Raw genomic sequence first — 57517 nt, forward strand, 5'->3', positions numbered from 1 at the left:
CGAGCAGCTCGGCATAGACCGACGCCTTCTGCGACATGAACGCCGCACCGAAGCACGCAGAGAACGACGGCTCCGGCTCGGTGACCCCCACCTCGGTGCCGGCGAGCTTCGAGGTGAAACCCATCACGAAGTGGTACATCGTCTCCTCGTTGTCGAGGATCGAGACGGGCGGCAGCACACCAAACGCGTCGGCGGTGAGAAGGACGATGGTCTCGGGATGCGGCCCGGCGGCGCCCTCACGGACGTTGGGGTTCGCACTCAGCGGGTAGGCGAAACGGGTGTTCTCGGTGATCGAGCCGTCGGTCAGGTCGAACTCCTGCGGATCGGTTTCCTCGATCGCCTTGCCCGGCAGCGGCGGCACGTTCTCGATCAGGGTGCCCTTCATGGACATCGCAGCGGCGATCACGGGCTCGTTGCCCTTGTCGAGATCGATGAGCTTGGCGTAGCAGCCGTCTTCGAAGTTGGAGATGCCCTTGTCGGTCCAGACATGCTCGTCGTCGCCGATCAGCTGGCGGTCGGGATCGGCCGACAGCGTGGTCTTGCCCGTGCCGGAGAGCCCGAAGAGGATGGCGGTGTCGCCCCGCTCCCCCACATTGGCCGAGCAGTGCATCGACAGCTGACCCTTCGCCGGAAGGACGTAGTTCATGATGGTGAACATCGTCTTCTTGTTGACGCCGCAGTAGTCGGCCGGGCCGAGCACGAGGCCCACCCGGTTCTCGATGTCGATGATCACCGCTCGGTTGCTGTTGGTGCCGTCGCGCTCGGGATCGGGGGTGAACGACGGGACGTTGATGAGCGTCCATCCGGCCTCGGCGCGATCACTGTCGTCGCGCACGTTCTTCGGGAACATGATGTTGCAGAAGTAGGCGTGGGTCGCGTACTCACCGACGAAGCGGTACGGCTCGGCGAACGTGGTGTCCCAACCGCAGAAGACATCGGTGACGTAGAGGTGACCGCCGCGCCCGTTGAGGTGGTCGATCACTCGGGGCAGCAGTTCGTCGAACTTCTCGGGATCGAACTTGGCGAAGCCGTTCTTCCACCACACGGTGTCGGTCACGCTGTCGCGGTTGACGCAGAACGTGTCGGAGACGGGACGACCCGTGCAGGCCGGGTCGGTGAAGAACACGAGCGGGCCGTCGACCCCCAGCACGGTGGGGAAGGCCTTTTGCGCGTCGGTGGGGCCGTCCATCTCGACGCGGCCCCGGTCGTTGGCGATCGCCTCGTGGAACAGCTCGTCCTGGCTCAGGCCGAACCGCAGCTCCGGACCCTTCAGGCCGAACGCATTCTCGAGTTGTGCTGCCGCATCCGCTGCGCTGCTCATTTGGTTGTCTCCAGGGGATTGATCACGTCATCCGGTCGGCGTCGGATCGTGGGATGTGAGGCGCCGAGGACCGATCACTCAGGTTAGCGAGGAGCGTGCTTTCGAGCCGACTCGGGCGGTTCATCCGACACGGCGTCGGGCGGGGGCGTAACGTCGCGCCATGACCGTTTCCGCCTACATCCTCATCCAGGCCGGGGTCGGCACCGCCGTCGACGTCGCCGATGCCACCGCGCGGCTCGAACACGTGGTGTCGGCCGAGGTGGCCATGGGTCCCTACGACGTCATCGCGCGGGCGGAGGCGTCGACGATGGACGAACTCGGCAAGGTCGTGGTGCACGCGGTGCAGGGAATCGCCGGGGTCGAGCGCACCCTGCTCTGCCCCATCGTTCGCGTCTGACGGCCGGGAATCCGGCTCAGAGCACGAGCGCCCGGATGCCGAGGCCCATGAGCCAGAGGCTCCCGAGCCCGTAGAGCAGGTAGGGCTTGTCCTTCATCTCGTTGCGGTAGGCGAAGATGATGCCGACACTGGCGAACGCGGAGAAGCCGTACAGCTGGTGACGGTCCCCCTCGATGTCGTCCTTCACCTGCAGGATCACGCCGAGGATCACCTGTGCCACCACCACGACCTGGGCGACGACGACCGCCACCCAACCGGCACGATGTCGGAATCGGGGCCAGAAGTGCGCGGCCATCGCCCACACTCCGACGGCTCCGTTGGAGAAGATGAAGACCCAGCTGACGACGCTGTGGAGGTCTCGGATCACTCGCCGTCGCGACCCAGTTCGACTTCGTAGCTCCAGAGCTCGGCGCTGATCGGCAGGGGCGCCGGTGAATCGGCACCGGCAGCGAGTGCCTCACGGTGTCCGTCACGGAACTGAGCCGACTGGGTCCACGCGGTGAACGACTCCTCGTCGCGCCAGCGGGTCACCACGAGCCAAGTGTCTCGATCGTCGGTGGGGCGCAGGAGCTCGAAGCCCTCGAACCCGTCCATTCCGTCGACGGCACCGGCCCGCGCCGCGAATCGACGGGCGACCTCGTCGCCGAGATCTCCGGGAACGGTGATGGCATTGATCTTGATGACCTGGGACATGGGACGAGTCTCCCCCGAATCCGACGCCGGCGGCTACTCGTCCGCGAGCGCGGCGAAGAGGTCGTCGGCGAAGGGCTCTCCGGTCCGAGTCGCACCCCGCTCGATGAAACACTCGACACCGAACGCGGCGGCGAATGCCTCGTCGGGCATCTTCAGGAAGAACGACTCCGGCGTGATCTGCGACGGGTGCGCAGCCATCGACCGACGCTTCGTGTCGATCACCGACGTGACATCGATCTGGTGGGTGATCTCGGCCGCTGGGGTGCCCATCTCGGTGTCGCGCATCTCGTCGCGTCGTTGGGCCAGCTCGGGATCGTCGTCGGCGCCCTCGAACGCGAACTCGGCCAGGCCGCGCATCCGGTCGCGGTTCATCGTCGATTCGAAGACGTGCGGGGTGCCGGCGAGCTCTGCGGCGCGGTGGCCCACCCGGTGCACCTGGATGTGATCCGGGTGACCGTAGCCACCATGGGAGTCGTAGACGGTCAACAGGTCGGCGCGCTCGTCGCGGAGGATCGCGGCCAACCGTTCGGCGGCCTCCTCGACGTCGGCCTGCCAGAAGCAGTCGGGATTGTCGTTCGTCGGCTCGTTCTCCATCCCGCTGTCGCCGTAGCCCAGCCATTCGATCCTGTTCGCTCCGAGGATCCGTCCCGATTCCTGCAGCTCGGCCAGTCGGACCTCGGCCAATGTCGATCCGGCCGGAATCGATCCCTCCGCAGGCTCGCCGACGGCGCCGTCGGTCGCGCAGACGAGCACGACCCGATGACCGGCGGCCGCGGCCTGGGCCATCACGCCACCCGTTGCGATCGACTCGTCGTCGGGATGGGCGTGGAAGAAGACGGCGGTCGCCACGTCAGGCGATCGCGGCGGCGGCGCGCAGCGCAGCCAGTTCGTCGCCGCTGAACCCGAACTCGGCCAACACCTCGTCGGTGTGCTGACCGGCGTGCGGCGGCGGGCGCTCGATGGTGCTGTCGGTACGGCTGAACCGCGGCGCCGGGCGAGGTTGGGTGATCCCTGCCACCTCGGTGAACGTTCCGCGAGCGACATTGTGGGGGTGATGCGGCGCCTCCTCCATCGAGAGGACCGGCGCGAAACACACGTCGGATCCCTCGATGATCTCGCACCACTCGTCGCGGGTCTTCGTCGCGAAGATCGCGGTCAACTCCTCCTTGAGGCCGGGCCACTCCGACCGGCTCATCTGGGCGTCCCACTTCGGGTCGTCGAGGCCGAGCTTCTCGCGCAGCTCGGCGTAGAACTGTGGTTCGATCGAGCCGATCGAGACGAACTTGCCGTCGCTGCACTCGTAGACGTCGTAGAAGTGGGCGCCCGTGTCGAGCAGGTTGGTGCCGCGCTCGTCGTTCCAGATCCCCATCGCCCGGAAGCCATGGAAGAAGGTCATGAGCGACGCAGCGCCGTCGACCATCGCGGCATCGACAACTTGGCCCTGGCCGGACCCGCGGGCCTCGAGGATCGCGCACACGAGTCCGAAGGCGAGGTACATACCGCCGCCGCCGAAGTCGCCGACGAGATTGAGGGGCGGGACGGGTGCCTCCCCCCTCCGGCCCATCGACTCGAGCGCTCCGGCCAACGCGATGTAGTTGATGTCGTGACCCGCGGTGGGCGCATACGGGCCGTCCTGGCCCCACCCCGTCATCCGGCCGTAGGCGAGTGCCGGGTTCCGCGCCAGGCAGTCGTCGGGACCGATGCCCAGTCGCTCGGCGACGCCGGGTCGGAATCCCTCGATCAGACCGTCGCTCTGCTCGACGAGTCGCAGCACGGTCTCGACGCCCTCGGGCGACTTCAGATCGACACCGATGGACCGGCGGCCCCGATTGATCAGGTCGCCCGGCGGCACCGAGGGATCACCACCTCGAACTGCGCCGGCACGGTCGACGCGGATCACGTCGGCCCCCATGTCGGCCAGCATCATCGCGCAGAACGGGCCCGGCCCGATCCCCGCGATCTCCACGATCTTCACTCCGGCCAGCGGTCCCATGACACTCCTCGATGCAGCGGAATCGACTTCGGACCCTAGCGAAACGTGCGCGCCGTCAGCGCGGTGACGGCCTCGATGATCGGGGGCCAGGCCTGGTACACGAAGTCGTGTGACATCCCGTCGATCACCAGGAGCTCGGCATCGGGCACGAGCTCGGCGGTTCGCCGCCCGCCGGACGGGTCGATGAGCGTGTCGTTCTCGCCGTGCACGACGAGCGCCGGCATCGTGAGCGCCGCGAGTGCGTCGGCTCGGTCGCCGCTGCGGACGACGGCATCGAACTGGCGCCCGGACCCGCCCGGAACCCACGACCGCTCGTAGCACGACAGGAAGTAGGCCCGCATCTGGTCCTCGTCGAACCAGTCGGGATTCGACCAGATCACGCGCGCCCGCACGTCCTGGTCGACCTGCTCCTCGATCGTCGCGGCGGGCTCCTGGGTGAGCGCGGCGATCGCTTCGGCGGTGGGTGCGCCGATGCCGGGCTCCCCCGTGGTCGACATGACCGAGACCAGTGCCCGTACCCGTTCCGGATGGTCGATGGCGGTCGCCTGGGCGATCATGCCGCCGAGCGAGACGCCGAGCACGACGGCATCGTCGACTCCGGCGTGGTCGAGTACGGCGACCACGTCGTCGGCCATGTCGCTCAGGGTGTAGTCGTCGTCGGAAGCGGTCGTGGAGGACAACCCGGCATCACGATTGTCCATCCGGATCACGTGGAAACCCCGGCCCACGAACGCCTCACAGAACTCCTCGGGGAAGAGCAACAGCTGGTTGCCGAGGCCCGGAAGACAGATGAGCGTCGGGTCGTCGGGACTCCCGAAGGTCTCGTACTCGAGTTCGATCGCTTCGTTGCGGGCGCGTGGCATGAGATGAAGCATGCCCCCACCATCACAGTTTCTTCACGATCGGGTGCTCACAATGGCTCATGGCCCGCCAGCCCCCGACGACTCGACATCCGGCCCGACGCAGTCGCCTGGCTGCATCCGGCCTGACGGCGGCGGTGACGATCGCTGTCGTCCGGCTGATGGCCGCCGCAGATCCTGGTGATGACGGCGCCGCATCGGCGGGGCCACCGAGGATCGCGCAGGCGAATGTCTCTTGATCACCATCGTTCCGCAACGCTGCGGACCACCCGCCGGCCGGCGATGGGCGCCGCCGTGGAGATCACGACCGATGCGTCGGACGTCGCCGTCGACGCCGCGCTGGCGGTCGTCGCCGCGCTCGAGTGCCGCTGGTCGCGCTTTCTCCCACACAGCGAGCTCTCACAGCTGAATCGGGCGGACGGGCCCGCCGTGGCTCGACCGTCGACTGCCCGAGCGATCGAGATGGCCCTGGCCGGCACACAACTGACCCGCGGATGGTTCGACCCGACACGCGGCGCCGATGTCCGCGCCGCGGGCTACCGATGCACACACTCCTCCGGGTGGGGACTCCCGGAGCCGGCACCGACGCGCACCGGCCACGTCTCGTTCGACGGGGCGACAGGACTCGTGCACATCCCCGAGGGCGTCGAGTTCGATCTCGGCGGCGTCGCCAAGGGCCTGGCCGCCGACATCGCCGCCTCACTGCTGTCCGAGAGCCACGCGACGCACGTCGGTGTCGCCGTCGGCGGCGACGTCCGGATCCGTTCCGACACCCGGGTGCTGGTCGAGATCGCGGCACCCGACGATGCTGTCGACGCGCCGGCGCTCATCGGCCTCTGCAACGGCGGGGTCGCAGTGTCGGGGCCGAGCCGGCGACGAACCGACGACGGCCGCCACCATCTCATCGACCCCTTCACAGCACGCCCGGCGGAGAACCCCCGATCGGCCGCGGTCGTCGCGGCAAGCGCGGCGGGAGCCGAGATGCTCGCCACTGCAGCGGCCATCGCGCCGCTCCAGGTTGCCGTCGAGATCATCGAGACGGTCGGCGCGACCGCATGGTTGGTGGAGACCGACGGCCGCTCGACCACTGTCGGCGAGCCAGACCGGTTCCTGATCGCCGGCGGATGGATGACCGACACCCACCGACCTGCATGACTTCGTGGCCGCTGTGCTGCCGGCCGAGACCGCCCTCGTGCTCGTCCTCCGGCTCCGCGATGGCCGCCGCCCGTCGGCCGGCCGACGGAATCCGCTACAGGGCGACGAGCGCAAGCGCACCCAGCGCGAGCGCGACGCCGACGAACTGGGCGCGTGAAACCCGTTCGTGGAGGAACACCCAGGCCAGCACGATGGTGCTGATCGGATAGAGCGACCCGAACACGGAGGCGATGGCGAGTTCGTCGCGGCGCAGCGCGACGAGCAGCAAGGCGTTGGCGAGCATCTCGGCGACGCCGGTGACGACCGCCAACCGTCTCGAGATCGGAGCCGTGGGCCACACCCGTCCCGTGGCCCGCCAGGCGATGATGCACACGACCGGCACCGAGACGACCCGTGCGACCACGAGCGGCCACATCCCGGCTTCCTCGTGAGATTCGGCCAGCGCGATGAAGAACAACGAGAAGCCGATGCCGGCGGTGATCGCGAGCACCAGCGCGTCCCGCGGTGTCGACTCGCCTCGATGGTCGCCGGCATCACGGGTCACCAACACGATGGCGACCACGGCCACCACCAGTCCGACACCGGTGAGGGCCGACACGTCCTGACCCTGGGCGACACCCACGATCGCCGGAATGCTCGCGCTGACCACGGCCGTCGTGGGTGCCACCACACTCATGACGCCCATCGACAGAGCGCGGTAGAAGCACATGAACGAGAAGGTGCCCGAGAGTCCGGCGATGACGCCGGCCACGACGTCGACCCGGACGACCTCGTCGGCCCCGACCACCACTGCGAGCACGACCGCCATCAGCCCGCCGCAGATCTGGGCAACTGCCGTGACGCGAAAGGTCGAGTCGTGGCGTGTCGCCAAGCCTCCCCCGAAGTCGGACCCGCCGATGATCAGCGCCGAGGCGAGCGCGAGGACCGCTGTCATCCGACAGAGGCTAGGGCCGCGGCCGGCACATAGAATGCCGTCGACAATCGAATCGGGGAGCTCGGGGCAGCCGGGCTGAGAGGTCGACCAACCGCGTCGGCGACCCATCTGAACCTGATCTGGGTAATGCCAGCGGAGGAACCATGACTCGACCCATCCGTCTCCTCACGTCGTTGACGTGCATCGCACTGTTCACTGTCTCCTGCGGCGACGACGCCCGTTCGTCCGACTCCGGTGGCGACCAATCGGTGACCATCACACTGGTCACGCACGACTCGTTCGCGGTGCAGGACGCGCTGCTCGACGAGTTCACCGAACGCACCCGCATCACGGTCGAGGTCGTGACCGCCGGCGACACCGGACAGATGATCTCGCAGTCGATCCTCAGCGCCGGCGACCCTCTCGGCGATGTCATGTTCGGTGTCGACAACACCTTCCTGCAGCGGGCGCTCGACGCCGGACTCTTCATTCCCTACGAGGCGGAAGCGCTGGCCGACGTTGCCGACGAGTTCGTCATCGACGACCAGCACCGCGTCACCCCGATCGACTTCGGCGACGTGTGCGTGAACTACTGGACCGATGCGCTGCCGGGACCGGTGCCGACGTCGCTGGCCGATCTGATCGACCCCGTCAACGCGGGCCAGCTCGTCGTCCAGAGTCCGGAATCGTCGTCGCCGGGACTCGCCTTCCTCCTGGCGACCATCGCCGGAACCGACGACTGGGAGCAGTTCTGGACGGATCTCCGGGCGAACGGCGTGCGCGTGACCCCCGACTGGGAGTCCGCCTACTACGGCGAGTTCACCTCCGGCGGCGGCGACCGTTCCATGGTCGTGTCGTACGCGTCGAGCCCTCCCGTCGAGATGATGTTCGCCGCCGAGCCGATCGACGAACCGCCGACGGGAGTCCTGCTCGACTCGTGCTATCGCCAGATCGAGTTCGCCGGCGTGCTTGCGGGCACCCCACATCCCGAAGCGGCCGGTCAGGTCATCGAGTTCCTGTTGTCCGAGGAGTTCCAGAACGGCATCCCGGAAAGCATGTTCGTCTTCCCGGTCTCGGACCGCGCCGAGTTGCCCGAGACGTGGGCGGCCCACGCGCAGGTGGCCGAGAACCCCCTCATGCTCGATCCCGCCGAGGTCGAGGCCAACCGCGACGAGTGGATCGATCGATGGGTCGAGATCGTTCTCGGCTGATCGCGGCGGCCGCCGTCGTCCCCGCTGCCTTCCTCGGCGTCTTCTTCGCGTTTCCGATCGCCACCGTCGTGTGGCGCGGGGCGGGCGACGAAGGTCTCGCGCCGCTGCGCGAACTCCTCGGTTCGGGTCGCACCCGCGACGCGATCTGGTTCACCGTCTGGCAGGCCGCGTTGTCCACCCTGTTGACGCTCGCCATCGCGCTCCCCGGAGCCGCCGCGGTCGCGCGCTCGAGCGCCCGGGCCCAACGCCGCCTCCGGGCGCTCGTCACCATCCCGTTCGTACTCCCGACGATCCTCGTCGCCGGCGCATTCAGCGAACTGTTCACCCGTTTCGGCCTCGACGACGGGACGATCCGTCTCCGCCACACCGTGTGGGCGATCCTCCTCGCCCATGTGTTCTTCAACTACGCGGTCGTCGTGCGCACGGTCGGATCGTTCTGGTCGGGTTTGGACGGCCGACTCGAGGAGCAGGCCCGGGTGCTCGGTGCCGGTCGCATCCGCACGTTCGTGGAGGTCACCCTCCCCCGTCTTCGGCCGGCGGTGGCGGCCGCCTCGGCCATCGTCTTCCTGTTCTCGTTCACCTCCTTCGGAGTGGTGCTCGTCCTCGGCGGACCACGGCGGGCGACCATCGAGACCGAGATCTACCGATACGCCGTGGTGCGCACCGACTTCGGGCCGGCCGCGACCCTTGCGGCGTTGCAGCTGGTGGCCGTCCTGGCGCTGGTCGCGCTCACCACCCGACTGGAACGGAGTCGACCTCTCACCCACGCGACGCCGCGCCGCAGCACCGTCGCCCGGTCGGGCGCGGGGCGGATGGCCAACGGCCTCGTCGTCGGCACCCTGCTCGGCCTGCCGATCGCCGTCGTCGTCGAACGGTCCCTGTCGGTCGGCGACCGCTACGGCTTCGACAACTATCGGGCCCTCGGCACACGTCTGACGATGCTCCCGGCACCGGCGACGACAGCGATCCGCAACTCCCTCTTCGCGGCCACCGTGGCGACGGCGATCGCATTGGTGATCGGGGCCCTCGCCGCGCTGGTCGTGGTGCACGGCCGCGGCGCGCTGGGCCACGTGTTCGATCTCGGACTCACGCTGCCATTGGGCACGAGTGCCGTCACCATCGGCTTCGGGGTGCTGATCGCACTCGACCAGCCCCCGCTCGACCTCCGTTCGAGCTGGTGGATCGTGCCGATCGTGCACAGTCTCGTGGGCATCCCGTTCGTCGTCCGCACGATGGTGCCCGTGCTGCGCCGGATCGACCCGGCCCTCCGGGATGCGGCCGCCGTCCTCGGAGCGTCGCCCCGACGCGTGCGCCGCGAGATCGACCTCCCGCTCGCCGGTCGGGGCATGCTCGTCGGCGCGTCGTTCGCCTTCGCCGTCTCGATGGGCGAGTTCGGGGCAACCGCGTTCATCCCCCGCCGGGCCGAGACCCTCACCGCGCCGCAGGCGTTGTTCCGCATGTTGTCGACGCCCGGCGAACTCGTGCGGGGCCAGGCGATGGCCCTCGCCGTGGTGCTGATGGTCGTGGTGGGTGCCGCCGTGTTCGCGATCGAATCGGCCCGCGGCACCGACGAGGGGACGTTCTGATGTGGGAGCTGCGCGATGCCGGGGTCGACTTCGGCCCGACACGGGCGCTCGACGACGTGTCGATCACGATCGCGCCCGGAGAGATCGTGGTGATCCTCGGCCCGAGTGGGTGCGGAAAATCGACCCTCCTGAGAGCGCTCGCCGGCCTCCAACCCCTCGACCGCGGCGGCGTGTGGATCGACGGTGTGGACGCGACGCACCGACCGCCGCATCAGCGCGGCATCGGGGTCATGTTCCAGGATCCGACCCTGTTTCCTCATCGCAGCGCGGGTCGCAACATAGCGTTCGGTCTGCGCATGGCCGGCCTCGATCGAGCAGCCCAGGAACGGCGAGTCGACGAGATGCTGGAGCTCGTGGGGCTTCCCGGTTTCGCCGACCGCACCATCGACACCCTCTCCGGAGGCGAGGCCCAGCGCATCGCGCTGGCCCGGTCGTTGGCGCCGTCACCCCGGCTGCTCCTCCTCGACGAACCGCTCGCCGCGCTCGACCGGGCGCTGCGCGACCGGCTGGCGGTCGAAATCCCCGCGGTGCTCCGGGCCACGGGCACCGCCGCGGTCCACGTCACCCACGACCACGACGAGGCGTTCGCGATCGCCGACCGGATCGCGGTGATGACCGCCGGTCGGCTGCTGCGGATCGCCGACCCCGCCGAACTCTTCGCCGACCCGCGCACCGAGCAGGTGGCCCGCTTCCTGGGGCACACCAACATCGTCGACGACTATCGCGTCGACGGGCGCTGCGTGATCCGACGCGACGCGGCGACCATCGACCCCGACGGCCAACTCGCAGCGACGGTCGTGGAGAACCGCTTCCGCGGCGATCACCACGACATCGTCGTCGACACCGCGCTGGGAGCACTGCGGTTCCGCCTCACCGAGACGGCCGCGCCGGGCTCGAAGGTCCGCCTTCGCATCGACCCCGACCGGGTGGCACGACTCGACGGCTGATCACACCCGCCGCATCGGGGTGTGCGCAATGCCGTCCTCCACGAACTCTGCACCGTCGATCGCGAATCCGCGGGCCGCGTACCAGTCCACGAGATGGGACTGGGCGTCGAGCACCCACGGTCCCGCGGTGGATGCCACCGCATGGTCCACGAGCTCCGCCGCTCGCCCCTCTCCTCGCGCCGCGGGGGCGGTGACGACCCGACCGATCCGCCGGGAGTCGCCGTCGTCGAGCACACGGAGGTAGGCCACGATGCCCTCATCGGCGAACCAGATGTGGCGGGTGGCGGGCTCGACGTCGCGGCCGTCGAGGTCGCGATACGCACATGCCTGTTCGACGACGAACACGTCGACGCGCAGCGCCATGATGTCGTGGAGTTCGAGCGTCGACAGCTCCCCGAACGCCCGGTCGAAGAGCTCCACCGCGCTACATCCGGTCGAGCAGCTCGCTCTTCTTGCGAGCGAATTCCTCTTCGGTGAGGACACCCTGGCGGCGAAGCTGGTCGAGCTTCTCGATCTGTTCGGGGATCGACGCCGTCGGCTCGGGCGGCGGCGCCCCGCCGCTCGCGGCCTGGCCGATCCGCTGCATCTTGCGATCCTCCAGGCCTTCGACCTGTCGATAGATCTCGTTCTGGACGAGGCTTGGCTTGCGGATGTCGGTGAAGGTCTGACGTCCGCCCTCGCCGGCCGACTCGATGCCGAGATCGCCTGCGCCGATCGCCCGCTCGAAGAGCGACTGGTTGAAGAACACCGTGTTGATGCGGTCGAGCGGGATCTCGATGCCCTTCTTGGAGATCACGCCGGTGCGGGAGATGACCCGTTCGTTGGTCACCACGAAGTTCGTCGTGGTCCAGGTCAGGTAGCGGATCCCGAACCAGCCGAGGGAACCGAGGACCCACAGGCCGACGAGGAACTTGAACCATCTCCACCACGAGTCGTTGATGAGCGCACCGAGGCCGAAGACGACGGCGACCGCGAGCAACGCTCCGGCCGGAGCGAGGAACCACCAGTGAGGGCGGAGATCGAGCACCAGGTCTTCGTCGTCGGTGAGGAGATGACGTGGGAAAGGCATGTCGCGATCGTAGCCCTGCTCAGCCCCAGCCCCAGGCGTGGAGGGCATCGTCGTCGATTCCGAAGTGGTGGGCGATCTCGTGGACCACCGTCACCGTGATCTCCTCGATCAGCTCGTCGACGTCTGCGGAGATCTCGCAGAGCGGCAGACGGAACAGTGAGATGACATCGGGCATGACCATGCCGCCGTAGTCGTCGCGATCGGTCAGCGGGATCCCTTCGTAGAGGCCGAGCAGGTCCTCGGTCGGATGGCGGTCGTACGCCACGACGGCGACGTTCTCCATCAGCCGACCGAACTCCTCGGGCAACGCGTCGAGAGCGTCGGCCACGTAGCGCTCGAACTCCCGTGCACTGACCGGATCCACCCGGGAGACACTAGCGATCGAATGGGTAGGGTTCGCCGGTGCCCGAAGTCGCTCCGCTCCTCGACGGTCTGACCGACCAGCAGCGCGACGCGGTCACCACTGCGGCGAACCCGCTCTGCATCATCGCCGGCGCCGGTTCGGGCAAGACCCGGGTGCTGACCCGACGCATCGCCTGGCATGCGACCGAGGGGTCGATCGACCCCCGCCGGGTGCTCGCGCTCACGTTCACCCGCCGGGCAGCAGCCGAACTCCGCAGCCGCACCCGTCGCCTCGGACTGCGCGACGAGGTCGCCGCCGGGACCTTCCATGCTGCCGCCCTCGCCACGCTCCGCCGGTTCTGGGACCACACCGGACGGACCCACCCCACACTCGTCGAACGACGCGTGGCGTTCCTGGCCAAGACCCACCCACGCCTCGACCGCGCCACCATCGCGGATCTCGACGCCGAGATCGGCTGGGCCCGCGCCCGACTGATCAACCCGGAGGACTACGGCGAAGCCGCCGCCGCGGCGAAACGCCGCCCGCCCCGCTCCGCGGACTTCGTCGCGAAGGCCTACGCCTCGTACCAGGCCCAGAAGCACGAACGCCGCATGATCGACTTCGACGATGTGCTCGCCCTCTGCCACGCGACCATGCGCAGGGAGACCTCGTTCGCCGACGCCCAGCGGTGGCGCCACCGCCACCTCTTCGTCGACGAGTTCCAGGACGTCAACCCGCTCCAGTTCGCACTCCTGCAGTCGATGCTCGGCCCGGAGTCGACGCTCGTGGTGGTGGGCGATCCCGACCAGGCGATCTACGGATGGAACGGCGCCGAACCCGAGTTCCTCGACAACATCGACGATCACCTTCCCGGCATCGCCGTCGTGCACCTCCGCACCAACTTCCGATCGACTCCCGAGATCCTCGCCACGGCCGGTCGGGTGCTCGGCAAGGAACCACAGCCCGCTGCCCGTTTCCGGGGCGATCCGCCGACGCTCACCGCGTGCGGACTCGACGACGAGGCGGCAACCGTGGCGCTGGCGGTCCGGGCCCGTCACAAGCCGGGCGCGCCCTGGCGACACCAGGCCGTGCTCGCCCGCACCAACGCCCAGCTGCCGGTGCTGCGCAACGCCCTCGAGGCCGCCGGCATCCCCACCCGCAGTCGTGGTGAGGGAGCCCTGCTCCGACGCCCCGAGATCATCGACCTCCTCGACCGCTGGCCCAAGGCGGGCGGCCTGTCGGCGGCCCTGGCCGACGAGCAGACCTCCCATGCGGCCGACCCACCGACCCTCGACCCGGAGCGGGCGGCGATGGTCGCCGCATTCCTCGATCTCGCCCGCGGCCACCTCGTGCTCGAGCCCGATGCCAGCGTCGAGGAGTTCGTGACGGCGCTGCGCCACGACGATCGGATCGGCACCGCCGGCGATGCCGTCGAGCTGGCGACGTTCCACTCCGCCAAGGGCCTCGAGTGGCCGATCGTCCACATCGTCGGCCTCGAGGACGGCCTCGTCCCCATCGCCTTCGCCCGCACGCGTGCGGCCCGCGACGAGGAGCAGCGCCTGCTCTACGTCGCCGTGACCCGAGCGGAGAGAGAACTCCACGCAACCTGGTGCACCGAGCGCACGGTCGGCGAGAAGGTCCTCGGGCGACCACCGTCGCCATGGCTCGCCGCCTTCGTCGATCCCGACGCCGGGGCTCCCATCGAGTCCCCCCATCTCGACGAACTCCGGCACCGACTCGGAGACGAGACCCCCGACATCGACCTCACCGATTTCGTCACGCCGATCGTCGAGTCGCTCCATTCCTGGCGGGCCGGTGCCGCCCACGCGGCGCGGGTCGAGCCGACCGCAGTCCTCTCCGACGACGCGATCCGTCGCATCGCGGAGATCCGTCCGGGGTCGATCGACGAGCTCGCCGCAGTGCCCGGTGTCGGCCCGGGGAAGGCCCGCCGGTTCGGCGCCCGACTGCTCGAGATCAGCGCAGCTCCGGGCTGATCGCCTCGGCGAGCAGATCAGCGAGCGTCGGCGCCGTCGCTGCGCATCCGGTACGGGTGCGCCACGACCACCACCGTCGCGTCGGACTGCTCGAGCACCGTCTCGACGGTGTTGCCGAGGAAGGGACGGCCGTCGACATTGCGCAACTGGGCACCGAGCACCACCAGGTCCGCCGCCTCGGATCGCGCCGCGTCGACGAGCGCGGTGCCGGCGGTGGCGGACTCGCGCACGAGAGTCCGGGGCTCGATGGCGGACTCGGCGGCGAGGTTCACGGCACCCGCCACGAGCTGTTCGGCGACGGCGAGTTCGGGGTCGCTGTCGCGACCGCGACGTCCGAAGATCCGAGGCAGGGGCGAGGTCCGGTTGAGCACGTGGGTCAGGACGACCTCGGTGCCGAGCGCGGCCGAGATCGAGAAGGCGACCTCCTGCGCGGACCGACTCGAACGCGTGCCCGTGACCGGGACGATCACCCGACCGAACGCGGCCGGGAGCGGACGGTCGAGACCGCGGGCCCTCCGCACGATCACGAGCGGGAGGGTCGAGCGGAGCAGGAGTTCGTCGACCATCGGCGAGTAGAGCTGACCCTCGTGGCGCTCCGCGACACCGACCGCGATCACGCCGTAGCCGAGGAGCGACTCGGCCAGGATCTCGCCGGCGACGTCGGTTCCCTTGACCTGACGATGATCGATCTCGCGTTCGTCGAGCACCGCCTCGACCACGGAGATGTCGGGCCACTCGCCCCGCTCGCTCACCGACACGATCGTCGCCGGTGCCTCGGGGGGCCACACGAACTGGACCAGTTGGGCCGCCGCGATCGAGGCCGCCTCGCCCCGGGAAGGAAGGAGGATCCGCGACGACTTCACCACCAGGTTTCGACTGAGCGCCTCCTCGCGTTCGAGACGGCGCTGTTCATCGGGTGATCCCAGCCAGTCGCGCACGGCGATGCGCAAGCTGACCGCGGCGAACACCGAGGTGACCAGCGGCACGATCACGATCACCGTGTAGGCGGTCTCGTTGAAGACGCCGAGGGAGAGGCCGACCGATGCGATCACGATCTCGAGGGCTCCTCGGGCGTTGAGGCCCGCCCCCAGAGCGGTCGCGGCGCGATTGCTCTGCCCTGCGAGTCGCGCCCCGACGAACGCGCCGGCGAACTTCGCCACGATCGCGACGGCGACGACCACGCCGGCCCAGAACAGCGCGTCGCCCTCGCGCAACAGACCCAGATCGACCCGCAGACCCGCGGTGGCGAAGAACACCGGCGCAAGGAACGTGGTCGTCAGCGACTCGATGTGATCGAGAACTTCGGGCTGCTGGAAGCGCGACCGGTGCAGCACGACGCCGGCCACGAACGCACCGAGCACCGCCTCGATCCCGAGGGCCTGGGTGGCGACGCCGTAGGCGAGCATCGTGAACACGGCGACGGTCATGGCACCCGACAGGTTGGGACCGTCGCGACGCACCCACCGAAGGGCGCGGTCGACGACCCGCTGCCCGACCGTCATGGCCAGGGCGAGGAAGGCACCGAGGCCGAGCACCGTCTTCAGCACGGCCGACAACGACACGGATCCCGAGGTGGCGAAGCCGGTGAAGACGGCGAGCATGACCCACCCGACGACATCGTTGGCCATGCCCGCGGCGACCGTGATCTGGCCGAAGTCGCGGCGCATGAGGCCCAACTCGGAGAGGATCTTGGCGATCACCGCGAGCGCGGAGACCGAAAGTGCCGCGGCCACGAAGAGGGCGAACACGGTGCGGTCGGCATCGTCGCCGATGAACGTCTCAGGAAGGAGGAGCCCGACGGCGAGGCCGCCGATCAGCGGCACGACGAGGCTGAATCCCGTGACCAGCGCGGCGGCGCGACCGAGTCGCCGGACCAGCGCGAGGTCGGTCTCGAATCCGGCTGTGACGAGGAGCAGCGCGACGCCGAGCCAGCTGACGGCCAAGAGCGCGCCCGAGGAGATCTCGTGATCGGGAAGGAACCACTCGAAACCGTCGCCCCAGACCCGACCGAAGATCGACGGGCCGAGGATGACGCCCGCCGCGAGCTGCCCGATGACCGACGGGAGGTTGATCCGGCGCATGAGCGATCCGCAGATCCGCGCCATCCCGACGAGCACCAGGAGCTGGGTCCAGAAGACGAGGAGCTCGTGCTCGTCGAGAGGGGTCAGCACGGACTCACCGAGCACCGTCGATCAACACCGGAGCATGGTCGCTCGGTGGATCGTCCTTGGGCCCCTTGCGCTCGTTGCGATCGACGAGCGCGGTGTCGATGCCGTCGGCCACGCTGCGAGTGGCGAGCACGAGATCGATGCGCATGCCCATCTTCTTGTGGAAGTTGCCGCCGCGATAGTCCCACCACGAGAAGAGGCCGTCATCGGCATGGTGTTCGCGGAACACGTCGATCAGGCCCCAATCGAGGAGCATCGCGATCTTCTCGCGCTCAGCGGCGCTGGTATGGGTCTGGTCGACGAACTTCGACGGGTCGTAGACGTCGCGGTCGTCGGGCGCGATGTTGAAGTCGCCGCACACGACGACATCGTCGGACGGGCGACACTGGCCATCGAGGTCGGCATGGAGCCGATCGAGCCACCGGAGCTTGTACTGATAGTGCTCGTGGTCGAGGGAACGGCCGTTGGGGATGTAGCACGACGCGATCCGGACACCGCCGCAGGTGGCCCACGCCACGCGGGCCTCGGGGTCGGGAGCCTCACCGTCACCGAACCCCGCGATCGGCTCGTCGAGTCCCACCCGGCTGAGAATGGCCACACCGTTCCAACGACCCTCGCCGTGATGGAACGACTCGTAGCCGAGGGCCTCGAACGCGAGCGCGGGAAAGGCGTCGTCGGCGAGCTTGGTCTCCTGGAGGCAGAGCACGTCCGGCTCGAAGGTTCGGAGCCAGCGCTCGACTCGTCCGAGCCGGGCGTTGAGCGAGTTGACGTTCCACGTGACGATCCGCACGGCGGCACCCTACCCGGCTCGTGTTCGCCGGATCGCCTCCCCCGCCACCGCCGCTGAATCGTCGTAGACTCCCCCCGTGGCAACCACGGAAAACTCCTCTGATCTCGGCCCCAACGCCTGGCTCGTCGACGAAATGCGCTCCGAATGGACCGCCGACCCGAATTCCGTCGCCCCCGAGTGGCGGGCGATCTTCGAGCGCAATGGTGCGCCGGCCCCGACACCGCCGGTCGCCGCCGCACCGATCGACGTCGGTTCGAGCGTCGTCACCCACCCAGCCGTTGCCCCGTTCGACAACTGGGGCGGCCCCGCCGCACGCGCCGCCGCCCCCGCTCCTCCGGCTCCGGCTCCGGCTCCGGCTCCGGCTCCCGAGCCCGCCGCTACCGAGCCCGCCGCACCGGTTGCCGCGGCACCCGCCGAGCCCGCCGCTGCGGCACCTGCTGCGCCCGCTGCGCCCGCGGCACCGGCCGAGACGTCCGAGCCCCACGGCGAGGCCATTCGCGGCGTCGGCGCGCGCATCGTCGCGAACATGGAGGCGTCGCTCGACGTTCCCACCGCCACGAGCTTCCGCCAGGTCCCGGCGAAGCTGCTCGAGGTCAACCGTAAGGTCATCAACGGTCATCTGGGCCGCAAGCAGACCGGCAAGGTCAGCTTCACCCATCTGATCGGCTACGCCGTCGTGCGGGCCATCGCCGACGAGATGCCGGCGATGAACAACACCTACGAGGCCGACGCCGACGGCAAGCCCCGTCTCATCCGCCACCCCCATGTCGGCCTCGGCATCGCCGTCGACCTGGAGAAGCCCGACGGTTCTCGCACCCTGATGGTCCCGTGCATCCGCGACGCCGACACCCTCGACTTCCGCGAGTTCCTCGATCACTACGAGGCGCTCATCACCAAGGTGCGCGACGGCAAGATCTCACCCGACGACTTCGCCGGCACCACGGTGAGCCTCACCAACCCGGGCACGATCGGCACCCTGCAATCGGTGCCCCGACTCATGCCCGGCCAGGGACTGATCGTGGGCGTCGGCTCGATCGCCTTCCCGACCGAGTTCGAGGCGGCCGACCCCGCGAAACTGGCCGACCTCGGCGTCTCGAAGGTCATCACCCTCACCTCGACCTACGACCACCGGATCATCCAGGGCGCTGAATCCGGGATGTTCCTGAAGAAGGTCCACGAGCTGCTGCTCGGCGAGGACGACTTCTACGTCGACATCTTCCGCGCCCTCGACGTGCCCTACGAGGCCGTCAAGTGGCGGCGCGACGTCAACCCCGTCGACCGAGATCACGCGCTGCTCGAGAAGCAGGCCAAGGTCAACCAGCTCATCAACATGCATCGTGTGCGTGGCCACCTGATCGCGGACCTCGATCCGCTCCAGGTGAAGGAACCGAAGATGCACGCCGAGCTCGACCCGGCGACCTACGGACTCACCATCTGGGACCTCGATCGCGAGTTCCTGACCGGCACCGACACCGGCATCTACGCCCAGGTCGGCGGCCGGGCCCGCATGCCGCTCGGCGATCTGCTGGGTGTGCTGCGCGACGCGTACTGCCGCACCGTCGGCGTCGAGTACATGCACATCCAGGACCCCGTCGAGAAACGATGGATGCAGGAGCAGCTCGAGGGCGCCGACCGCACGATCACGTCCGACGAGCAGCACCACATCCTCTCGCGGCTCAATGCGGCCGAGGCGCTGGAGACGTTCCTCGGCACCAAGTACGTCGGCCAGAAGCGCTTCGGCATCGAGGGTGCGGAGAGCACGATCCCGCTGGTCGATGCCGTGATCGGCGCGGCCGCCGATGCCGGCATGGCCGACGTCGTGATGGGCATGGCCCACCGCGGCCGGCTCAACGTGTTGGTCAACATCGTCGGCAAGACCTACGGCGAGCTCTTCAACGAGTTCGAAGGCGGGTCGATCGGATCGATGACCCAGGGCTCGGGTGATGTGAAGTACCACCTCGGGCAGACCGGTGTCTTCGAGAGCCGCAACGGCAACACCATCCCCGTCGAACTCGCGGCCAACCCGTCCCACCTCGAAGCGGTCGACCCGGTCGTCGTCGGCATGGTGCGGGCCAAGATGGATCTGATCGACATCGATTCGGGCTACGACGAGTACCCCGTCCTCCCGTTGCTGATCCACGGCGATGCCGCGTTCGCCGGTCAGGGCGTGGTGGCCGAGACGCTCAACCTCTCGCAGATCCACGGCTATCGCGTGGGCGGCACCATCCACGTCATCATCAACAATCAGCTGGGCTTCACCACCACGCCCGACGTGGCCCGATCGACCGAGTACTCGACCGACGTCGCGAAGATGATCCAGGCGCCGATCTTCCACGTCAACGGCGACGATCCCGAGGCATGTGTGCGGGTGGCCCGTCTCGCCTTCGCGTACCGCCAGCAGTTCAACAAAGACGTCGTGATCGACATGATCTGCTACCGGCGCCACGGCCACAACGAGGGCGATGATCCGAGCTACACGCTGCCGGAGATGTATCGCCGCATCGACGCCCGTCCGTCGGTGCGCGCCCAGTACACCACCTCGCTCGTCAAGCGCGGCGACCTCACCTCCGAGGAGGAAGAGGCCGCACTCGACGACTTCAAGACCCGTCTCCAGGCCGCGCTCGACGGGACCCGCGAGATCGTCAAGGACCCCAACGAGCGGGCCATGCCGCCGATCGAACCCGTCGGTGTACTCCCCCATCTCCGCACGGCGATCGACCGTGCTGCCGTCGACCGGATCTATCAGGCACTGTCGACGACGCCCGAGGGGTTCACGGTCCATCCGAAGCTGGCCCAGCAGTTCGCCAAGCGCGACGAGATGTTCGCCGAGGGCGAGATCGACTGGGCCCTCGGCGAGGCCATGGCGTTCGGCTCGCTCCTCCTCGAGGGCACCTCGATCCGCCTGGCCGGCCAGGACTCCCGTCGCGGCACGTTCAGCCACCGCCACTCGACATTGGTCGACTTCGAGACCAACGCCGACTACGTGCCCCTCTCCACGCTTGCGTCGGGCGACACGAACCTGTGGATCTACGACTCGCTGCTGAGCGAATACGCCGCGCTCGGCTTCGAGTACGGCTACTCCATCACCAACCGCGATGCGCTCGTGCTGTGGGAGGCCCAGTTCGGCGACTTCGCCAACGGCGCCCAGATCATCATCGACCAGTTCCTCGTCGCCGCGAAGGACAAGTGGAAGCAGGACTCCGGCCTCGTCATGTTGCTCCCCCACGGCTACGAGGGCCAGGGACCGGAGCACTCGTCGGCCCGCATCGAACGCTTCCTCCTGCTCGCGGCGGAGGACAACATGCAGATCTGCAACGCGACCACCGCGAGCCAGTTCTTCCATCTCCTGCGTCGCCAGATGCTCCAGGACCATCGCACCCCGCTGATCGTCTTCACTCCGAAGTCGCTGCTGCGGGCCAAGCAGTCACGGTCGCCGGTCGCCGACCTGCTCTCGGGGACCTTCGAGGAGCTGCTGCCCGACCGCACCATCGACGACCCGAGTGCGGTGCAGCGACTCGTGCTGTGCAGCGGGAAGGTGGCCGTCGATGCCGAGGCCGAACGCGACCGTCTCGGCGTTCCGGTGGCCATCGCCCGCGTCGAACAGCTCTACCCGTGGCCCTTCGACGCCGTCGCCGCGGAGCTCGCCCGCTACCCCAACGCCACCGAGATCGTGTGGCTGCAGGAGGAGCCGGAGAACATGGGTGCGTGGAACGCGATCAAGGGGCGTCTCTACGAACGCCACCAGGACACCCACGCGATCCGTCGGGTGAGTCGCTTCGAGTCGGGCAGCCCGGCCTGCGGCAGCATCAAGGTGCACGCCCAGGAACAGGCCGAACTCCTCGAACGCGCGCTGGTGGTCTGACCCGTCGGGCCGACTACCCCGGCCCGGCTCCCAGGACGGCCGCGCACAGGGCCAGACCCCAACTCGCCAACGAACCGATGACGACGTACTCGGTCGTCTCCTGGATCCGACTCTTCTGATTGAGTTCAGGGAACCGGAGCAGCGACTTCGCCGCAACGACGAAGCCGGCGATCGTCGGCGCACCGGCGATCAACGAGCCGAAGATCACCAGACGCTCGATCGGGCCGATCACCCGCCCGCCCTTGACCGAGTCGTCCGGGGCATCGTGGACCCGGACCCCTTCGAGTGCGAGCACGAGGCGCACCACACTGTTGGCCGTGGCCACCAGCATGAGACCGAGGCCGATGACGACCAGGGCGCGGTCGTCGCCCGTCGACTGCAGCACCGGGATCCGGAGGTCCTCCCAGATCCACTGCCATTGCCCGCCGTCGGCGATGTCGACCCGACTGTCGAACACCACGGCAGCGGCGAGTCCGACACCGAGATGGGCGAGGGGCCACGCCGCGGCGACCTCGCGACGGCGCAGCTCCTGCCATCCCGCGACGATCGCCACGCTGAGGGAGAGCACGCCGAAGAACGCGACCGTGTCCTGGCCGGTGAGTGCGGCGCAGATGCCGCCGACGATCACGGCCACGAGCGTCGCGAGGACGACCGCCCTCGGCGTGCGCGGTTCACCGGTCAGCCCGTGGACGAGGTCGCCGGCCGCGACTGCGATGAGGATGACCGCGAACGTGCTCACGCCGACAAGCTTCCCAGGGCGTGGGTCAACTCGCGAAGATGATTCCGGGATCGCCGCATCGACACCGAGTTGGCGGCCACCCCGAGCCGTTCGGCCAGCGGTGCGGTGGGTCCGCCCGCGAGGTCGTGGAGCACCACGAGCGCGTCCTGCGCGTCGAGCAGACCGAGGTTGCGGTCGAGGAGCGCGAGATAGCTGTCGAGCAGCGGGCCCGGCACGACGTCGAGCGGACGGGGTGCAGGCAATCCCGGCGCCGTGGCGGCACGGTCGTCGGGCGCACTGTTGTCGGGCGTACTGTCGTCCGCAGCGCCCCGAGGAAGGTCGGCGGCCGTGCGGCGCTCGTAGCCGGCCCACGCGGTGGAGTCGGCGACTGCATCGAGGGCGGCCCGGGCCCGCCACCAGGCGGGGCCGTCCTGGGCCAACGGTGCGCGCGCCGGATCTCTGACCACGATGGCGCCCCATCCGATGCCGGCTCGAGCGTCGATCCCTTCGACCCGAAGGAGCAGGCGCAACTCGGCCACGAGGCGCAGCGCGGCGAGCACCGAGGAACAGGTCGCCTGCATCTCATCACCCACCGTGATCGCGAGCGGGTCGAGGACCTCGCCGGGACGGCCGGCCGCACGTTCACCGACAGCCGCCACCGCCGCCAGGAGGTGGTCCTGCAACTCGGCGCGCGACGGTGCAGCTCGCGACTCGACCACGTCGATGATCACGGCGGCGTAGCCGGTGTGGGCCGGGAACTCATGAATGGCTGGAGATGTACCTGACCTCACCATAATGGTGAGTTTAATCTCACCTCCAGCTTGATTTCAACCGAATCTCAATCTGTGAGTGAGAATCCGACCACCGATTCGAGCTCCGCCAGTGCCCGGGCGGGATCGACGACCTTGATCGTCGTCATCCCCATCGCCCTGGCCGGTTTGAGATTGACGCCCAGATCATCGAGGAACACACACTCGTCGGGCCGCACTCCCAGTCGTTCACAGGCGATCTCGTAGAAGCGCGGTTCGGGCTTGCGCACACCGACGACGCTCGACTCGACGACCTCGTCGAACATCTCGAAGATCGCGTCGAGATCACCCCGGGCATCATGTGCGCCTCCTGCGGCCGGATCGCGGAAGTTGTTGGTGAGCATCGCGGTCTTGAGCCGCTCCCCGCACCGCCGCACCGCCTCGACCATCTCAGGACGGACATGTCCCCTGAGCGCGTCGAGAACTCGACGGGCATCGACGACGTGGCCGAGCGCGGCCGCCTCCTGCTCGAACACTTCGGCGAACCCGACGGGGTCGAGTTCGCCGCGCTCGAATCGGGCCCAGGCGTTGACATCGGGGTTGGTCGCGTTGATGCCGCGGATGGTGTCGGGAGCAAGCCCCGCCTCGGCCTCGTAGGCGTTGAATGCGTCGAAGGGGCTCGAGAGGATCACGCCCCCGAAATCGAACAGAGCTGCACAGATCACGGCTGCACCCTAGGACGCGTGATTGACTGGCCCTCATGTCCAAAGGCGCACCCGCCCACAAGCACGCTGTCATCGACGGATCGAATCTCGCGACCGAAGGCCGCAAGGAGCCGAGCCTCGCCCAACTCGACGAGGCTGTCCGCGCCATCAGCGCCGAGTACAAGTTCTCGCAGATCACCGTGATCGTCGACGCAACCTTCGAACACCGCGTCGCCGCGTCGGAGACCAAAGCGGCCCGCAAGGCCATCGACGAGAACGACATCCTCACGCCACCGGCAGGGGTGATCGGCCGAGGCGACGCGTTCATCCTCCAGGTCGCCGACCGAGCCGATGCCGTCGTGTTCTCGAACGACTCCTTCCAGGAGTTCCACGGAACCTACAAGTGGCTCTTCGACGAGGGCCGCCTCATCGGCGGCAAGCCCGTCCCCGGCGTCGGCTGGATCTATGTCGCCCGCTCGCCGGTGCGCGGCCCGGTGAGCCGTCGCGCCACCGCAGAAGGCCGACGAGCCGAGAAACCGAAGACCGAGGCCGCGTCCGACTCCACGTCCGGGAGCAGGCGGAGAGCGGCAAGCCGAGCCGAGTCGGCGACCAACGCCGATGTCGAGTCGAAGCCGGCGTCTCGCACCAGGAAGGCGGCGGCCCCGCCTCCGACCACACGTCGTTCCACGCCCAAGGCGACCGCATCGAGCGAGGGCAGCAACGACCCGACGACCTGGAAGACGTTCAAGGCCGACTTCCCCGTCGGGAGCACGATCGCCGCGCAGGTCGACCGGTTCTCGTCGCACGGTGCCTACGGGTCGGTCGACGACGTCATCATCTACCTCCCCAACCGCCTGCTCGGTGATCCTCCACCGACCAAGGCCCGCGACGTGATCGAGTTGGGCGACACGGTCGATTTCGTGATCCACCGCTACGACGACGAGCGATACGGCGTCGATGCGGGGCTGGTGCCCGTGCCGGGCGGCGAGCGATCGGCACCGCGTCCAGCGAAGAAGGCGACCGCCAAACGGGCCACGGCCAAGAAGGCGACCACCGCGAAGAAGGCGCCGGCCAAGAAGACGCCGGCCAAGCGGGCGACCGCCAAGAAGGCGCCGGCCAAGCGGGCGACCACCAAGCGGGCGCCGGCCAAGAAGGCAACCGCGGTGAAGGCGACCACTGCGAAAGCCACGACCAAGAAGGCGACCACCGCGAAGAAGGCCACCGCGAAGAAGGCGCCGGCCCGGAAGGCACCGGCGAAGAAGACCGCGGCGAAGAAGACGACCGCGAACAAGCGGGCCACCCGCCGGTAGCTTGATGCGCCATGGCCGCGCAGTTCATCTTCACCATGCACAAGGTCGGACGGTTCATCCCGCCCGACCGTGACGTCCTCAAGGACATCACCCTCTCCTTCTACCCGGGAGCCAAGATCGGCGTCCTCGGGCCGAATGGCGCCGGCAAGTCCACACTGCTGCGGATCATGGCGGGCATCGACCAGGACTTCTCCGGAGATGCCCGCCTGACCGACGGATTCACCGTGGGGATGCTCGAACAAGAGCCGCATCTCGACCCGGCGAAGGATGTCATGGGCAACGTGATGGACGGTGTCGGTGAGGTCGCCGGCCTGCTGGCGGAATACGACCAGGTCCTCGCCGGGTGGTCCGATCCCGACGCCGACTACGAAAAGCTCGGCGCCAAGCAGGCCGACCTCGAATCGAAGATCGAAGCCGCGGGAGCGTGGGACCTCCAACGCAACGTCGAAATCGCGATGGATGCCCTTCGCACGCCCCCGGGCGACACTGCAGTCGACAACCTGTCGGGCGGCGAGGCCCGCCGGGTGGCGATGGCTCGGCTCCTGCTGTCCAAGCCCGACCTGCTGCTGCTCGACGAGCCGACGAACCATCTCGACGCCGAGTCCGTGGCCTGGCTCGAGCGCACACTGCAGGACTACAACGGCACCGTCGTCGCCATCACCCACGATCGCTACTTCCTCGACAACGTCGCCGGCTGGATCCTCGAACTCGATCGCGGTCGTGGTATGCCCTTCGAGGGCAACTACTCGGGCTTTCTCGAGCAGAAGGAAGCCCGCTACGCCCAGGAGCAAAAGGACGACGACAAGCGCACTCGTACGCTCCGTCGCGAACTCGAGTGGGTCCGGATGGCACCGAAGGCCCGCCAGGCCAAGGGCAAGGCGCGGCTCCAGCAGTACGAGAAGCTGCTCGAGGAGCAAAAGCACGCCGAAGGCCGCGTCAACGATCTCGAGATCGTCATCCCGGCCGACACCCGACTCGGCGACCTGGTCATCGAGGCCGAGGGCATCACGAAGGGATTCGGCGACAAGCTGCTCATCGACGACCTCTCGTTCTCGCTTCCCCCGGCCGGCATCGTCGGTGTGATCGGCGCCAACGGCGCCGGCAAGTCGACCTTGTTCAAGATGATCATCGAGGCCGCGGAGCAGACGGGCGACAGCGCGGCGAAGCCCGACAGCGGCACGCTGCGCATCGGCCCCACGGTCACGCTCGGCTATGTCGACCAGAACCGGACACTCGACCCCGACAAGACCGTCTACGAGGAGATCACCGGAGGCGTCGACAACCTGACCATCGGCGGCCGCGAGATGCACGGACGGGCGTATGTCGCGTCCTTCAACTTCCGGGGCTCCGACCAGCAGAAGAAGGTCGGCACGCTCTCGGGTGGCGAGCGCAACCGGGTGCATCTGGCCAAGGTCCTGAAGGAGGGCGCCAACGTGTTGCTGCTCGACGAGCCGACCAACGACCTCGATGTCGACACCCTGCGCGCCCTCGAGGATGCCGTCGAGGCCTACGCGGGCTGTGCGGTGATCATCAGCCACGATCGCTGGTTCCTCGACCGGGTGGCGACCCACATCCTCGCCTTCGAGGGCGACTCCCAGGTGCGCTGGTTCGAGGGCAACTTCACCGACTACGCCGACTATCGCAAGCGCGAACACGGCGTCGACGCCATGCGGCCCCAGCGCATCAAGTACAAGCCCGTCAGCCGCGCCTGACCCGCCACAGTCGGCGGTCGCCCTAAGAATTCCGGGTGGGCCTCCGATGATGAGGCATGGCCAGAGCCGCAACAAAGACCAAGTGGAAGAGCCGTGCAGTCACTCGCTTGATCGAGGCGGGATCCATGACCGAGTGCTCGTACTGCGAAGAACGAGTGAAGTTCAAGGCCCGTGAGCGCCATCAACAGGTGATCTGCAACGTCTACGTCGACGGTGCCTGGGACCGGGTGGAGCACTACCACGAGCCCTGCTACACCGAGGCCGGCAAGCCCTTCGGCGACCCCATCGACTGAGACGCGAGCCCTTCCGGCCGCCTTGATCGGGGCTGATCGGTGGGGATGGGTGTCATACCCTTTCGGTAGTTTTCGTGTATGGGTCTGGCGGAGTTGGATGATCTGAGTGAGGCGATACGGCTGGCGGCGAAGGTCGACTTCGCGTGTCTGCCGGGGGTCGAGGTCGAGGCGTCGGCGGTGGCGGTGCAACGTCTGAAGGCCCAGTTGGCCGCGTTGGAGGCCGAGGTGGTCGGGGCGTACGACGCGTCGATGCAGTGGGCGGCGGGGCAGCATCGTTCCGTGAAGGTGGCGCTGCGGCATCGGTGCCGGATGCATAGCGGTGAAGCGTCGTCGGTGGTGTCGTTGGCGCGGGCGTTGCGGTCGATGCCGGGCACTGCGTTGGCGCTTTCCGATGGGGCGATCACGGCGAACCACGCCCGTCGGTTGGCGCGGGCGGCGTCTCGGCCGGAGTTCGTCGAGGCGGAGTCGTTCCTGCTCGCCAAGGCGGGGTCGTTGTCGTTTCGAGATTTCGAGCGGGCGGTGGCGTATTGGGAGCAGGTGGTCGACGAGGCCCGCCGGGGCGACGACCCGGAGCCGCCCGATCCGCGTGAGGTCAACCGGGAGGCGCACGTGTCGAAGACGCTGGCCGACATGGTCCGGGTCGATGCGTGGTTGGATCCGGTCGGTGGTGCCACGTTCGCCGAGGCGCTGCGCCGTATCGAGACCGAGTTGTTCGACGCCGATTGGCAACAGGCCAAGGCCGAATACGGCGACGCGGTCACCGTCGACCGGCTGTGGCGCACCCCCGCGCAACGGCGGGCCGATGCGTTGGTGGAGATGGCGGTGCGGGCGTCGACCGCACCCGTCGACGGGGCCCGGCCGCTGCCGCTCGTGATCATCCATGCCGACATCGACACGTTCACGATCGCCCTCTCGAACTATCTCGGCGTCGAAGGCCCGGCACCGGTCGGCGGCATCGAGCGGTTGTGCGAGCTCGACGACGGCACCGTCATCTCACCCACCCGCATGATCGAACAGGCCCTGGCCGGCCACGTGCGCCGACTCGTGTTCGCATCACCCGGCGTGATCCTCGACTACGGCCGCAAGCAACGGCTCTTCACCGGCGCGCTACGAGAGGCCGTCTGCGCCCGCGACCGGGTCTGCGACCACGACGGCTGCGAGATCCCGGCCCGGCACTGCGAGATCGACCATGTGAAGGAATGGGACGGCGGCGGCCACACCAGCCACCACAACGGCAAGGCTCGCTGCAGCTTCCACCACCGCAACTGGAAACCCAGACCCGGCTAACCCGGCCGAAGCCCGGTGAAGAACGAGAACGCTGAGCGCACGAGCAGCGGCACTGTGATCGCGCGGGTTGTGCGGCTCATCCGAGCAGCGTGAGAACCCGGGCAGCCATCTCGTCGGCGTCGCCGTCTTCGGGGACCAGCCGCAGCTCCGGCGACAGGGGCGGCTCGTAGGGATCGTCGATGCCGGTGAACCCCGTGATCTCGCCGGCCCGCGCCTTCGCGTAGAGGCCCTTCACGTCGCGTTGCTCGCACAGCTCGATCGGGGTGTCGACGAACACCTCGAAGAACGGCACGTCGGCGGCCTGGTGCAGGGCTCGGGCGTTGTCGCGGGCAGCACGATAGGGAGAGACCAGCGGTATCAGCGCCACCACGCCGGCATCGCCGAAGAGCCGGCCGACCTCGGCGACGCGCCGCACGTTCTCGTCGCGGTCCTCGGCGGAGAAGCCGAGATCGCCGTTGAGTCCCATCCGGACGTTGTCGCCGTCGAGCACATAGCAGGGCCGACCGACCTCGAGCAGAGCCTTCTCGACGGCGGTCGCGACCGTCGACTTGCCCGAACCCGAAAGGCCCGTGAACCACACCGTCGCCCCACGATGACCGATCGCATCCCAGCGTTCGGTCTGCGAGAGATGCCCGGGATGCCAGACGACGTTCGGACTCTGCGACGCCACGAGCTACGACGACTCGCCGAGGATCATGCCGGCGCCGACGGTCACGTTGGTGGCCTCATCGATCAGGATGAAGCTGCCCGTGAGACGGTTGCGCCGGTACTCGTCGAAGAAGAGCGGGGCCTGGGTACGCAACCGCACACGGCCGATCTCGTTGAGTCCGAGCTCGATCGACTCCTCGTCGCGGTGCAACGTGTTGATGTCGAGGTGGTACTGGAGGTCCTTGACGATCGCTTTGGTGGTGCGGGTCGTGTGCTTGATGACCAGCTTGGCGCCGACGCCGAGATTGACCCGCTCACTCATCCAGCAGACCATCGCGTCGACGTCCTGTGAGGCGACGGGTTGGTTGTTGGGGCGGCAGATCATGTCGCCACGGGAGATGTCGATCTCGTCGTTGAGCCGCACCGTCACCGCCATCGGCGCGAACGCCTCATCGAGCGGACCATCGAGGGTCTCGATCGACTTGATGGTGGACTGGAATCCCGACGGCAACACCACGACATCGTCGCCGGGGCGCAGCACGCCGCCGGCGATCGTGCCGGCATAGCCGCGATAGTCGTGGAACTCGTCGGACTGCGGACGGATCACGTACTGCACGGGGAACCGGGTGTCGATGTGGTTCCGGTCGGAGGCGATGTGGACCTCTTCGAGGTGATGCAACAACGACGGACCCTCGTACCAGCCCATGTTGGCCGAGCGCTCGACGACATTGTCGCCGTGGAGCGCCGACACCGGGATGAAGGTGAGGTCGGCGATGTCGAGCTTGCTCGCGAACGCACGGAACTCGTCCTTGACCTCCTCGAAACGCTGTTGGTCGTAGTCGACGAGGTCCATCTTGTTGACCGCGAGCACGAGGTGCGGAATACGCAACAGCGACGCAAGGAACGCGTGCCGCCGCGACTGCTCGAGCACACCCTTGCGAGCATCGAGCAGCACGATCGCCAGATCCGCCGTGGAGGCGCCGGTGACCATGTTGCGCGTGTACTGCGTGTGGCCCGGGGTGTCGGCGATGATGAACTTGCGCTTCGGTGTGTGGAAGTAGCGGTAGGCGACATCGATCGTGATGCCCTGCTCGCGCTCTGCCCGCAGCCCGTCGGTGAGGAGCGCCAGATTGGTGTATTCGGTGCCCATCTGGACCGACGCGCGCTCGACGGCCTCCATCTGGTCCTCGAAGATCGTCTTCGTGTCGTAGAGCAGCCGTCCGATGAGGGTCGACTTGCCGTCGTCGACCGAACCGGCGGTTGCGAATCGGAGCATCTCCATTAGAAGTACCCCTCCTTCTTGCGGTCTTCCATCGCCGCTTCAGAGACCCGGTCGTCGGCCCGCGTGGCACCGCGTTCGGTGATGCGCGTCGCCGCGACCTCCTCGATGATCTTGTCGATCGTGTCGGCGGACGACTCGACGGCGCCGGTGCAGCTCATGTCGCCGACCGTGCGATAGCGCACCGTCTCCGTGAACGGCTCCTCGTCGTCCATGAGGGTGATGAAAGGACCCGTCGACAGCAGCATGCCGTCGCGCTCGAACACCTCTCGCTGGTGTGCGAAGTAGACGTTGGGGATCTCGATTCCCTCTTCCTTGATGTACTGCCAGATGTCGAGCTCGGTGTAGTTCGAGATCGGGAAGACGCGGATGTGTTCGCCCCGGTTGATACGGCCGTTGTAGAGACTCCAGAGCTCGGGGCGCTGGTTCTTGGGGTCCCACTGTCCGAACTCGTCGCGGAACGAATAGACCCGCTCCTTCGCCCTGGCCTTCTCCTCGTCACGACGGGCCCCGCCGAAGAGCGCATCGAAACGATGCGTCTCGATGCCATCGAGCAGTGCGGTGGTCTGCAACCGGTTGCGACTCGCCCGAGGACCCGTCTCCTCGACCACCCTTCCCGAGTCGATGGCCTCCTGCACCGAGGCGACCACCAGGCGGGCGCCGAGTTCCTCGACCCGGCGGTCGCGGAACTCGATGACCTCCGGGAAGTTGTGGCCGGTGTCGACATGCATGACCGGGAAGGGCAACTTCGCGGGCCAGAACGCCTTCTCGGCGAGTCGCAGCATCACGATGCTGTCCTTGCCGCCGGAGAACAGCAGACACGGATTCTCGAATTCGGCAGCCACCTCACGGAAGATGTGAATCGATTCCGCTTCGAGCTGTCGCAGGTGGGTCAGGTCGTAGGCCATAGGCAGGGCCAATGTTACGGTCGCCCGGAGCGAACAGGAAATGGGTCACACGAACCCGGGTCCGATTGCCCAGTGACCCCAGCGGTCGGAAACGAGATCCTTGCACCATGCCCGCCACACCCGAAGACCACCGGATCGCCGCCGAACTCGCCGACGAGGCCGGCCGACTCCTCGTCGAACTCCGCGAACGGCTCTCCGCCGCCGACACCCCGGCGGCGATGCTGAAGGCAGAAGGCGACCGCCAGGCCCACGAGCTCTTGATGGAGCGCCTCACGGCGCTGCGACCCGACGACGCCATCCTGTCGGAGGAGGGAAAGGACGATCTCGCCCGTCTCGGCGCCGCCCGCACCTGGATCGTCGACCCCCTCGACGGCACGCGGGAGTTCTCCGAGGTCCCCCGCACCGACTGGGCCGTCCACGTCGCCCTGGTCGAGAACAACCGACCCATCGCGGGCGCGGTCGCCCTGCCCGCCCTCGGACTCGTCCTCTCGACCGGTGCGCCCGCGACACTGTCCGCATCCCCGGCCGTTCCGCCGCGGATGATCGTGTCGCGCAGCCGCCCGCCCGCAGCGGCCACCCACGTGGCCGCGGTTCTCGGCGCCGATCTCGTCGAAATGGGCTCCGCCGGCGCGAAGACCATGGCCGTCATCCGCGGCGAGTGTGAGATCTATGCCCACTCCGGTGGCCAGTACGAGTGGGACTCGTGTGCCCCGGTCGCGGTTGCGGCCGCCGCCGGTTGTCACGTGAGCCGCATCGACGGCAGCGAACTGCTCTACAACCAGGCGGATCCCTATCTCCCGGACCTGCTGGTGTGTCGTCCCGAACTCGCCGAGGCTGCACTCGCGGCGCTCGCGTCGTTCGAGGGCTGATTCTCCCCCCATACTGGGGCGATGACCGACTCCCCCCACAGTCTCGCGTCGGACAGTGTCACGTCGGACAGTGTCACGTCGGACAGTGTCACGTCGGACAGTGTCACGTCGGACAGTGTCGACCCCTGGGATGTCGACCCCGACTCGATGCGGTGGCGCACAGGCGTACCCGGGTTGCGCCGAGCGACACGACGACGTCTGCCCGCGCTGATCACACCGTCGCGGCGGCCGCCCGGTCGGCGCGCCGTCACGGTGGTGCGCCACATCGGCGGTGCGCTCGGGGCCTGGGCCCTGACCGGCCGACGTCGCGGCGGGTCGGCATCGAAGGCCGACCTGTCCCGCCGCCTCCGCGAAGCAGCCGAGACCCTCGGCCCGACCTACATCAAGCTCGGTCAGATCATCTCGAGCGGTGAGGGCATCTTCCCGACCGAGCTCGTGAGCGAGTTCATCAAGTGTCGCGACCAGGTACCGGCCGAGGGATTCCACCTGGTCAGGGAGGTGGTCGAGCGAGACCTCGGCGCCCCCCTCGAGGCGGTGTTCTCGTCATTCGATCGCACCCCCATCGCCGCGGCGTCGATCGCACAGGTCCACGGGGCGACGCTGCTCGACGGGACCGCGGTGGTCGTCAAGGTCCAGCGCCCGTCGGTCGACGAGCTGGTCCACGACGATCTCCGGGTGATGGCATGGCTCGCCCCGATGCTGGTCGGCCGGATCCCGATCACCGCGCTGGCCAACCCGCCCGCGCTGGTCGAGGTGTTCGCCCACACGATCAGTGAGGAACTCGACTTCCGTGTCGAAGCCGACAACATGCTCGACGTCGCCCGGGTGTTCGCCGAACTCGGCCAGGACCAGTTCGTCATCCCCCGCCCCCACCCCGAACTGGTGACGCGACGCGTGCTCGTGATGGAACGCATCAGCGGGTTCAACTTCGACGACCTCGACTCCTATGCGGAACACGGCGTCGACACCCACGCGGTCGTCCGCGCCGGCATGATCGGCTTCATGGAGGGCGCCCTCATCCACGGCGTGTTCCACGGCGATCTCCACGGCGGCAACCTCTACGTGCTCCCCGACGGACGTACGGCGCTGCTCGATTTCGGCATCACCGGCCGCATGAGCGAACCCCGCCGCCTGGCCTTCGTGCGACTCCTGATCTCCGGGATGATGAACGACCCTCTCGGCCAGCTCGCTGCGCTGCGCGACCTCGGAGCGCTGCCGGCCGACACGGATCTCGAAGCCGTGGCCGAGGAACTGGGGATCCTCGGCGAGCCGGTCGATCCCACGACGATGACCGCCGACGAACTCGTGGCCGAACTCCAGCGGGTCGTCAAGGCGCTGCTCGGCTATGGCGCGCGGATGCCGAAGGAACTCATGCTCTTCGTGAAGAACATGGTGTTCCTCGACGGCGCGATCGCCCGGCTGGCCCCGGATCTCGACCTCTTCGCCGAGATCGCTCACATCGCCGCCTACTTCGCCACCACCCACGGCGAGAACCTGGCGGCCCAGGTGGGGATGAACCCCGAGGACTACCAGTTCGATCCCGACGGCGTCCGTGCGGCGTTCGGGGTCGACGACACCGTCGAGGCGATGACCTATCGAGACCTCCAGGCTCGCCGGGAGCTGATCCGCCACCGCCTCCGCGCGCGAACCTGACCCACTCGCTACGGTCACGCGATGCGTCTCGTCGTCGCCGAATGCACCGTCGACTACGACGGTCGACTCCAGGCCCACCTCCCGGCCGCAACGCGGTTGGTCATGGTGAAGGCCGACGGATGCGTCGCCATCCACGCCGATGGGGGTGCCTACAAGCCGCTCAACTGGATGAACGCCCCCAACCGCCTGATCGAGGATCGTGACGCGGGTGTCTGGACCGTCACCAGCCCCAAGGGCGAGGTGTTGACGATCACGTTCCACGATGTCATCAGCGACTCGTCGCACGAGATGGGCAGCGACCCCGGCCTCCAAAAGGACGGGGTCGAGGCCCACCTGCAGAAGCTGTTGGCCGACGATCCGACGACGATCGCCGACGGTCTGCGCCTGGTCCGCCGGGAGTTCCCGACCGACATCGGACCCGTCGACCTGATGTGTCGCGACGCCGATGGCATCGCGGTCGCGATCGAGGTCAAGCGGCGAGGAGAGATCGACGGGGTCGAACAGCTGACCCGCTATCTCGATTTCTTGAACCGCGACCCGATGCTGCGTCCGGTCCGGGGCATCTTCGTCGCCCAGGAGATCAAGCCGCAGGCGAAGGTTCTGGCCACCGATCGGGAGATCGCCTGGGTCGAGGTCGACTACGACGAACTCCGCGGCATCGAGTCGCCCAACCTGAAGCTGTTCTGAACCGCTCCCCGGCTACATTCGGCCCGATCCCCATGCGGCGTATTCCCCCTCTGAAGTCCCTCGGCGCGACGCGCCTCACGGCCGTCGTCTTCGGCATCGTGTTGGCCGCGTTCGTCGGTCGGTTCGTGTGGGACGACATCGCGTCGGCCGAGGACATTCCCCGCGGTGTGGTCGTCGAGGGAATCGCCATCGGCAACACCGATCGGGCGACCGCCGCGGCCCGGCTCGCACAACTCTCTCCGGACCGGGAGATCACCCTCACGTTCGCCGGCGACAGTCGCACCGAGTCGCTCGGCGAATGGGGCGTGGTCCTCGATGTCGAGGCAACGCTCGATGCGGCAGCCGACACGCGCGGCGGCTTTCCCGGTCGGATCTTCAGGTGGACGGCGGCCGTCATCAGCGACCGAACGGTCGCTCCGGTGTGGACCGTCGACCGCGACCGCCTCGAGTCCCACTTCGGACCGGACGCATTCGACCTCGCGTTCGAGACTTCGGCGATCGAGCTCGTCGACGGCGAGTTCGTCGCCGTCGAACCCGCCTCGATCCCGATCGCTGATGTCGATGCGCTCGAGGCGGCACTGCTCGCTGCCGTCGACGACGCCGACGTGACAGCGATCGAGGTCCCGATCAGCGGCGTGCAGGAGGTCGTCGGCGACCAGACGCTGGCCGACGCCGCCAACCGACTGACGTCGGGCTCGGTCGAGGTCCGCCTCGCCGGCCAGTTGGAGACGCGCTCGATCGGGAGCCCGACGCTGCGCGAATGGCTCCACGTCGGCGGTGTCGTCGACGAGGCGGGCCTGACGTTCGATCCCGACCGGGTACAGACGACGCTGGCGCAGATCTATCCGACCGTCGGCGTCGACGGCGTCGACGGCGTCGAGTTCGTCGTCGGCTTCGATGCCGAGCTGTACTTGCTCGGCGCCCTTCCCGGCACCGAGTGCTGCGCAGCGGACAGCGCCGAGCGCCTCATGGACGCGATCCGGGCCGGCACCGACGAGATCGTCACGATCTTCCCGATCGAGGACACCGAGGCCGAGGGTCTCGCGTGGGCCGAAGAGTTGGGCATTCGTGAGCTCGTCGGCGAGTTCACGACCTTCTACACCGCCAACCAGACCCGCAACATCAACATCGCCCGGATCGCCGAGCTGACCCGCGGTGCGATCATCGAACCGGGCGAGACCTTCTCGGTCAACGACTTCGTCGGACCTCGAACGACCGACAACGGCTTCGTGTCGGCGGGCGTCATCAGCAACGGCGTGTTCAGCAGTTCGGTCGGCGGCGGCATCTCGCAATACGCCACGACACTGTTCAACGCGGCCTTCTTCGCCGGCCTCGACTTCGGCGAGTACCAGAGTCACTCGATCTACATCGACCGCTATCCCTACGGCCGCGAAGCCACCGTCTCCTTCCCGGCCCCCGATCTCCAGATCGTCAACACCACGCCCTACGGCGTGCTGATCTGGCCGACGACCGATGCCGACTCGATCACCGTTCGCCTCTACTCGACGAAGACGATCGAGGCGGAACAGACGGGCCAGACCGAACGCACCGAGGGGACGTCGTGTACCCGGGTCACGACCGAGCGCACCCGCACGTGGATCGAGAGTGGTCGCACCGAGGTCGACACGGTGACCGCCCGGTACCGGCCGGAGGGCATCGGCTGCGACGGCTCGTCGACCATCCCGACGACCACCCCACCGACCACCGTGACATCGACCACGATCCCGACCACCGTGCCCTGACGGGTGCGTCCCTAGACTGCGGCGATGACCGCCGCACTCGCCGACGAGCGCATGAGCGACGTCGACGCGCTCGTGTGGAACATCGAGTCGCGACCTCGCAATCGCACGACGATCGGTGCCCTCGTCCGTTTCGACGCACCGCTCGACAGCGCCGAGCTGTGCCATCGCGTCGAGCGGGCGAGCCGCGTGGTGCCCCGCCTCCGCCAGCGCGTGGTGCCCGACCCGCTCCCGATCGCCGCGCCACGATGGTCGGTCGATCCCGACTTCCGCCTGAGCTTTCACCTCCGCTGCCTGCAGCTGGCCGGTGGCGACGACTCCCGTCTCGCCGAAGTGGTGCGCGACCTCATGGTCCAGCCCTTCGAACGCTCGCGGCCCCTCTGGGAGTTCACCCATCTCACCGGCCTGGCCGACGGCGGTGACGCACTGCTGCTCAAGTCGCACCACGCCGTCAGCGACGGAGTCGGCAGTGTCGAGATGATGCTTGAGTTGTTCGACATCGAGTCGAGCGAGTCGCGGGTCATGCCCCCGCTCCCCTCCCCGCCACCTCCGAGCGACACCGCACCGGACCTGGTCGGTTCGGTGCGCCACGAGGTGGCGGCGGCGCTCGGCGGCATCTGCGCGACGCTCGAACGACTCACGACCATGCGATCCCTGCCCGAGGCGACCGAGGCGAGCCGCAGCCTCGGCGAGGCAGTCGGATCGATGGCTCGGATGCTGCGGCCACGCGGGTCGGACCCCGCAGTCCCCGCAGCGCGGTCGGACGGACTCGATCTGCGCTTCTTCTCGATCCCCCTCGACGACCTGCGCACGGCCGGTCGCCGCGTCGGCGGGACCGTCAACGATGCGTTCGTCGCTGCCGTCGCGCTGGCGACGGCGGCCCATTTCGGTGGGCGCGGCGAGCGAGCGCTGCACATCTCGGTCCCGATCAACACCCGCGACGCACGCGCCGGTGTGGGGAATCACTGGGCCCCCGGCCGGGTCGAGATCGATCTCCGCGACGAGATCGACCACCCGACCCTGCTTGCCCAGGTCCATCACGCGATGCGCCACGCGAAGGACGACCCCGCTCACCGGCTGCTCGGCCCCGTCGCAGCCGGCCTCGGTCGACTCCCCGCCGCAGCGGCCGCGTCGGCGTTCTCCTCCTTCAGCTCGGCGCTCGACGTCGCCGCATCCAACGTTCCCGGCAGCCCGGTGCCCCTCCATCTGTGCGGCCGGGAGGTCCGGGCCATGATCCCGTTCGGCCCGCTCAGCGGTTGCGCGATCAACGTCACCCTCCTCAGCCATACCGGCACCGCACACATCGGCGTGTCGTCCGACCCGGCCGCGGTGACCGATCCCGACCGTCTGACCGACGATCTCCGGCGCAGCTTCTCGGAGATCACCGGAGCCGCACGATGACCATCGAGACGCAGACCCTGATCGTCGGCGCCGGGCCCGCGGGCGCAGCCGCTGCTGCAATCCTCGCCCGGGCCGGCCGCGAAGTGCTCGTCGTCGACAAGGCCACGTTCCCGCGCGACAAGTGCTGCGGCGACGGACTCACCGCGCTGGCACTGCGCGAGCTGGAACGACTCGGCCTCGATCCCGGCGCCGTCTCGTCGTGGCGGGTGGTCGACGACGTGATCATCCGCTCCCCATCGGGCAAGGAGCGGCGCTACTCACTGCCCGAGGGCCCCGGCTATCACGCCGCGGTCGCACGGCGCATCGATCTCGACTCTGCGCTGGTCGACCTCGCCATCGCCGCCGGCGCCGACCTGCGCCAAGGCGCCGCCTTCGTCTCCACCACACCCACCGCCCACGGCATCACTGTCGAGATCGACGGGGTCGGCACGGTCCACGCACAGCACCTCATGGCGGCCGACGGCATGTGGTCACCGGTACGCAAGGCGCTCGGCCTCGCCGTCGAGGGCTATCGCGGCGAATGGCACGCGTTCCGCCAGTACTTCGAGAACGTGAGTCCCCGGGCCGGCAACGAGCTCATCATCTGGTTCGAAGAAGACCTCCTTCCCGGCTACGCGTGGTCGTTCCCGCTGGCCGACGGCCGCGCCAACATCGGGTTCGGGATCCAGCGTGGGGGAACCCACGCGGTCGGCGACATGAAGGAGCTGTGGCCGGACCTCCTCAGCCGCCCCCACATCCGCGAGGTGCTGGGCCCCGATGCCCGACCGGAGGATCCGCACAAGGCCTGGCCCATTCCCGCCCGGGTCGGTCGGGTCCCCCTCGTCGGACCCCACACCATGTTCCTGGGCGACGCGGCGGCCGTGACGGACCCGATGACCGGCGAAGGCATCGGACAGGCCCTGCTGACCGGCCGGCTGGCGGCCGAAGCCGTGCTCGCCGGCGGCGACGCGCCGGCCGACTACGAGCGCGAGGTCCGCCGTGAGCTCGTCGCCGATGACCGGATGGCCCGCTTGCTCATTCCGATGCTCGGCCACCCGCTGATCGCCCGCGGCGCGTTGAAGCTGACCGGCGCAACCCCCTGGACCCGTCGCAACTTCGCGCGATGGATGTTCGAGGACTACCCCCGAGCCATGGTCGCCACGCCGCGCCGATGGCACCGGGGGATGTTCACCGGATCTGGCGCGTTCTCGCGCTGAGGGTACTCTTCGTCTTCCATGCACACGAACGAAAGCGCTGCGCTGAGCCGCCACGTTCCGGCCCTCGACGGCGTTCGTGCGGTGGGCATGGCGGCCATGCTCATGTACCACGGGCAGGTCGGCAGCAAGGGTGCGTTCCTCGCCCTGTCGCAGTTCTTCACGCTCAGTGGATTCCTGGTCATGTCGATCCTCCTGCGCCGGCTCGAGCATCCCGATGGGCTCCGGGTCATGGGCTTCTGGGGCCGCCGATATCGGCGGCTCATGCCCGCCTCTCTCCTGACGCTCGCCGGCGTCATTCTCTTCGGCTTCACGCTGGCGACCGAGCAGCAGGTCGACGCGCTGCGCAGCTCGATTCCGGCCGCGCTCGGCCAGGTCGTGAACTGGCACTTCGTCGTCACCGACGCGTCCTACGTCGATCTGTTCACGTCGCCGTCACCCATCCAGCACTTCTGGTCGTTGGCCGTCGAGGAGCAGTTCTATCTGCTGACACCACTGCTCCTCCTGGCCGTCATCCGTTTCACCCGCGACCCGCGGGTGTTGGCGATCGGGTTCGCGGTGGCTGCGTTCGCGTCGACCGCCTGGATGTACTGGCTGTTCGAGGACGGGGCATCGATCGACCGTCTGTACTACGGCACGGACACGCGCGCCGCGGAGATGCTGCTCGGGTGTCTCCTGGCGATCGTGCTGCAGCACCGACGTCCGGTTCTGGGAAGGGGCGGCCGGTACGTGCTCGGGTTCGCGGGTCTCGCCGCGTACGCAGCGAGTGTGTGGGCGTTCTTCTCCGTGACGCTGACGGACGGGCGCATGTATCGCGGGGGTTTCCTGACCTTCTCGCTCCTGAGCTGCATCGTCGTCTACTCCCTCGTGGAGGACGCAGGACCCTTGAGTCGCCTACTGGGGCTGCGCCCGCTGGCTGCGCTGGGTCGCATCACCTATGGCGTCTACCTCTTCCATTGGCCGCTGATGCTGGCGCTGACGGAGGATCGAACGGGCCTCGACGGATGGTGGCTGTTCGCCCTGCAGGTGAGCGTCAGCCTGGCCCTGGCTGCGCTGTCGGCGAAGTACTTCGAAGCGCCGATCCGCTACGGCCGGGCGCCCGCCGGCAACCTCCGCTTCCCCATTGCCATCGTCGGAACGGCAGTAGTGCTCGCCGGCGCGGGCCTCGCGCTGCACTTCCGGAACGTGGACACCGACCTGGGCGGACTCGGCGAACGCGCCGGCGAGGCCCCGCCCGTGATCGACGACGGCCCGATGGTCGTCGTGGTGATCGGTGACACCCCCGGGCTGACCTACGCCAGAGACACGCTCGGCCCCGCCGCCGCTGCCTCCGAGGATGTCGAGATCGCCGCGACCGTTTCGTTCGGGTGCTCGTCGTCGTCCGGAACCGCGTGTCCCGACACGGAGCGATGGGCTGACCTCATCGAGACGCACGACCCCGATGTCGTCTTCCTCGATGCCCGAGCGTGGGAGGGAACCGACGCGTTCGCCTCGGCGTCGAGCGACGATCTCGGGGTCGCCGCCGACTGGGTTCGTGCGCAACTCGCGCCCGGCTTCGACATTCTGACGTCGAAGGGAGCGACGGTCGTCTGGGGACAGGGCGAAGCGTCGACGATCGAAGACGGGATCAGAGCAGCACGGGACCCATTCTTCGTGGCCATGAACGACCTCACATCGAACCGATCGGACATGCGTCGCATGGGGGTTGTCCAGGACGCGACGAAAACCATCGCCGACCTCGAGCTCTACGCTCGACGCGATGAGGGAACGCTCCCGCGGGTACTCGTCGTCGGTGACTCGGTCTCACGAACGATCGGCTACGGCCTGGAGCGATGGGCGGCGGACCGTGACACCGCGGTCGTGTGGTCGGCAGGCACCGAAGGGTGCGGCGTCGCTCGGGGCGGTGTCTTCGTCGACACCAGTGGCCGCGAGACCGAGATCCTCGCGGCCTGCAATGCCGTTTGGGATGGTTGGACGGATCAGATCCGCCAGTTCGACCCCGACATCGTGATCGTGATCTCGAACGCTGCGGACTTTCGTGAACGGCGACTCGACGGATGGGACGGGCGCCGCGAACCCGGAGATCCGGTCTTCGACGAGTACCTGATCGACGAGTACGTCCAGGCGTACGACGTGCTCAGCGCCGGCGGCGCCACCGTCACCTGGGTCATCCCGCCATGTGCGTCGGATGTGTTCGGGGTCTTCGACGAACCGGACGGCGGCAACGCGACCGACGACGATCGGATCCGCTACATCGGCGAGGAGCTCATCCCTCGCGTCGTCGAGGAGCGCCCCCGCCTGCAGACCTTCGACCTGTTCGCCGTGATGTGTCCAGACGGCGACCCGATCAATGCGGCCGAAGGCACCGACGACCTGCGGCCGGACGGCATCCACTTCAGCTCACCGGGATCGCTCTGGCTCGCTGAGACCGTGGGCGACGACCTTCTCGTCCGGGTGGACCCATGAGCGATGTCACCGCCGCGGTCGACCGGGTCGACGAAGCGATCGACCAATGGTGGGAACGCTTCCGCGGTCGGCCGCTCGTCGACCGGATGTACTACACGGCGTCGGAGGCGGCGGACTTCTCGCTCGTCTGGCACGCGTGCGGCGTCGTCCAGGCCATCATCGAGGACGACCCCATGATCGCCGTCGGACTCAGCGCGGCCCTGGGCGTCGAGTCCGCCCTGGTCAACGGTCCCGTCAAGTCGCTGTTCAAGCGGAGTCGCCCCGTGCAGGAGACGCCGCGGCCGCACAACCTGCGGCAGCCGAAGACGAGCAGCTTCCCCAGCGGCCACGCGTCAGCGGCCATGGTCGCGGCCGCAGTTCTGTCACGGCACACCGGCGGGGCGGCCTGGTACGCCGTCGGGGCGGTCGTGGCCACGAGCCGCATACACGTGAGGATTCACCACGCGTCGGATGTTGCCGGCGGCATCGTGGTGGGCATCGCCCTGGGGGCGATCGCTCGTCGGGTTCTGGGCTAGTTGACCCCGGCCGGTTCGACCGTCGGGTCGGCCGGCACGAAGGTGAGGAGCGAGCGCAGATCGAGGAGAAGGTCGGCCACTTCGGCGGTCGCGACGAGATCACGCCGCATCATGTCGCCGAGACCACGGTCGATCACTGCGAGAGCTTCTTCGAGCTGGGCGCCGTTGAGGGCTTCCGTCATTCTCTGCGACCTCCGGTCACGTGGGTGGTGTGGGCACCATAGTCGCGCGCGAGGCGACAACCGCGTCGGTCGGGAGCCCGGAAACGCCCGAAAATCGTGATTTGGGCCGGACGGCCTACGATCCGGCCATGGACGTTTCCAACACCATCATCGTGGTCACGGGCGGTGCCAGCGGGATCGGCCGGGCGATGGTCCGACGCTTCGCTGCCGACGGCGCCGCCGCGCTCGTGATCGTCGACATCGACGAGGCAGGCACTGCGGAAGTCGTTGCGGAGATCGAGGGCGCCGGGGTGCCTGCTCGTGGCGAGGTCGTCGACATGACCGATCAGGCTGCGGTCGAGGCGCTGATCGACCGGATCGAGGCAACCGTCGGGCCGATCGACCTCTGGTGCGGCAACGCCGGCGTCGGTGCCAACGGTGGCGTCGAACTCCCCAACGACGTCTGGAACTTCAACTGGAACGTCAACGTCATGGCCCATGTGAACGCGGCACGCGTGCTCGTGCCGCGCTGGATCGAGCGAGGACGCGGCCACCTGCTGCTCACGGCATCGGCGGCCGGGCTCCTGACCAACCTCGGCACTGCCCCCTACGCCGTCACGAAGCACGCCTGTGTCGCCCTCGCCGAGTGGATCAAGATCACCTACGGGGAGCTGGGGGTCGGTGTGTCGTGTCTCTGTCCGCAGGGAGTGCGCACACCGATGACCGAAGCCGACGGCGAGCTCGCGATCGAGGTCGTCAAGGCGATGGGCATGATCGAGCCGGAGGATGTGGCCGACGCCGTGGCCCGGGGACTCGCCGACGAGCACTTCCTCATCCTCCCCCACCCCGAGGTCGCGACGTACGAGCAACGTCGGGCCGGCGACCGCGACCGCTGGCTCGCCGGGATGCAGAAGCTGCAGGCCTCGCTGCCCGGCACGTGAGCTGACCCGATGAGCCTCGACCCGGCGACCAACGCCGTCTATGAAGCGCGGGCTCGCGAGTGGACCGAGGCGCGGGTCGGCAAGTCGGTGGTGCCCGCCGAGCGGCTCCGGGAACGCGCGTCGTCCGCCGCGCCGCTGCTCGACCTCGGTTGCGGCCCCGGCTATCTGACCGCAACGCTCCCCGAGGGCGCCATCGGGCTCGACCCTGCCGCCGCAATGCTCGACCTGCTCCGGGAGCGGGTGCCCGGCGCGGTTCCGTTGCAGGGCGAGGCCGCCCACCTCCCGTTCCGCCGCGAGTCGCTCGGCGGCGCGGTTGCCAACGCCGTCTACGTCCACGTCGACCGGCCGGCGCTGCCTCTTGTGCTGGCCGAGTTGCACCGGGTGCTCGAGGTGGGTGCGCCGGCGGAGTTGGGGATGTTCGGCGGCGACCAGGACCTCACCGAGTTCACGACCGGCGACTTCGCCGGCCGGCGCTTCGCACTCTGGCGCGACGATCATCTCAAGGACGTGCTGGTCGGCGCCGGGTTCGCCATCGATGCCCACGACCATCAGGAGACCGCGAACTGGCCGTACCTCCACACGTCGCTCACCCGTCTGCGGTCGTTGCCCGACACCGTCGGCCCGGGCATGCGCATGCTCGTCTGCGGTCTCAACCCGAGCCTGCACTCGGCCGACCTCGGCGTGGGCTTCGGTCGAGCCGGCAATCGCTTCTGGCCCGCTGCGCTCGCCGCCGGCATCGTGTCGGTCGACCGTGACGCCCGCCATGCGCTCGAGCACCACGGGATCGGGATGACCGACCTGGTGAAACGGGCGACCCCGCGAGCCGACGAGATCTCTGCGGGAGAGTTCCACGAGGGTCTGGTACGGATCGAACGGCTGTGCGCCTGGCTCCGGCCGGCGGCCGTCTGCATGGTCGGTCTCTCGGGCTGGCGCGCCGCCGTCGACCGCAAGGCCACCGCGGGCTGGCAACAACGCCGTCTCGGCGATTCGCCGGTCTACGTGATGCCCTCGACCAGTGGCCTGAACGCACATTCGCAGCTGCCCGACCTCACCGAACACCTCCGCACCGCCGCCGCGGGACCGAGCTCGTGACCGGTCACACCTAGGAGGTGGGGGCGAGACCCTCGATGGCTTCGTCGATGTCGACGCCGGGGAACGGCATCAGGGCGAGGGCGGGGCAGGTGATGCCGTTGTCGACATAGCGCTGCAGGTGGGCCCGACACTCGTCGTAGCTGCCGTGGACGATCAGTTCGTCGATGATGTGGTCGGGGATCTTCTCCAGCGCGCCCTGGCGATCACCCGCCTCCCACTGCTCCCAGTGCTCGCCGAGGTCGTCGCCCCGGCCCATCCATTCGTGGAACGCCTTGTAGACGGGAACGTTGAGGTACGCGGCGGCTGCGAACTTGCCGGTCGCACGCGCCGACTCGGTGTCGGTGGTCGGGGCGACGAAGATGCGCGCGACCATCTCCGCGTCGGGGTTCTCGGCGCGCACGACCGCCGACACGGTGGCGACGTTGTCGGCCGAGAGCCAGTTGACGATGGCGCCGTCGGACTCGCGTCCGGCCATCTTCAGCATCCCCTCGCGCAGGGCGGCGACGAGCACGGGCACGGGCTGCTCCGGCACGAGACCGAGCCGGAACCCCTTGATCGAGAAGCTGTCGTAGTCCTCGGTGATCTTCTCGCCCGTGAGTGCGGCCTTGACGAAGCGCACCATGTCGCGTGTCTGCTTGTAGGGATCGACGAACGGCACCCCGTTCCATCGTTCGACGATGACGTTCGACGACGAGCCGATACCCAGCACGAAGCGGCCGGGGGCGGCGGAGGCCATCCCCGCAGCGGACTGCGCCATCAGCGCCGGGCCGCGGGTGTAGGCGGGCAGGATGGCCGTACCGAGCCGCATCGTCGGTGCCCAGACTGCGCCGAGTGCGAGCGGCGTGAGTCCGTCGGCACCCATCGCCTCCGCCGACCAGAGGTCGGTGTAGCCGAGGGCCGCGAGGCGTTGGAAACGTTCCTTCTGGGCGTGGAGCGGCTGGCCGTCGAAGGGCACGGTCATGCCGTAACGCGGCGTGTGCGGTTCTGAAGACATCCTCCAGATCCTGCCACGGGGGGCCGAGTGTCACACCCCCTCGGCAAGATGCCCCCATGACCAACCAGCTCAGCCTCATCACCCCCCACCGCAGCTGGCGCCTCGACCAGCGGACCAGGCAACGGGGCCTCGACGGTGTCGCCGCCGCCCGTGCCGTGCTCCAGGAGTCGCGCGTTCGCGCCCGGCAGGCGGCACTGGCCGAGGGCGAATCGCTCGAACTCCACGCCGACGCAGCCTGAATCGCCGTACCAGTTGCCAGACTGACCGCCGTGGCCCGACTCCTCGCCCTGCTGACCGTCTGCGTCGTCCTCGCCGGCTGCGCCGACGACACCGGTTCCACGGACACTGGTTCCACGGACACTGGTTCCACGCCGGCGACACTGCCCGACGAACCGTCGCTCGCCCCGAACGCCACCGTCGAGCGCATCGTCGACGGCGACACCTTGGTGGCGCTGGTCAACGGCGAACGTGAGCGGGTGCGGCTGCTGGGGATCGACACGCCCGAGTCGGTCGCCGAGAACCGGCCCGACCAGTGCTACGGCGAGGAAGCCAGCGACTACCTCAAGATGCTGCTCCCCGAGGGCGCCGAGATCACCCTGATCCTCGATGAGGAGCCCCGCGACCAGTACGACCGACTCCTCGCCTATGTCGTGCGTGGCAGCGACGATCTGTTCGTCAACCTCGACCTCCTGGAGCGGGGGTTCGCCGGTGTGCTGATCTATGACCCCAATGATCACTACGAGTCGTTGTTCCGATCGGCCGAGCGTGCCGCGAGAGACGCCGACATCGGGTTGTGGGGTGTCTGCGGTGGCCCCGACGTTCCGCTCGAGTAGGCGGCTACGGTCCCTGACGTGGAATCACTCGCGACCGCCCTCGGCCATGATGCCGACGCAAAGCTGCTGATCCTGAGCGCCGACCAGCTCGGGTCGACCCACGCGGCGACATCGGGCGGGTTCACGGCGTTGCGCGACGGGGCCGCGACCACCGGCACCGTCATGATGCCCGGACCGTGGTCGCGCTATGCGGCCGATCGCCACGGTGGTGCCGATCTCGGCATCCATCTGACCCTCAACAGCCACCTCGACTGCTATCGCTGGGGTCCACTCACTGCGGCGCCGAGCCTGCTCGACGGCGACGGCGGCTTCCCCCGAACGGTCGGTGATCTATGGGACCACGCCGATCTCGACGAGGTGCGACGCGAGTGCCGGGCCCAGATCGAACGTGCCCGCCTGTGGGGGTTCGACATCACCCATCTCGCCACCCATCTGGGCACGCTGCAACAGCGCCCCGAGTTCTTCGACGTCCTCGTCGACATCGCGTACGACGCCGAACTCCCGGTTCGGCTGGAGAGCGGCGATGCCGAGGACCGCGCCGGATTCCCCTTCCGGCGCCTCGCCGCCGAGGAGGGCATCTTGATGCCCGACCACTTCACGCTGGTCCGCGGCGGCGCCCGCAGCCACCTCGAGGCGACCCTCGCCGACCTGCGTCCGGGTGTCACGGTCGTCGCGTTCGAGCCGGCGATCGCCGCCGAGGAGATCCGCGCGATCGACCCCGATGCCACCCAACGGATGGACGATCTCGACCTGCTCACCGATCGCGACCTCCCGGCCCGACTCGCTGCCGCAGGGGCGACGCTCATCGGATTCCGCGAGATCCGCGACCTGCAACGGGCCCGGCGGTAGCTCGCCGGCCACGAGGCCGATGGATCAGGTGGTGGTGTCGGCCATGACCGGGGCCAGCGCCTCGATGGCAGCCAGCCGGGTCGGGCGCAGGGCGAGCATCCAGCGCTCGTAGGCCCCCTCGACCTTCAGCGCCCCGTTCATGAAACCGGCATCGCCCGACATCTCACCACCGAGGATCTTCAACGCCGCGTCGTATCCGAGCGAGATGACCACGTCGGGGTCGTCGGACTTGCCGGCCTGCAGCGAGACCACACGTCCGTTGTCGATGGTCACACCGATCGTCGCCTTGCCGGCGGGACTACTCGCGATCACGTAGTCGATGACAGCCGAGGCACCCTCGACCTCGGGCAGCGCAGCGAGCACCTCGGCCGCGGCGGCGAGCCACTCGTCGTCGAAGATGTCCATCACGCCCTGGCCTCGGAGCGAAGACCGGCGAACAGGTCGGTCTCGAAGGATTCACCGTCGGCGATGGCGGCGGTGCCCGTGGCGAGCTGGTAGTCGTCGACGGGATAGATCCCGCGGTCGACCTCGACGGGCAACCCGAACCAGAAGTTCGAGGTGGGATCGATCTGGGTGGCATGTGCGAGCAGACCCTCGCGGCGGGCATCGGTGTGGCCCTCGATCGAGATCTTGGTGGTGATCTGGTCGTCGCGGTCGGGTCGCTCGAACCATCTGTCGTCGTAGGGCGATTCCAGGCCCAGTTCGAGGAACGCATCGTGGCGAGCCTGGATACGGGCCCGCGACCAGCTGGTGAAGTAGATCTTCGCGACCTGCCAGGGCTCACCCAGCTCGGGGCGGTAGGCCGGGTCGGCAGCCCGATCGACGCCGGGATGGGTGATGTCGTAGACGCGGAGGTGATCAGGATGCTGGTATGCGCCCTGGTCATCGGGATAGGTGACGATCACCTGGGGACGCTCGGCGCGAATGATGGCCACGAGGCGATCGACGGCCTCGTCGAGCGGTGCCATGGCGAAACAGTCCGGGTGATTGTTGGACTCGGAATCGGCCATGCCCGAATCCCGGTAGCCGAGCATGTGGACGGTGCTGTAGCCGATGGCCTCGGCCGCCGCGTCGAGCTCGCGGCGCCGGATCTCGCCGATGTTGTCACGAACCTCGGGGAGGTCCATGGCCGGGTTGAGGATGTCGCCTTCCTCCCCACCGGTGCAGCAGACCAGGACGGTCCGGACCCCTTCGGCGTGGTACTTCGCGACCGTGCCCGCACCCTTCGATGCTTCGTCGTCGGGGTGAGCGTGGATCGTGAGGAGGCAGAGCGGAGCATCCATCGCAGGGAACCTACCCGGCTCGGACCGGCTCCAGCTCCATCGCACCGTCGCCATCGGGGTCGACGAGTCGCCACCCGCAGCGCAGCGCCAGCAGCGCACGGCCCTCGTCGGGACCGCTGGCGATCAACTCGTCGCCGGCCAGCAGGCGAGTCCGCCCGCCCGGCCGGTACAGGTACTGACCGCCCCGGCGAATCGCCAGCACGGTGAACCCCGATTCGATGTTGAGTCGCAGCTGCGAGAGCAGGGCCTGATCGGCTTCGCTCCCCGCGGCCACCGGAACCCGCACGGCGACCTCGTCGCTGTCCCCCAGGGCCAGACCGAGAATGGGATGCACGTCTTCGCGATGCTCGATCAACCACACCATCTGGCGGGCCTGATCACCGATGTCCTCGGCCGCCTGCGAGAGATGGAGCAGCCCGCGCAGCGGCGATGGGTCGACCTTGTCGCTCGCCGCCCGCAGGACCCACAACTCCAGCCGGTCCTTCATCTCGTCGAGACGGTCCTCGAGTTGGCGCACCTCTGCCGCGAGTCCGATGTCGGCGAGTACCAGCGCGGAGTACGCGAGTCCCACGGCGACCTCGGACAGGTTCTTCATCTCGACGAGCACCTCGACGGCCCGGTCGAGATCGGTGGTGAACGTGTCCTCCGGCGCCTGCGGCGGCTGCCACGGGGCCGCTGCGGCGAGCTCGCGCAGCCGGGTGATCCCGTCGGGCGAGCCGCGCAGGAACAGGACATCGCCGGGGACGAGGACGATGTCGCCGTGCACGTCGGTGATCCAGTGCCGCTCACGACGGATCGCCATCACCCGCATCCCGGTCTGCACCGGCAGTTCGTGCGCGGCGAGCGCGCGATGGGCCATGTGGGATCCCTCGGACACGAGTACCCGATGACTGACCTCTTCGGCCGCGGAGAGGTTGACGACGAGTTCGGCCGGGATGCCGAGCTTGTGGGTCACGATGCGGGCGATGTCGACCGCGTCGTTGGCGATGCGCTCGATGGCGCTGATCACCTGGAGCACCGACGACATGCCCTCGGATTCCTTCGGTCGCCGCACGGCCATGATGCAGACGCCACGCATGTCCTGCACGAGGTCGTTCATCGTGTCCTCGAGCTCACCGACCTCTTCGGCCATGTCGGGGTCGCCGAAGAACAGCGAGGCATACGCGAGATCGACCATCAGTTCGGACAGGTCCTTCGCTTCGGCCAGCATCTCACGCAGGTTGCGGGGTCTGTCGTCCATCACTTCCTCTGTTCCGGTGTCATGACTATGCAACTCCCACGGCCACGATGGCCAGAATCAGGGTGAACGCCCCGACGAAATCGAGCGTCGAGGTCACCATCGGAATGCCGTAGGTGTCGGGATCGAGGCCGAATCGCACGGCGACGACCGTCGCGTAGTACGCGACGATCACCACACAGCTGGTCGCGGCCACACCGCCGATCACGGCGACGAGCACGAGGTCGACGAGACCCGGACTGGCCTGGCCGGCGACGATCCCGCCGATCTCGGCGACGAGCCCGGCAATCATGAAGACGGGCAGGGACAACGAGAAGATCATGGCGATCTCGGCGCCGGCGTCGCCCCGCGGAATCGGTCCCGGTTCGATCAGGCCGAGATGCAGCTTGGTGGCGAGCCGGCTCGAGAGCACGCCGCCGAGCGCGCCCGCCGTCCCGAGGAACCCCGGGAGGAGCACCAGCAACACGGGGAACTCGAGAAAGTCCTCCAGACGCTTCTCGATGGTGATCCCGGCGATCAGGTCGAGAAGACCGGCGAACACCAGGATCGGCACCGATTCGCGAACGATCACACGGAGCAGATGGGCCTTCGTGACGAGCGCCCAGGCCAACCCGCCGGCCGACGCAGCCACGAGCACCGCGGCGATCACGGGCGTCACCCCGTCGACGCTGGCGAGCGACGCCGCCACGACGAGGGCGGGGAGGCTGACGACATCGCTCGTGGCCGTCACGAGGGGGGACACGACATTGTCGAGATCCCATCCGAAGCGCACGGATCCAGCCGCCAGCAGGAGGGTGATCGCGAGGATGAACACCGACGCGAGAACGCCGCCCGTCGCGGAGACCACGACGAAATCGGCGATCGACATCGTCGGCGAGATCGAGAAGACGACCGAGACCCCCTTCGCCAGGAGGGCGATCGCCACGGCGATGACGAGGCTCAGGAGTAGAGCCGCCGTGACGTTGGCACCGACGACCGAATCGAGCCGTGGGCTCACTCGGAACGTGCCGGCGTGGATGCTGGTGCCGAGGCGACTGCCGAGTGCGCCGAAGATGTTGCCCTTCACCGCGAGGGCGGCCGGCACGAGCAGCAGCAGCCCGGGGAGTTCCTCGAGGGTGTCGGTCGTCAGTGCAAGGGTCACCCCCGCGACGAGGCTCGTGATCGCCGCGATCGTGAGGGCCGCGAGGCTGTCGCGGTACGCGCGGGGGTCACCTCCGGACAGCGCACGTCCCGCACGCCGCAGACGAACATCGGCGGTTCCCACCCGACAAGTCTGCTGCGGAACCGTCCGGAATCGACTCGATCCCTTCCTCCATCTCGTCGCCGGGATGCCGATGAGAACCTCATGTCGCCGCTCGTCGTCACCCTCGTCGTCGCCGGGATCGTCGCGTCGTCGGCCATCATCTCGTTCAACCGCTTCATCTCGCAGCGCAACCTGATCACCAACTCGTGGTCGAACGTCGAGACCGAGCTGCGGCGCCGCTACGACCTGATCCCGAACCTCGTGGAGACGGTGGGTGGCTACGCCGCCCACGAGAAGTCGACCCTGACCGAGGTCATCGAGGCGCGTGCCGGCGCCGTCGCGCAAGACGGCGATGCCGCCGAACAGGCGCAGGCCGAGAACATCCTCGTCGAAGGACTCCGACATCTGCTGGCCGTCAGCGAGGCGTATCCCGAGCTCGTCGCCAGCGAACACTTCCTCGTGCTTCAGCGGGAGCTGGTGACCACCGAGGATCGGATCCAGGCGGCCCGCCGCTTGTTCAACGGCAACGTGCGCGACTACAACCGCCGCATCGAAGCGATTCCATCACGCTTCGTCGCCGCGGTCGGCCGGTTCCGGAAGGCCGACTACTTCGAGGTCGAACCTGCGGTCAGGGAGGCCCGTCGGCCCAACTCGACGAGCACCTTCTGACAGTCGGTCCACGCCGATGTGAGGATGTCGGCGACCGGTTCCACCGAGTGGATCCGACCCTGCACCTGCCCGCTCATCGCGAGGCCCGCCTCCATGTCGCCACCGAAGTAGGTGCGCATCATCGCGTCGAGTCCGAGGGTGGCCGGCTCGTTGTCGGCGTCGAGACGAACGGTCCTCTCGGTCTTCATCGTCCGCATGGCCGGCCGAAAGTTGCGGTTGACGAGCACGGTGTCGGTTTCCCTGCCGGCAACGATCGCCTGCTTCCAATTGTCGTGAATCGGTGATTCGAGCGAGGCGACCATCCGTGTGCCCATCTGTACCCCGTCGGCGCCGAGGGCGAACGCGGCCGCCATCGACGGACCGTCGACGAACCCACCGGCGGCGATGATCGGAAGGTCGGGGAACCTCGCCGCGATCTCAGGGACGAGGACCAGGGTGGAGGGTCCGTCGACCGACTTGAAGCCGCCACCCTCGATGCCCTCGACGACCACACCGTCGACGCCCGCGGCGACCGCCTTCTCCGCGCCACGAACCGAGGGCACGACATGGAAGACGGTCACACCGGCATCCTTCAGCCGCGGTGCCAGTACGGCCGGATCTCCGGCCGAGGTGGTCACGAACGAGACCTGCTGCTCGACGAGGAAGGCGAAGAGGCCGTCGAGGTCCCGCACGAAGTGCTGCGCGACATTGACACCCCACGGGCGATCGGTGAGCTCACGCATCCTGGCGATCTCGTCCTTGATGACGTCGAGCTCGCCGGACGACGTCTCGATGATGCCGAGACCGCCGGCGATCGAAACCGCCGAGGCGAGTTGTGATCGGGCGATCCAACCCATCGGGGCCTGCACGATCGGGATGTCGATCCCCAGCATTTCGGTGACGCGTGTCTGCATGGGCGGAGCGTAGTGTCAGCGCCGTCGCGGGAGCAGACGCTGCTCCGCGATCTCGATCGGCCGGTCGGTGGCCCAGGGAATGGGTGGCGCGTGGACGAAGGAGGCGAGCGAGAGCAGCGGACGGTCGTAGTTCACGCGCCAGCCGGCGTAGTCGCGCCAGGCCTGCTCACGGTCGGCCACCAGCGGCATTCCGGCAGCCGCGAAACGTTCGTAGATCTCGTCGAACTCCCGTTGGGTGATCGAGATCGCGTCGGTCGGCTGCGGGTCGGGGTCGTAGGCGAACCCGAAGAAGTCGCACACCCGGCGCAGCGAGAGCGTCCCAGTACGGATCATGAGCTGGGCACGCGGCTCTCTCGGCACGTCGAGGACCGAGCAGTAGAGCGCGGCGGTGTCGAGGGCGATCCCGGCGCTGCCGACCCACGATCGCTCGGGAACCGGGGATCGGAAGAAGACGAGGATCGGGAACGACGTGTGGGTTTCCTCGACCTCCACGAACCAGTCCTCCCACTCGGTCCACATCTGCTCCATCTCCCCGAGCGAACCGATCTGATGGCGACGCAACAGCAGCGATGCGGGGCTGGGAACACCGTCGAGCCCGGTCGACCGGAGATGAAGCTTGGCCACCGCCGATTCGCGCCGCGAGAACGCGCTGTAGATGGTCGGCAGGAAGCTGATGAGGAGGGCGACCAGCCCGAGACCGACAATGCCCTCGATGATCTCGACGACGAGGGTCGGGAGGTCGGTGGTCGTGCGGATCCCGAGCGTCGTCAGCGATGAACCGGAGAGCACGAACGCGTCACGGAGCGGCGTGACGCCGAGCGCCCAGAAGAGACCGGTGCACCCGAGGATCACGCCCCCGGCCCAGATGAACGGGAACATCATCAGTGCGAACGGACCGAACCGGGCCTTGATCGAATCACGGCGAACCGGATCGTGTTGGCGGTCGGCGACCGCGTCGAAGGCCTTGCGTACCGGAACCACGGCGAGCCGGGCGATGAAGGTCTGCTCACCGCGGGGCACGACCACGGTTCGCACCGCGGAACCGAGGGTGCCGACCGCGAGGAGACCACCCATCACGCCGACGAGGATCTCGACCACCAGCACGGGTCGAAGCTAGCCGATGGTGAAGCGCACCCAGCTGCCTTCCGCACTCCGGGCCACGACCACGTCACCGTTGATCGCGGCCGATCCGAAGCCCACATCTTCACCGTCGCCGTCGAGATCCTCGACGATCCAGTTGATCCCGTCGGCGGTCGCCACGAGCCAGAGGTCGGGTGTGTAGTCGTAGTCGGGCTCCACCCATCCGCTCTCAGCCTGGGCCTCGGTGATCGCCTGCGACGTCGCCTCGTCGAAGGTCGCCATCGACACGGTCACGACGACCTCCCCCTCGGCGTCGAGCAGGGTGACGTCGGTGCCGAACTCGTCGTAGCGGATGAAGTCGGGCATCACCGACATCTGGGGGTCGATGATCTCGTCGATGACCATTGCGCCGGTCGCGAGCTCCGTCACCTGCACCGTGTTCGTGCCGTCGGCCGCCGTCTCGGACCGGATCTCGTAGCCGTCCTGTTCGATGGTCACCACGTAGGGGACCTGCTCGTACTCGTAGTCGTAGGTGGCGACGTCGATCACCGTGGCGACTCCGCGACCGCCGGACTGACCGAACCAGAGGTTGGCGCCGTCGGGCAAGCCGGGGAGGTCGACCGGGGTCCATCCGGTACCGTCGGCCGCGGCTCGCCAGATCGTTCCGGAACCATCGACCCCGATGACGCCACCTTCCACGGCGGCCAACGACTGGAGTTCGCCGCCGCTGGGCGGTCCCGCGAGGTCGTTCCAGACGATGCCATCCGCGGAGAACCTCAGGATCGCCGCCGACGACTCGTCGAGCCGGTAGGGCCAGCCGGCGGCGATGAAGCCGGCGTCGGTACCGACGACGTCGCAGCACTCGCTGTCGCTCGCCGGTGTGGCCGACTCGACGGCTCCGTTCCAGCTCCCTCGCCAGGCCTGAAGCGTGCTGACGCCGTTTCCGTTGTACTGCTCGTAGTCGGCGTAGGTGATCCCGAGATCACTCCAAGGGATGACCCGACGCTCCGACGACTCGTCCGCGATCGTCGTGGTCGTCGCAAGCTCACCACTGTCGTAGTAGTAGCCGCCGTACTCGCCCGACTCGATGACGACCCCTCGCTCGTCGACCGTCCAGCCGTAGTTGGTCGCCTCGATCTCGGTGCGGACATCGTCGGGCAGGAGCGCCCAGACGTCGACATAGGAGCCCGAACCGACCGTGAGATACCAACCGCCCGCTCCCAGGGCCAGGTCGCTGGCATAGGAGTCGACGTGTGCGTACGCGGGGGCATCGTTCGCCGCGACGACGGGAACGACCTGGGAGTTCCATTCGACGAGATCGGTGGTCGTCGAGACGGTGATGGCGCTCGTCGTGCCGGTGTCGTCCCACAGCTGTTCGACGACGACGAGGTGTTCGCCGTCGGACTGGGCGAGACTCACGTAGTCGGAGCCGCCGGGGAGTGCGAAATCGTCGAGCCGGGTCCAGGTCTGGCCGTCGGCGGAGACCGAAGCCTCCGGTCGATACGTGCCTCCGGCGATCACCTGGCTGTAGGCGTTGTACATCTCGGGGTCGGCCATGACCGCGTCGGTTGCTTCGTCGAGGAGGCCGGCCGCTTCCAGCAGGGCAGTGGCCTCGTCGATGTCGGTGACGTCGCCGACGACCTCCATGACCTCGGTCGGAAGTCGATCGGCGATGTCGGGCACGAGATCCGCCATCGTGACGTCGGACGGTTCGAACACCTGACCGAAACTCACGAAACCGTCACCCCACGGGAGCACCGTGTCCAAGCCGCCAAAGGAGACCGCCATGTCGCTCGCGGCTGAGCCCGACGCGGCATCGGCGACCGGAGGCTCGGTCGTCGTCGTGGTGGTGGTGGCCGCAGCGTCGTCGACGTCGTCGGGCTCGTCGACACCCGACGCCACGTCGGCGTCGGTACCCCCGTCGTCGGCCGTCAACCGGATCACACCGGCGACCGCCACGACGAGCACCACCACGGCCGCGACCGCCAGGAGCCGCTGGCGTCCGAATCCACGTGGCCGGCGCGCGACGATGTCGTCGGCCGAGAGGTCGCCCAGCTCGTGTGTGGTGGCCAGGCGCTGCATGCGGGAACGAAGTTCGTCATCATGCGTCATCAGGGTGCTCCAGAACGGTTGCGAGCCGGTCGAGCGCACGGCTCAAACGGCTCTTGACGGTGCCGGGGGCGATGTCGAGCGCCTCGGCGGTTTGGAATTCGGACCAGTCGAGGAGGTAGCGCAGCACGACCACGGTCCGTTGCTCGATCGGGAGGGCCGCCAGCGCGGCGTCGAGCTCCGGCTCGACGACGGCCGGTGGCGCAACCCGATCGGGGGAATCGGCTCGAACGACCTCGCGCAGCAGCTTGCGACGGCGGCTGAGCGCCCAGTTCAACCCGACCCGGTAGGTCCAACCGGCCGGGTTCGTGTAGCCGCCCACCTCGTCCCACCGCTCGAAGGCCCGGGTCATCGCCTCGGCAGTGGCATCGGCGGCGAGGGCGTCGTCGCGAAGCGTCATCGCCAACGCCGTCGCAACCGGGCGATGGTGTTCGGCGAAGAATGCACGGAAGTCCACGACGACCGCGGCAACGCTCTGGTCAACCACCAGTTCAAGGGGCTGCGGGACGTCGTTCGCCATCGTCACACCTCCCAGACTCCACAGAGTCGCGATCGGTTCCATCCTCGTCGGATTTCTTTTCGTCTGCTCGCCCGACGTCGCGGGATCAGTACTGGATCCCCGGTCATCGGAAGTCACGAGACGATGGTGCGGCACCGACCGGCAGCGGTTCGAGACGGTCCGCCACCACATTGATCACGCCCTCGTGCTTTTCGAGTCGCCCGCGGATCAACAGTGCCGGTGCGCCGCGAGCGGTCTTCTTGTAGCGCTGCCAGCAACCCTGCGAGATGACGACATTGATCAGACCGGTCTCGTCCTCGAGATTGAGGAAGGTGGTGCCCCCGGCCGTCGCCGGCCGCTGCCGATGGGTGACCACCCCGCCGACGAAGACCCGCTCCCCTGCCGGATGGTCGACGAGTCCGGCCGAGGTGACCACGCCGATCTCCGTGAGCTGTGCCCGGATGTAGCGGGTGGGGTGGCCGTCGGGAGCGACCCCGGTGGCCCAGAGATCGGCGTGGGAGAGCTCCTGGGGCGACATGCCCGGAAGCGTGGGAGCGTCAATGCCGGTGACGATCCCCGGCAACCGGTCGGCGGCGGTCTGGGCCATGGCGCCGGCCGTCCACAGTGCAGAACGACGGTCGACGCCGAAGCAGCCGAACGCTCCCGCCGTGGCCAGCGCCTCGAGGATCGGAAGCGAGAGCTTCGGCACCCGCCGACGCAGGTCCTCCACCGAGGCGTAGGGCCGTCCGGCCTCGATCTCCTCGGCCAGTGCGGTGCCGAGGCCACGCACGTAGTCGAGCCCGACCCGCACCGCCCACCCGCCGGTTGACGACGGATCGACCTCGAGGGTGGCCGTGGCCGCCGACGCGTTGAGATCCGGGGTGCGAATGCCGACCCCGTGACGACGGGCGTCGCCGACGATCGTGTGGGGCGACCAGAACCCCATCGGCTGGGCGTTGAGGAGCGCAGCGCAGAACGCGGCCGGATAGTGGTACTTGATCCACGACGAGGCGTAGACGAGATACGAGAACGACACCGAGTGGCTCTCGGGGAAGCCGTAGTTGGCGAAGGCGGCGAGCTTGAGCCAGATCTGTTCGCCGATGTCGTCGGTGATGCCGTTGGCCCGCATGCCGGCGAAGAACCGTGCCCTGAGTTGCTCCATGCGTTCGCGGCTGCGCTTGGAACCGACGGCCTGGCGGAGCTGGTCGGCCTCGGACGGGGTGAAGTTCGCGACGTCGATCGCGATCTGCATGAGTTGTTCCTGGAAGAGCGGGATGCCGAGGGTCTTGGCCAAGGCGTTCTCGAGCAGCGGATGGAGGTAGGTGACGGGCTCCTCGCCGTTGCGACGGCGGATGTAGGGATGCACTGATCCGCCCTGGATCGGACCGGGCCGAATGAGTGCGACCTCGACCACGAGGTCGTAGAAGCACCGCGGCTTGAGCCGGGGAAGGGTCGCCATCTGGGCCCGCGACTCGATCTGGAACACGCCGATGGTGTCGGCCTTCTGGAGCATGTCGTAGACCTCGGGCTCCTGCGGGAGCGCAGCGAGATCGACCTCGACGCCATCGGTGTCGCGGATGAAGTCGATGGCGTAGTGCAGCACCGACAGCATGCCGAGTCCGAGCAGGTCGAACTTGACGAGACCGGCGGCGGCACAATCGTCCTTGTCCCATTGCAGGACGCTGCGGTTCTCCATGGCGCCCCACTCGACCGGGCACACCTCGATCACCGGCCGGTCGCACATGACCATGCCGCCGGAGTGGATGCCGAGGTGACGGGGGAAGTGCTCGATCTCGGCCGCGAGCTCGAGCACCGGCGACGGGATCGAGGTGTCGGGGTCGACGGCTCCCGCCTTCACGTCTCTCCAGCGATCGACCTGCTTCGAGAACGCGTCCTGCTGGCCGGTTGCATGGCCGAGCGCCTTGGCCATGTCCCTGATTGCCGACTTCGCGCGATAGGTGATGACGTTGGCGACCTGGGCGGTGTGGTGGCGGCCGTGCTTTTCGTAGACGTACTGGATCACCTCTTCGCGTCGGTCGCTCTCGATGTCGATGTCGATGTCGGGCGGGCCGTCGCGTTCGGGCGAGAGGAAGCGTTCGAAGAGCAGGCCGAGCGACACGGCGTCGGCGTTGGTGATGCCGAGGGCGAAACACACCGCCGAGTTCGCGGCCGAACCACGGCCCTGGCAGAGGATGTCGGAT

General features: G+C 68.2%; 54 protein-coding genes and 1 riboswitch (2 of these 55 cut by a window edge). Of the genes, 25 read left to right on the forward strand and 29 right to left on the reverse strand.

Annotated features, from left to right (window positions below):
* Positions 1-1321, reverse strand: the 5' portion of a protein-coding gene (locus R2707_08650; GenBank protein MEZ5245149.1) for a phosphoenolpyruvate carboxykinase (ATP). It extends 344 nt beyond the left edge of the window; the window shows 1321 of its 1665 coding nt (coding positions 1-1321); its start codon is at positions 1319-1321; the stop codon falls past the left edge of the window.
* A 160-nt stretch (positions 1322-1481) separates the two neighbouring features.
* On the opposite strand from R2707_08650, the gene R2707_08655 reads away from it, so the two are divergent.
* Positions 1482-1718 (forward strand): Lrp/AsnC ligand binding domain-containing protein, encoded by a 237-nt coding sequence (locus tag R2707_08655; GenBank protein ID MEZ5245150.1) that lies wholly within the window; start codon positions 1482-1484, stop codon positions 1716-1718.
* Between the two features lie 16 nt (positions 1719-1734).
* Here R2707_08655 and R2707_08660 read toward each other — a convergent pair whose 3' ends face one another.
* Genes R2707_08660 through R2707_08680 form a run of 5 tightly spaced genes read right to left on the reverse strand, consistent with a single transcriptional unit; the run spans position 1735 to position 5279 of the window.
* Positions 1735-2085: a hypothetical protein gene (locus R2707_08660; GenBank protein ID MEZ5245151.1), complete on the reverse strand. Its 351-nt coding sequence runs from the start codon at positions 2083-2085 to the stop codon at positions 1735-1737.
* Complete coding sequence (locus tag R2707_08665) at positions 2082-2411, reverse strand: antibiotic biosynthesis monooxygenase (protein ID MEZ5245152.1); 330 nt, start codon at positions 2409-2411, stop codon at positions 2082-2084. Before R2707_08665 ends, R2707_08660 begins: the two co-directional genes overlap by 4 nt.
* 33 nt (positions 2412-2444) lie before the next feature.
* Positions 2445-3260, reverse strand: a complete 816-nt coding sequence (locus R2707_08670) for a PIG-L family deacetylase (protein MEZ5245153.1) — start codon at positions 3258-3260, stop codon at positions 2445-2447.
* Between the two features lies 1 nt (position 3261).
* Positions 3262-4404, reverse strand: coding sequence for a CaiB/BaiF CoA-transferase family protein (locus tag R2707_08675; GenBank protein MEZ5245154.1), 1143 nt, complete (start codon positions 4402-4404; stop codon positions 3262-3264).
* A 35-nt stretch (positions 4405-4439) separates the two neighbouring features.
* Positions 4440-5279: an alpha/beta hydrolase gene (locus tag R2707_08680; GenBank protein MEZ5245155.1), complete on the reverse strand. Its 840-nt coding sequence runs from the start codon at positions 5277-5279 to the stop codon at positions 4440-4442.
* Positions 5280-5492: 213 nt separating this feature from the next.
* Here R2707_08680 and R2707_08685 point away from each other — a divergent pair, with 213 nt between their 5' ends.
* Positions 5493-6419 carry an FAD:protein FMN transferase gene (locus R2707_08685; protein ID MEZ5245156.1) on the forward strand — a complete coding sequence of 309 codons (927 nt, stop codon included), beginning with the start codon at positions 5493-5495 and terminating at the stop codon, positions 6417-6419.
* 94 nt (positions 6420-6513) lie between these two features.
* On the opposite strand, the gene R2707_08690 is transcribed toward R2707_08685, so the two are convergent.
* Positions 6514-7353: an EamA family transporter gene (locus R2707_08690; GenBank protein ID MEZ5245157.1), complete on the reverse strand. Its 840-nt coding sequence runs from the start codon at positions 7351-7353 to the stop codon at positions 6514-6516.
* A 43-nt stretch (positions 7354-7396) separates the two neighbouring features.
* Positions 7397-7511: riboswitch (TPP riboswitch) on the forward strand.
* Between R2707_08690 and R2707_08695 the strand changes: the two genes are divergently transcribed.
* The 3 genes from R2707_08695 to R2707_08705 all read left to right on the forward strand — a co-directional run bounded on the left by R2707_08695 (position 7497) and on the right by R2707_08705 (position 11076).
* Positions 7497-8543 carry a thiamine ABC transporter substrate-binding protein gene (locus R2707_08695; GenBank protein ID MEZ5245158.1) on the forward strand — a complete coding sequence of 349 codons (1047 nt, stop codon included), beginning with the start codon at positions 7497-7499 and terminating at the stop codon, positions 8541-8543. Its footprint overlaps the riboswitch before it by 15 nt.
* Positions 8519-10129, forward strand: coding sequence for an iron ABC transporter permease (locus tag R2707_08700; protein MEZ5245159.1), 1611 nt, complete (start codon positions 8519-8521; stop codon positions 10127-10129). The genes R2707_08695 and R2707_08700 overlap by 25 nt, the downstream gene beginning before the upstream one ends.
* Entirely contained in the window at positions 10129-11076 is a 948-nt protein-coding gene (locus R2707_08705; protein MEZ5245160.1) for an ABC transporter ATP-binding protein, read from the forward strand. Before R2707_08700 ends, R2707_08705 begins: the two co-directional genes overlap by 1 nt.
* Here R2707_08705 and R2707_08710 read toward each other — a convergent pair whose 3' ends face one another.
* From R2707_08710 to R2707_08720, 3 genes are read right to left on the reverse strand one after another with little or no spacing between them, the layout of a single operon-like run.
* On the reverse strand, positions 11077-11496 hold the full coding sequence (locus tag R2707_08710) for a GNAT family N-acetyltransferase (protein MEZ5245161.1): 420 nt from the start codon (positions 11494-11496) through the stop codon (positions 11077-11079).
* A 4-nt stretch (positions 11497-11500) separates the two neighbouring features.
* Positions 11501-12145, reverse strand: coding sequence for a PH domain-containing protein (locus R2707_08715; protein MEZ5245162.1), 645 nt, complete (start codon positions 12143-12145; stop codon positions 11501-11503).
* Positions 12146-12164: 19 nt separating this feature from the next.
* Positions 12165-12509 (reverse strand): metallopeptidase family protein, encoded by a 345-nt coding sequence (locus R2707_08720; GenBank protein ID MEZ5245163.1) that lies wholly within the window; start codon positions 12507-12509, stop codon positions 12165-12167.
* Between the two features lie 38 nt (positions 12510-12547).
* Between R2707_08720 and R2707_08725 the strand changes: the two genes are divergently transcribed.
* Positions 12548-14482, forward strand: coding sequence for an ATP-dependent DNA helicase UvrD2 (locus tag R2707_08725; protein MEZ5245164.1), 1935 nt, complete (start codon positions 12548-12550; stop codon positions 14480-14482).
* A 17-nt stretch (positions 14483-14499) separates the two neighbouring features.
* Here R2707_08725 and R2707_08730 read toward each other — a convergent pair whose 3' ends face one another.
* Positions 14500-16653, reverse strand: a complete 2154-nt coding sequence (locus R2707_08730; protein ID MEZ5245165.1) for a cation:proton antiporter — start codon at positions 16651-16653, stop codon at positions 14500-14502.
* Positions 16654-16657: 4 nt separating this feature from the next.
* Positions 16658-17440, reverse strand: a complete 783-nt coding sequence (locus tag R2707_08735; protein MEZ5245166.1) for an exodeoxyribonuclease III — start codon at positions 17438-17440, stop codon at positions 16658-16660.
* Between the two features lie 76 nt (positions 17441-17516).
* On the opposite strand from R2707_08735, the gene R2707_08740 reads away from it, so the two are divergent.
* A complete protein-coding gene (locus R2707_08740) occupies positions 17517-21302 on the forward strand; it encodes a multifunctional oxoglutarate decarboxylase/oxoglutarate dehydrogenase thiamine pyrophosphate-binding subunit/dihydrolipoyllysine-residue succinyltransferase subunit (GenBank protein MEZ5245167.1) in 3786 nt (1261 codons plus the stop codon).
* A 13-nt stretch (positions 21303-21315) separates the two neighbouring features.
* Here the strand turns inward: R2707_08740 and R2707_08745 are convergent, their stop codons facing one another.
* From R2707_08745 to R2707_08755, 3 genes are read right to left on the reverse strand one after another with little or no spacing between them, the layout of a single operon-like run.
* Positions 21316-22041 (reverse strand): hypothetical protein, encoded by a 726-nt coding sequence (locus R2707_08745; GenBank protein MEZ5245168.1) that lies wholly within the window; start codon positions 22039-22041, stop codon positions 21316-21318.
* Positions 22038-22814: a SatD family protein gene (locus R2707_08750; GenBank protein ID MEZ5245169.1), complete on the reverse strand. Its 777-nt coding sequence runs from the start codon at positions 22812-22814 to the stop codon at positions 22038-22040. The genes R2707_08745 and R2707_08750 overlap by 4 nt, the downstream gene beginning before the upstream one ends.
* 44 nt (positions 22815-22858) lie before the next feature.
* The gene (locus R2707_08755; GenBank protein MEZ5245170.1) at positions 22859-23494 is read right to left on the reverse strand and encodes an HAD-IA family hydrolase; all 636 of its coding nucleotides are present in this window, start codon (positions 23492-23494) and stop codon (positions 22859-22861) included.
* A 35-nt stretch (positions 23495-23529) separates the two neighbouring features.
* Here R2707_08755 and R2707_08760 point away from each other — a divergent pair, with 35 nt between their 5' ends.
* The 4 genes from R2707_08760 (at position 23530) to R2707_08775 (ending at position 28075) form a co-directional block, all read left to right on the forward strand.
* Entirely contained in the window at positions 23530-24783 is a 1254-nt protein-coding gene (locus R2707_08760) for a hypothetical protein (protein ID MEZ5245171.1), read from the forward strand.
* A gap of 11 nt (positions 24784-24794) precedes the next feature.
* On the forward strand, positions 24795-26495 hold the full coding sequence (ettA, locus tag R2707_08765; protein MEZ5245172.1) for an energy-dependent translational throttle protein EttA: 1701 nt from the start codon (positions 24795-24797) through the stop codon (positions 26493-26495).
* Positions 26496-26620: 125 nt separating this feature from the next.
* Positions 26621-26788: a hypothetical protein gene (locus R2707_08770; protein ID MEZ5245173.1), complete on the forward strand. Its 168-nt coding sequence runs from the start codon at positions 26621-26623 to the stop codon at positions 26786-26788.
* A gap of 78 nt (positions 26789-26866) precedes the next feature.
* Positions 26867-28075: a DUF222 domain-containing protein gene (locus R2707_08775; GenBank protein MEZ5245174.1), complete on the forward strand. Its 1209-nt coding sequence runs from the start codon at positions 26867-26869 to the stop codon at positions 28073-28075.
* A 76-nt stretch (positions 28076-28151) separates the two neighbouring features.
* Here the strand turns inward: R2707_08775 and cysC are convergent, their stop codons facing one another.
* Genes cysC through cysD form a run of 3 tightly spaced genes read right to left on the reverse strand, consistent with a single transcriptional unit; the run spans position 28152 to position 30910 of the window.
* A complete protein-coding gene (gene cysC, locus R2707_08780) occupies positions 28152-28745 on the reverse strand; it encodes an adenylyl-sulfate kinase (GenBank protein ID MEZ5245175.1) in 594 nt (197 codons plus the stop codon).
* A gap of 3 nt (positions 28746-28748) precedes the next feature.
* Entirely contained in the window at positions 28749-30005 is a 1257-nt protein-coding gene (gene cysN / locus R2707_08785; protein ID MEZ5245176.1) for a sulfate adenylyltransferase subunit CysN, read from the reverse strand.
* Positions 30005-30910, reverse strand: coding sequence for a sulfate adenylyltransferase subunit CysD (gene cysD, locus R2707_08790; protein ID MEZ5245177.1), 906 nt, complete (start codon positions 30908-30910; stop codon positions 30005-30007). The genes cysN and cysD overlap by 1 nt, the downstream gene beginning before the upstream one ends.
* 107 nt (positions 30911-31017) lie before the next feature.
* Between cysD and R2707_08795 the strand changes: the two genes are divergently transcribed.
* Genes R2707_08795 through R2707_08830 form a run of 8 tightly spaced genes read left to right on the forward strand, consistent with a single transcriptional unit; the run spans position 31018 to position 41433 of the window.
* Positions 31018-31779 (forward strand): 3'(2'),5'-bisphosphate nucleotidase CysQ, encoded by a 762-nt coding sequence (locus tag R2707_08795; protein ID MEZ5245178.1) that lies wholly within the window; start codon positions 31018-31020, stop codon positions 31777-31779.
* Between the two features lie 21 nt (positions 31780-31800).
* Complete coding sequence (locus tag R2707_08800) at positions 31801-33432, forward strand: AarF/UbiB family protein (GenBank protein ID MEZ5245179.1); 1632 nt, start codon at positions 31801-31803, stop codon at positions 33430-33432.
* Positions 33433-33453: 21 nt separating this feature from the next.
* Positions 33454-34119 (forward strand): endonuclease NucS, encoded by a 666-nt coding sequence (gene nucS / locus R2707_08805; GenBank protein MEZ5245180.1) that lies wholly within the window; start codon positions 33454-33456, stop codon positions 34117-34119.
* A 32-nt stretch (positions 34120-34151) separates the two neighbouring features.
* Positions 34152-35861: a VanW family protein gene (locus tag R2707_08810; protein ID MEZ5245181.1), complete on the forward strand. Its 1710-nt coding sequence runs from the start codon at positions 34152-34154 to the stop codon at positions 35859-35861.
* Between the two features lie 24 nt (positions 35862-35885).
* Positions 35886-37259: a wax ester/triacylglycerol synthase family O-acyltransferase gene (locus R2707_08815; GenBank protein MEZ5245182.1), complete on the forward strand. Its 1374-nt coding sequence runs from the start codon at positions 35886-35888 to the stop codon at positions 37257-37259.
* Complete coding sequence (locus R2707_08820; GenBank protein ID MEZ5245183.1) at positions 37256-38455, forward strand: geranylgeranyl reductase family protein; 1200 nt, start codon at positions 37256-37258, stop codon at positions 38453-38455. Before R2707_08815 ends, R2707_08820 begins: the two co-directional genes overlap by 4 nt.
* Positions 38456-38473: 18 nt before the next feature.
* Entirely contained in the window at positions 38474-40918 is a 2445-nt protein-coding gene (locus tag R2707_08825; GenBank protein MEZ5245184.1) for an acyltransferase family protein, read from the forward strand.
* The gene (locus R2707_08830) at positions 40915-41433 is read left to right on the forward strand and encodes a phosphatase PAP2 family protein (GenBank protein ID MEZ5245185.1); all 519 of its coding nucleotides are present in this window, start codon (positions 40915-40917) and stop codon (positions 41431-41433) included. Before R2707_08825 ends, R2707_08830 begins: the two co-directional genes overlap by 4 nt.
* On the opposite strand, the gene R2707_08835 is transcribed toward R2707_08830, so the two are convergent.
* Positions 41430-41615, reverse strand: a complete 186-nt coding sequence (locus R2707_08835) for a hypothetical protein (protein MEZ5245186.1) — start codon at positions 41613-41615, stop codon at positions 41430-41432. The genes R2707_08830 and R2707_08835 overlap by 4 nt on opposite strands.
* A 128-nt stretch (positions 41616-41743) precedes the next feature.
* Here R2707_08835 and R2707_08840 point away from each other — a divergent pair, with 128 nt between their 5' ends.
* Entirely contained in the window at positions 41744-42535 is a 792-nt protein-coding gene (locus R2707_08840) for an SDR family oxidoreductase (GenBank protein MEZ5245187.1), read from the forward strand.
* A gap of 9 nt (positions 42536-42544) precedes the next feature.
* Positions 42545-43627 carry a uracil-DNA glycosylase family protein gene (locus R2707_08845; protein MEZ5245188.1) on the forward strand — a complete coding sequence of 361 codons (1083 nt, stop codon included), beginning with the start codon at positions 42545-42547 and terminating at the stop codon, positions 43625-43627.
* Positions 43628-43637: 10 nt separating this feature from the next.
* Here R2707_08845 and R2707_08850 read toward each other — a convergent pair whose 3' ends face one another.
* Positions 43638-44621, reverse strand: a complete 984-nt coding sequence (locus R2707_08850; protein MEZ5245189.1) for an LLM class F420-dependent oxidoreductase — start codon at positions 44619-44621, stop codon at positions 43638-43640.
* A gap of 56 nt (positions 44622-44677) precedes the next feature.
* Between R2707_08850 and R2707_08855 the strand changes: the two genes are divergently transcribed.
* From R2707_08855 to R2707_08865, 3 genes are read left to right on the forward strand one after another with little or no spacing between them, the layout of a single operon-like run.
* On the forward strand, positions 44678-44860 hold the full coding sequence (locus R2707_08855) for a hypothetical protein (GenBank protein ID MEZ5245190.1): 183 nt from the start codon (positions 44678-44680) through the stop codon (positions 44858-44860).
* Positions 44861-44890: 30 nt separating this feature from the next.
* Positions 44891-45454, forward strand: a complete 564-nt coding sequence (locus R2707_08860) for a thermonuclease family protein (protein MEZ5245191.1) — start codon at positions 44891-44893, stop codon at positions 45452-45454.
* An 18-nt stretch (positions 45455-45472) separates the two neighbouring features.
* A complete protein-coding gene (locus R2707_08865; protein ID MEZ5245192.1) occupies positions 45473-46303 on the forward strand; it encodes a ChbG/HpnK family deacetylase in 831 nt (276 codons plus the stop codon).
* 24 nt (positions 46304-46327) lie between these two features.
* Here the strand turns inward: R2707_08865 and R2707_08870 are convergent, their stop codons facing one another.
* From R2707_08870 to R2707_08885, 4 genes are read right to left on the reverse strand one after another with little or no spacing between them, the layout of a single operon-like run.
* On the reverse strand, positions 46328-46708 hold the full coding sequence (locus R2707_08870) for an SCP2 sterol-binding domain-containing protein (GenBank protein MEZ5245193.1): 381 nt from the start codon (positions 46706-46708) through the stop codon (positions 46328-46330).
* A complete protein-coding gene (mca, locus tag R2707_08875) occupies positions 46708-47586 on the reverse strand; it encodes a mycothiol conjugate amidase Mca (protein MEZ5245194.1) in 879 nt (292 codons plus the stop codon). The genes R2707_08870 and mca overlap by 1 nt, the downstream gene beginning before the upstream one ends.
* Positions 47587-47596: 10 nt before the next feature.
* Complete coding sequence (locus R2707_08880; protein MEZ5245195.1) at positions 47597-48826, reverse strand: TrkA C-terminal domain-containing protein; 1230 nt, start codon at positions 48824-48826, stop codon at positions 47597-47599.
* 25 nt (positions 48827-48851) lie between these two features.
* On the reverse strand, positions 48852-50087 hold the full coding sequence (locus tag R2707_08885) for a magnesium transporter (GenBank protein ID MEZ5245196.1): 1236 nt from the start codon (positions 50085-50087) through the stop codon (positions 48852-48854).
* 81 nt (positions 50088-50168) lie between these two features.
* Between R2707_08885 and R2707_08890 the strand changes: the two genes are divergently transcribed.
* Complete coding sequence (locus R2707_08890) at positions 50169-50735, forward strand: LemA family protein (GenBank protein MEZ5245197.1); 567 nt, start codon at positions 50169-50171, stop codon at positions 50733-50735.
* Here R2707_08890 and R2707_08895 read toward each other — a convergent pair.
* The 5 genes from R2707_08895 to R2707_08915 form a co-directional block, all read right to left on the reverse strand.
* On the reverse strand, positions 50672-51628 hold the full coding sequence (locus tag R2707_08895; protein MEZ5245198.1) for a nitronate monooxygenase: 957 nt from the start codon (positions 51626-51628) through the stop codon (positions 50672-50674). The two genes, R2707_08890 and R2707_08895, sit on opposite strands and share 64 nt — an antisense overlap.
* A gap of 15 nt (positions 51629-51643) precedes the next feature.
* Complete coding sequence (locus R2707_08900; GenBank protein MEZ5245199.1) at positions 51644-52732, reverse strand: hypothetical protein; 1089 nt, start codon at positions 52730-52732, stop codon at positions 51644-51646.
* A 9-nt stretch (positions 52733-52741) separates the two neighbouring features.
* Positions 52742-54820, reverse strand: coding sequence for a hypothetical protein (locus R2707_08905; protein MEZ5245200.1), 2079 nt, complete (start codon positions 54818-54820; stop codon positions 52742-52744).
* Complete coding sequence (locus R2707_08910; GenBank protein ID MEZ5245201.1) at positions 54810-55337, reverse strand: sigma-70 family RNA polymerase sigma factor; 528 nt, start codon at positions 55335-55337, stop codon at positions 54810-54812. Before R2707_08910 ends, R2707_08905 begins: the two co-directional genes overlap by 11 nt.
* Before the next feature lie 103 nt (positions 55338-55440).
* On the reverse strand, positions 55441-57517 hold the 3' portion of the coding sequence (locus tag R2707_08915) for an error-prone DNA polymerase (protein ID MEZ5245202.1). Its footprint extends 1256 nt past the window's final position; 2077 of the gene's 3333 nt are visible here — the last part of the coding sequence; its start codon lies off the right edge, out of view — the gene reads right to left on this strand; its stop codon occupies positions 55441-55443.

The organism is Acidimicrobiales bacterium, from assembly GCA_041394245.1.
Classification (GTDB): domain Bacteria; phylum Actinomycetota; class Acidimicrobiia; order Acidimicrobiales; family Aldehydirespiratoraceae; genus JAJRXC01.

Bases quoted from the DNA above. Each gene is read 5' to 3' on its own strand.
- R2707_08820 (MEZ5245183.1), top strand. From the start codon at position 37,256: ATGACCATCGAGACGCAGACCCTGATCGTCGGCGCCGGGCCCGCGGGC.
- R2707_08655 (MEZ5245150.1), top strand. From the start codon at position 1,482: ATGACCGTTTCCGCCTACATCCTCATCCAGGCCGGGGTCGGCACCGCC.
- R2707_08700 (MEZ5245159.1), top strand. From the start codon at position 8,519: ATGGGTCGAGATCGTTCTCGGCTGATCGCGGCGGCCGCCGTCGTCCCC.
- R2707_08665 (MEZ5245152.1), bottom strand. From the start codon at position 2,411: ATGTCCCAGGTCATCAAGATCAATGCCATCACCGTTCCCGGAGATCTC.
- R2707_08705 (MEZ5245160.1), top strand. From the start codon at position 10,129: ATGTGGGAGCTGCGCGATGCCGGGGTCGACTTCGGCCCGACACGGGCG.
- R2707_08815 (MEZ5245182.1), top strand. From the start codon at position 35,886: ATGACCGCCGCACTCGCCGACGAGCGCATGAGCGACGTCGACGCGCTC.
- R2707_08760 (MEZ5245171.1), top strand. From the start codon at position 23,530: ATGTCCAAAGGCGCACCCGCCCACAAGCACGCTGTCATCGACGGATCG.
- R2707_08810 (MEZ5245181.1), top strand. From the start codon at position 34,152: ATGCGGCGTATTCCCCCTCTGAAGTCCCTCGGCGCGACGCGCCTCACG.
- R2707_08680 (MEZ5245155.1), bottom strand. From the start codon at position 5,279: ATGCTTCATCTCATGCCACGCGCCCGCAACGAAGCGATCGAACTCGAG.
- ettA (MEZ5245172.1), top strand. From the start codon at position 24,795: ATGGCCGCGCAGTTCATCTTCACCATGCACAAGGTCGGACGGTTCATC.
- R2707_08800 (MEZ5245179.1), top strand. From the start codon at position 31,801: ATGACCGACTCCCCCCACAGTCTCGCGTCGGACAGTGTCACGTCGGAC.
- R2707_08690 (MEZ5245157.1), bottom strand. From the start codon at position 7,353: ATGACAGCGGTCCTCGCGCTCGCCTCGGCGCTGATCATCGGCGGGTCC.
- R2707_08850 (MEZ5245189.1), bottom strand. From the start codon at position 44,621: ATGTCTTCAGAACCGCACACGCCGCGTTACGGCATGACCGTGCCCTTC.
- R2707_08890 (MEZ5245197.1), top strand. From the start codon at position 50,169: ATGTCGCCGCTCGTCGTCACCCTCGTCGTCGCCGGGATCGTCGCGTCG.
- R2707_08775 (MEZ5245174.1), top strand. From the start codon at position 26,867: ATGGGTCTGGCGGAGTTGGATGATCTGAGTGAGGCGATACGGCTGGCG.
- R2707_08870 (MEZ5245193.1), bottom strand. From the start codon at position 46,708: ATGGACATCTTCGACGACGAGTGGCTCGCCGCCGCGGCCGAGGTGCTC.
- R2707_08825 (MEZ5245184.1), top strand. From the start codon at position 38,474: ATGCACACGAACGAAAGCGCTGCGCTGAGCCGCCACGTTCCGGCCCTC.
- R2707_08675 (MEZ5245154.1), bottom strand. From the start codon at position 4,404: ATGGGACCGCTGGCCGGAGTGAAGATCGTGGAGATCGCGGGGATCGGG.
- R2707_08880 (MEZ5245195.1), bottom strand. From the start codon at position 48,826: ATGGACGACAGACCCCGCAACCTGCGTGAGATGCTGGCCGAAGCGAAG.
- R2707_08845 (MEZ5245188.1), top strand. From the start codon at position 42,545: ATGAGCCTCGACCCGGCGACCAACGCCGTCTATGAAGCGCGGGCTCGC.
- R2707_08905 (MEZ5245200.1), bottom strand. From the start codon at position 54,820: ATGACGCATGATGACGAACTTCGTTCCCGCATGCAGCGCCTGGCCACC.
- R2707_08835 (MEZ5245186.1), bottom strand. From the start codon at position 41,615: ATGACGGAAGCCCTCAACGGCGCCCAGCTCGAAGAAGCTCTCGCAGTG.
- R2707_08830 (MEZ5245185.1), top strand. From the start codon at position 40,915: ATGAGCGATGTCACCGCCGCGGTCGACCGGGTCGACGAAGCGATCGAC.
- cysN (MEZ5245176.1), bottom strand. From the start codon at position 30,005: ATGGAGATGCTCCGATTCGCAACCGCCGGTTCGGTCGACGACGGCAAG.
- mca (MEZ5245194.1), bottom strand. From the start codon at position 47,586: ATGGATGCTCCGCTCTGCCTCCTCACGATCCACGCTCACCCCGACGAC.
- R2707_08895 (MEZ5245198.1), bottom strand. From the start codon at position 51,628: ATGCAGACACGCGTCACCGAAATGCTGGGGATCGACATCCCGATCGTG.
- cysD (MEZ5245177.1), bottom strand. From the start codon at position 30,910: ATGGCCTACGACCTGACCCACCTGCGACAGCTCGAAGCGGAATCGATT.
- R2707_08770 (MEZ5245173.1), top strand. From the start codon at position 26,621: ATGACCGAGTGCTCGTACTGCGAAGAACGAGTGAAGTTCAAGGCCCGT.
- R2707_08855 (MEZ5245190.1), top strand. From the start codon at position 44,678: ATGACCAACCAGCTCAGCCTCATCACCCCCCACCGCAGCTGGCGCCTC.
- R2707_08715 (MEZ5245162.1), bottom strand. From the start codon at position 12,145: ATGCCTTTCCCACGTCATCTCCTCACCGACGACGAAGACCTGGTGCTC.
- R2707_08750 (MEZ5245169.1), bottom strand. From the start codon at position 22,814: ATGGTGAGGTCAGGTACATCTCCAGCCATTCATGAGTTCCCGGCCCAC.
- R2707_08695 (MEZ5245158.1), top strand. From the start codon at position 7,497: ATGACTCGACCCATCCGTCTCCTCACGTCGTTGACGTGCATCGCACTG.
- R2707_08910 (MEZ5245201.1), bottom strand. From the start codon at position 55,337: ATGGCGAACGACGTCCCGCAGCCCCTTGAACTGGTGGTTGACCAGAGC.
- R2707_08840 (MEZ5245187.1), top strand. From the start codon at position 41,744: ATGGACGTTTCCAACACCATCATCGTGGTCACGGGCGGTGCCAGCGGG.
- nucS (MEZ5245180.1), top strand. From the start codon at position 33,454: ATGCGTCTCGTCGTCGCCGAATGCACCGTCGACTACGACGGTCGACTC.
- R2707_08685 (MEZ5245156.1), top strand. From the start codon at position 5,493: ATGTCTCTTGATCACCATCGTTCCGCAACGCTGCGGACCACCCGCCGG.
- R2707_08795 (MEZ5245178.1), top strand. From the start codon at position 31,018: ATGCCCGCCACACCCGAAGACCACCGGATCGCCGCCGAACTCGCCGAC.